Source organism: Citrobacter sp. CK206 (assembly GCF_030333125.1).
GTDB lineage: Bacteria > Pseudomonadota > Gammaproteobacteria > Enterobacterales > Enterobacteriaceae > Citrobacter_B > Citrobacter_B koseri.
This window is the reverse complement of record NZ_JAOWGM010000005.1, coordinates 1-57671: the sequence shown is the minus strand read 5'-3', so window position 1 is coordinate 57671 and position 57671 is coordinate 1. Positions and strand designations below refer to the sequence as shown.

Sequence of the window (57671 nt, the reverse complement as noted above, 5' to 3'; positions counted from 1 at the left end):
ATCCGCTGTATGTCGCTCTGCCAAGCTACGTGGTCATCATGGGCGGCGGCGCGCTGATCAACCTGGGCTTCTGTTTCATTCGTCTGGCAAAAGTGAAAAACTTGTCGATAAAAGCCGACTTCTCGCTGGCAAAATCGATGATCATCACCAATATCCTGCTGTCCGCGCTGGGTGGCCTGATGTGGTATTTGCAGTTCTTTTTCTACGCCTGGGGCCACGCTCGCATTCCGCCGCAGTATGACTACATCAGCTGGATGCTGCACATGAGCTTCTACGTGCTGTGCGGTGGGATTGTGGGTCTGGTGCTGAAAGAGTGGAAAAACGCGGGTCGTCGTCCTGTCAGCGTTCTCAGTCTGGGTTGCGTGGTCATTATTATCGCCGCCAACATCGTCGGCATGGGAATGGCAAGCTAATCGTTTTGCGTACTGTGATGACGCCACTGGCTGGGCGTCATCCCGGTTTCCCGCGTAAACACCACCGAAAAGTAGTTACTGTCCTCAAAGCCGCACTGCATTGAAATCTCACTGATCATCAGGCGGCTGTGCTGAAGCAAATACTGCGCATGGCAGATGCGGATCTGGCGAAGATACTGGTTGATGGTCATCCCGGTCTGTGAGCGAAACTGCTGTCGCAGCACCCGCTCGCTGCACTGCTCCTGGTCGCAAAACGCGTCCAGCGCAAAGGGGCGCTCCAGGCTTCCGGCCAGCGCGGTAATCAATTTATCCAGCAACGTTTCGCTCGCTCTGGTCGGGAGATCATCGGTGGCATAGCGATGTCTTTTCAGCGTCATCACCAACTGACCAAATAGCAGTTCCGCCATCTCATTCGCCAGCGGATCGCCCTGATTGCTCTCATGTTCAAGCTGGCTGATAACCTGCCGCGCCTGATTCATCCCCACGCTGCCCAGCCGCCAGTGCGGACGCCGTTCACTGCCGTTAAAACCCGGAATGGCGCTTTCCCAGCCAAGATTCAGGGTCAACCGCTCCGGGCAGTAAATAATATTCTGCAAAACCAAATCGTTAACGGAGGTGTAGGAGTGTCTGTCCTCGGCGCGAATATAAAACAGATCGCCGCGCGTGATGCGGTAAGGGCGATCGTTGAGCACATGCAAACCGTTGCCGCGCCAGACCAGCACCAGTTCACAAAACTCGTGTGTATGTTCCGCGAACACATTTTGCGGATAGCGATCGGCAACCGCGACAGCCTGGCCGTCATTCGCAAAAAAGTCTTTTTTCAGAAGGACTAACTGATTTGCCACCGCAGCACCTCACGTTGAATGCTTGCCGGATGGCGCTACGCTTATCTGGCCTACAGATCGCCGCCGTAGGCCGGATAAGGTGAAGCCGCCATCCGGCATTGAAGGGGACGATTATCAGCAAATTGGCGACAAAAAACGGTGATAGCTTTCGCGTTACTGTAGCAATGCGTCCCGCCCCTGGCGAATATCCCTGGGCGACCAGTCAAATTCCCGGCGAAACAGCGTCGAAAAATGGTTACTGTCGCCAAAACCGCAGCGATACGCGATATCTGTGACACTTTCATCACTGTGACGCAGCAGGTGGCGAGCCTTGATAAGCCGCAGACGGTTAAGATAGCGCTGCGGCGTCAGGCCGGTCTGTTGTTTGAGCTGACGGTGCAGCGTGCGCAGCGAGAGCGAAAACTTGTCGGCTATCGATTCCCAGCACACCTCTTCAGCAAAATGATCCTCCAGCCAGGCCAGCAACTGATTCAGCCGCGCATCGTTATTGGCCGCCCCTTCCATCAGACTGCTTTTACGCAGCAGCACCAGCAACTGCATAAACAGAATTTCACGGTTGGCGACCGCAGGCGTGTCCATCTCGTCTCCGGCGTTTTCCATCTGCGCCACCAGTTGCCGCACCTGCTGCAACGCGCTCTGATTCACGCGCCAGTGTGACGGGTACTGCCCATCCTGTTCCTGCGGCAAGAGCTGGTTCAGCCCCGCCAGAAACTGAAACGCGTCCGGCGAGCGATAGAGCACATTCGTCAGACACAGGTTGTCGGTGTGTTCATACAGATGTCTGTCATGATCGCGAACAAAGCAGACCGTACCGCCGCTAATGGTGTAGGGCTGCCCATTGAACACATGAATGCCAGTGCCATGTTCAACAATCACAATCTCATGAAAATCATGATGATGTTCAGGAAAAGCGGACTGAGGAAGCCGGGGTTCAATGGCCACGGGCGCTTTACCTGACGGAAAAAAATCCACGCTATGCAGTACGGTCATGATGGCTTCCTGATATGAGAAACATGTCAGAAATAGTAATTAAGGGTTACTACCCTCACCTTAAATTTTTAACGCCAAAGCGCGCAAACCCGGTCGTTTTTTCAAGAAAGGACGGGAAAGATCAGGAAATGCGGACGCCGTCACATCCGGCCAATTCACGCTGATAAACGGAAATTGTGAACGCTATCACGTTCACCTTTGCCTCCTTGCCAGCGGCCAATTTAACCTGTCAGTAACAGGAAGGTACGCCTTCCTGGGGGTTCTTAGACTGAGTGCAATGAAACTCAGAAGGACTTCACCATGACTTTTCGCCATTGTGTCGCTGTCGATCTCGGGGCATCCAGCGGGCGCGTAATGCTGGCGCGTTACGACAGTGAACAACACGCCCTGACGCTGCGTGAAATCCACCGCTTCGCGAACTGTTTGCAAAAAACAGACGGGTTCGACGCCTGGGATATCGACAGCCTGGAAAATGAAATTCGCCTTGGACTGGAGAAAGTCTGCGATGAAGGTATCCGTATTGACAGCATCGGCATTGATACCTGGGGCGTGGACTATGTGCTGCTCGACAAGCACGGCCAGCGCGTCGGTCTGCCCGTATCTTATCGCGACAACCGTACCACGGGGGTGATGCAGCAGGCGCTGGCGCAGCTCGGCAAGCATGATATCTATCGCCGCAGCGGCATTCAGTTTCTGCCGTTCAATACGCTGTATCAGCTCCGCGCGCTGGTTGAACAACAGCCTGAACTTATCCCGCAGGTGGCGCATGCCCTGCTGATCCCCGACTATTTCAGTTTCCGCCTGACGGGCGAAATGAACTGGGAATACACCAACGCCACCACCACGCAGCTCGTCAATATCAACAGCGATGACTGGGACGATACCCTGCTGGACTGGACCGGCGCCAACAAAGCCTGGTTTGGCAGACCTACCCATCCGGGCAACGTGATCGGCTACTGGATCTGCCCACAGAAAAATCAGATTCCGGTGGTCGCCGTCGCCAGTCACGACACCGCCAGCGCGGTGATCGCCTCTCCGCTGGCCGATAAAAACAGCGCTTATCTCTCTTCCGGCACCTGGTCGTTGATGGGCTTCGAGAGCAGAACGCCTTACACCGATGACGCGGCGCTGGCGGCGAACATCACCAATGAAGGCGGCGCAGAAGGCCGCTACCGGGTGCTGAAAAACATCATGGGGCTCTGGCTGCTTCAGCGCGTACTGAAAGAGCGCCAGATTACCGACCTGCCCGCGCTGATCGCCGAGACCCAGTCGCTTCCGGCCTGCCGTTTCCTGATAAACCCGAATGACGATCGCTTTATCAACCCCGCCGATATGAGCGCGGAGATTCAGGCGGCCTGCCGTGAATCCGGCCAGCCGGAACCCACCCGTAACGCCGAACTGGCACGCTGCATTTTCGACAGTCTGGCGCTGCTGTATGCCGATGTGTTGCAGGAGCTGGCGAACCTGCGTGGTGAAGCCTTTAGCCAGCTGCACATCGTCGGCGGAGGTTGCCAGAACGCCCTGCTGAACCAGCTGTGCGCGGATGCCTGCGGCATTCGCGTGATGGCCGGGCCGATTGAGGCTTCCACCCTCGGCAATATCGGCATCCAGCTCATGACGCTGGACGAACTGAACAACGTTGACGACTTCCGTCAGGTGGTGAGAACCAACTACGACCTGACGACCTTTACCCCAAATCCTGACAGTGAAATTGCCCGCCACGTTGCGCAGTTTCAATCAAAACGACAGACAAAGGAGCTTTGCGCATGACCACTCAACTTGAACAAGCCTGGGAACTGGCGAAACAACGTTTTGCTGCGGTAGGTATTGATGTCGAGGAGGCGTTACGCCAGCTCGATCGTCTGCCGGTATCGATGCACTGCTGGCAAGGCGACGACGTCGCCGGATTCGAAAACCCGGAAGGATCGCTCACCGGCGGTATTCAGGCCACCGGTAACTATCCCGGTAAAGCACGTAGCGCCAGCGAGCTGCGCGCCGACCTGGAACAGGCGCTAAGCCTGATCCCGGGGCCAAAACGCCTGAACTTACACGCAATCTATCTGGAGTCTGACACGCCGGTGTCCCGCGACCAGATCAAGCCGGAGCACTTCAAAAACTGGGTGGAATGGGCAAAAGCGAACCAGTTAGGGCTGGACTTCAACCCCTCCTGCTTTTCTCACCCACTGAGCGCTGATGGCTTTACCCTGGCGCACGCGGACGACAACATTCGCCAGTTCTGGATTGACCACTGCAAGGCCAGCCGCCGCGTATCCGCGTACTTCGGTGAGCAACTGGGCACGCCGTCGGTGATGAACATCTGGGTCCCGGATGGCATGAAAGACATCACCGTTGACCGCTTAGCGCCGCGCCAACGCCTGCTGGAGGCGCTGGACGAGGTGATCAGCGAAAAACTGAATCCAGCGCATCACATCGACGCCGTGGAAAGCAAACTGTTCGGTATTGGCGCGGAAAGCTATACCGTCGGCTCCAACGAGTTCTACATGGGCTACGCCACCAGCCGCCAGACCGCGCTGTGCCTCGACGCGGGCCACTTCCATCCGACCGAAGTGATTTCCGACAAGATTTCCGCCGCCATGCTGTATGTGCCGCGCCTGCTGCTGCACGTCAGCCGCCCGGTACGCTGGGACAGCGACCACGTCGTGCTACTGGATGATGAAACCCAGGCAATTGCCAGCGAAATCGTGCGTCATAACCTGTTTGACCGCGTGCATATCGGCCTCGATTTCTTCGATGCCTCCATCAACCGTATCGCCGCGTGGGTTATCGGCACGCGCAATATGAAGAAAGCGCTGCTGCGCGCGCTGCTGGAACCAACCGGGCAGCTGCGTCAGTTAGAAGCCAGCGGCGATTACACCGCCCGCCTGGCGCTGCTGGAAGAGCAGAAATCCCTGCCGTGGCAAGCCGTCTGGGAAATGTATTGCCAGCGTCACGACACGCCAGCCGGCAGCCAGTGGCTGGAAAGCGTCCGTGCCTATGAAAAAGAGATTCTGAGCAAACGTAGCTAACCGCGACGCCTGACTTGTAGGCCGGATAAGACGTTCCGCGTCGCCATCCGGCAATAAATGAAACACGATTGCCGGATGGCGCTGCGCTTATCCGGCCTACGTAAGACCCGATAACGTTCGGGCAATAAATGGGAACACCGAACATGCAGAACATTACCCACTCCTGGTTTGTCCAGGGAATGATCAAAGCCACCTCCGACGCCTGGCTGAAGGGCTGGGACGAACGCAACGGCGGCAACCTGACGCTACGTCTGGATGAGGCGGATATCGCGCCGTTTACCGATGATTTCCACCAGGAGCCGCGCTATATCGCGCTGAGTCAGCCAATGCCGCTGCTGGCGAACACGCCGTTTATCGTCACTGGCTCCGGCAAATTCTTCCGCAACGTACAGCTCGATCCGGCAGCGAATTTAGGCGTGGTGAAAGTGGACAGCGACGGCGCGGGCTACCACATTCTGTGGGGGCTGAATCATGAGGCGGTTCCAACCTCCGAGCTGCCGGCTCACTTCCTCTCCCACTGCGAGCGCATTAACGCCACCGACGGCAAAGACCGCGTGATCATGCATTGCCACGCCACCAACCTGATCGCGCTGACCTACGTGCTGGAAAACAACACGCCGCTTTTCACCCGCAAACTGTGGGAAGGCAGCACCGAGTGCCTGGTGGTGTTCCCGGACGGCGTCGGCATTCTGCCGTGGATGGTGCCGGGCACTGATGAGATCGGTCAGGCCACCGCGCAGGAAATGCAGAAGCATTCGCTGGTGCTGTGGCCCTTCCACGGCGTGTTCGGCAGCGGCCCGACGCTGGATGAAACATTCGGCCTGATCGATACCGCCGAGAAGTCTGCGGAGGTGCTGGTCAAAATCTATTCAATGGGCGGTATGAAGCAAACCATCACGCGTGAAGAACTGGTAGCGCTTGGCAAACGCTTTGGCGTGACTCCGCTTGCCAGTGCATTAGCGTTGTACTGATTCTTCCCGCAATCCAATGCCGGATGGCGGCTTCGCCTTATCCGGCCTATGCCGTAGGCCCGATAAGCGCAACGTCATCGGGCAATAGGGTAACGCGTCAATCTTAAGGAGAATATTCATGAGCTTCATGTTGGCACTTCCCAAAATTAGCCTGCATGGCGCAGGCGCAATCGGCGATATGGTTAACCTCGTCGCGAACAAGCAATGGGGTAAAGCGCTGGTCGTCACTGACGGGCAACTGGTAAAACTGGGCCTGCTGGACAGCCTGTTTGCCGCGCTTGACGCGCATCAGATGTCGTACCACCTTTTCGACGAGGTTTTCCCGAACCCCACTGAAGAACTGGTGCAAAAAGGGTATGCGGCATATCAGGACGCGCAGTGTGATTACATCATCGCCTTCGGCGGCGGCAGCCCGATCGATACCGCCAAAGCGGTCAAAATTCTGACGGCGAATCCTGGCCCCTCTACCGCCTATTCAGGCGTCGGCAAAGTCAAAAACGCGGGCGTTCCACTGGTGGCGATTAATACCACCGCCGGTACGGCAGCGGAAATGACCAGCAATGCCGTCATTATCGACTCCGCGCGCCAGGTCAAAGAGGTCATCATCGACCCGAATATCATCCCTGATATCGCGGTGGACGACGCCAGCGTTATGCTGGACATCCCGCCATCCGTCACTGCCGCCACCGGCATGGATGCGCTGACCCACGCCATTGAGGCCTATGTCTCGGTTGGCGCGCATCCGCTTACCGACGCCAATGCGCTGGAAGCCATTCGGCTGATTAATCTGTGGCTGCCGAAAGCGGTTGATGACGGCCACAACCTCGAAGCGCGTGAGCAGATGGCGTTTGGCCAGTATCTGGCAGGTATGGCGTTCAACAGCGCTGGTCTTGGTCTGGTACACGCGCTGGCGCATCAGCCGGGCGCCACGCACAACCTGCCGCACGGCGTCTGTAACGCCATCCTGCTGCCGATCATTGAGAACTTTAACCGCCCGAACGCGGTCGCGCGTTTTGCCCGCGTCGCCCAGGCGATGGGCGTCGATACTCAAGGTATGAGCATTGAGGCGGCGAGTATGGAAGCGATCAATGCAATCCGCGCATTGAGCAAACGCGTCGGCATTCCTGAAGGTTTCAGCACACTGGGCGTCACGAAAGACGATATTGAAGGCTGGCTGGACAAAGCACTGGCAGATCCGTGTGCGCCATGCAATCCACGCACCGCCAGCCGCGATGACGTCCGCGAGTTGTATCTGGAGGCGCTATGATCCGCAAAGCGTTTGTGATGCAGGTGAATGCCGACGCACACGAGGAGTATCAGCGTCGCCATAATCCCATCTGGCCGGAGCTGGAAAGCGTATTGAAAGCGCATGGCGCGCATCACTATGCGATTTACCTCGATAAAGAACGCAACCTGTTGTTCGCGACCGTCGAGATTGAATCGGAAGAGCGCTGGAATGCCATCGCCAGTACCGACGTGTGCCAGCGTTGGTGGAAGCATATGCGCGACGTGATGCCTGCCAACCCGGATAACAGCCCGGTGAGCGCGGAGCTGAAAGAAGTGTTTTACCTGGCGTAGGCTGTCTGAAGCCGGATGACTCAACGCCGGATGGCGACGCTAACGCGTCTTATCCGGCCTACAGGTAGCAAACGGCACGAAATTGTAGGCCGGATAAGCGTCAGCGCCATCCGGCATCATAAACCTCATCGCGCGGAATTAATTTTGCTCGGCCACCAGGATCGCCTGCGTATCCGCTTCCAGCGCTTTAAAAATGTGCTCCTGATCGGCGGGATAACAAATATAATCGCCCTCGCCTAACTCTTCCGGCGCCTCTGTCAGCCCGACAAGCGCTTTCCCCTGCGTCACAATAATATGCTCCACCGATCCCGGCGGATGTGGATGTGAAATACGATCCGCCCCCGGCTGCGTCAGCAGCAGGTAGATATCGCGCCGCGCCCCTGGCGGACAGGCAGCCAGTAAAATAGCCTGATAGTGGGCCTGTTCCGCCACCACTTTTGTCCCTTCTCCACGACGAATCACCTGCGTTTTTTGCGCCTGCGGCTCCAGCAGACGTGCAAAGGGAATATCCAGGGCCACGCAAAGCGCCCAGAGCGTTTCCAGGCTAGGATTTCCATTGCCCGCTTCCAGTTGCGACAGGGTAGATTTCGCAATCCCCGCACGCCGGGCGATTTCCGCCAGCGACAGGCCGGTACGCTGACGTTCGCGCACCAGGCTTTTCGCGATCACGCTAATGGGCTGTGTCATTCACGACTCCGCGTTCTTTATATCGAACGAATCGTTCGACTTGTAAATCAATTCTGTTGCGTTCATTATAATGGAAATTCGTTCGATATGGCTAAGATAGTATGAAACATCACCTCTCATGTCTCAGCGGAGACACGATAAAAGCGATATTTTTAGTGTGCCTGGCCGTTGGCGTCGTCGGGATGTCCTACGGATCGCTGGCGATGGCCTACGGCTTCCCGATTTGGGTGCCGTTTGTACTCTCCATTTTTGTCCTGGCGGGGGCGTCCGAATTTATGTTTATCGGCATTGTCGCCAGCGGCGGGAACCCGCTGGCCGCCGCCGCTGCCGGTTTGCTGGTGAATGCTCGCCACATTCCATTCGGCGTAACGGTACGTGAACTGGTAGGCACCCGCGCCGCCAGCTTTCTGGGCTGCCATATCATGAATGATGAAAGCGTCGTCTTTGGTCTGTCGCAAAAAACACGGCAACAGCGCAAAGCCGCCTACTGGCTGTGTGGCGCGGGCGTCGCAATTTTTTGGCCGCTGGGCGCACTGCTTGGCGCGATGGTCGGCAAACTGCTCCCGGCACCGGAAACCATCGGTCTGGACGCGGTATTTCCCGCCATTTTATTGGCGTTAGTGATCCCGGCGTTCAGGAATCGCACCACGCTAATCCGCGCCTGTAGCGGCGCCGGGCTGTCGCTTGCCGCCGTCCCCTTCGCACCGGTCGGGTTGCCGGTACTGCTCTCTCTGCTTGGCTTACTGACGAGGAAAAAATAATGGGCAACATGACGCTGTTTATCGTCGGTATTGCTGTGTTATCGGCAGGCACCTATCTGATGCGTCTTGGCGGAGCAAAGCTCGGCAACCGGCTGGCGCTCTCCGAACGTTCTCAGGCGCTATTGTCGGATGCGGCAACGGTATTGCTGTTTTCAGTGGCGCTGGCAACCACGTTTTATGAAGGCGAACATTTTGCCGGAATGGCGCGGGTACTGGGCGTCGCGTTCGCTGTTTTCCTGGCGTGGCGCAAAATGCCGCTGATTGTGGTGATTATCGCTGCGGCGGTGGTGACAGCGCTGCTAAGGCTGGCGGGTATGCACTAAATATGAGGCATTTATCGGAATAGTAAAACAGTAAACGCAGAAACGAAAAAAGCGCCCTGAAGGCGCTCTTTCGACAGTTTTGAATCACTTATTTCAGCAGTTCAGCGGTCATATGCACGCGGTTACCGGAGTATGCGGAAGTGATTTTGTAATCACTGGCGCCAGCCTGCTGAGCCTGAGCGGCGATTTTTGCTTCTGCGCTTTCCAGAGTAGAGCCCGTCGCGGTAACAGACTGAGCGGCGAAAGAACCGAAAGAAGTAGCGAGAGCGATAACTGCGACAAAAGTTTTGATGCTTTTCATGATATAAACCCTTTAACTTAGTTGTTTGAGTAAGGCACCGTGCCTTGATGTGATAAATAATAGGCCGGTATTCGAACAACTAAAAGCGGAAGGATTTGCTATTCTTTTTCAAATTTACTGAATAAAACTCCACCTGTCATCAAACGCCGTGGATGCGTATAAATTGTCGCCTTGCCCGGCTTGCAAAAACCCACCAGCGTCAGGTTACAGCGCTCAGCCACGTCAACCGCTAACGTGGTGGCAGCGGAGACGGCAAACAGAATTTCAACGCCGCACATCGCCGATTTCTGCACCATTTCATAGCTGGCGCGACTGGAGACCAGCACCGCGCCCTGCTGCCAGCTTTCGCCTTCCGTCGCCCGGCGCCCCAGCAGTTTATCCAGCGCGACATGGCGACCGACATCTTCATGCCCGCCCGCTAATTCACCGGACGGCATCGCCCACGCCGCCGCGTGAGTACAGCCGGTAAGCTGACCGACCGGTTGAAAATCAGACAGATGCTTCAACGCGCGATCAAGATTCGCCAGGTCAAAGGTTTGGGTAAACGGGAGCGGCGTAATGGGTTTGCCGATGTCATTCAGCTGCTCCACGCCGCAAACGCCGCAGCCGGTACGCCCGGCCAGGGCGCGACGACGTTCTTTCAGCCCCATAAAGCGGCGGCTGGAAAGCTCAATCTGCACTTCAAGGCCGTTGCAGGAAGGAACGACGTCCATGCCATAAATATCCTGCGGACATTCAATAATGCCTTCCGACAGTGAAAAACCGATCGCGAATTGTTCCAGATCTTTCGGCGTAGTCATCATCACTACATGGGAAATGCCGTTATAGACCAGCGCGACAGGAACTTCCGTCGCCAGCATATCCGGTTTTGATTGCGTCAGGCACCCGCGCGTCCAGACGGCATGAGAAACAGCGCCCTCCGGGGATGAATTTTGATGGTCAGACAAAGCAGCTTCCTGGTATGGACTCACGATAAGAGAGATTGCGTTCAGGCAGGATGAGAGCGCCTTTGCGCATTTAACTGCGGTTATTGTCCTCCATTATTTTTGTGAGGTCAAAACCGGGGCAAAACCGCCCCGGTCGGCAGGATGAGAACGCTAGTTAGCCGCGAGAGCGTCAAACGACACGGTGTAGGTTTCTTCCAGATCCTGCGTATTGCTGGTCTGGAAAGCTTTATCGGCAAGATAAGTGGTGATCATCAGTGTTGCAACCCACTGTTTTCCTGCCACTTCCTGGCCGTTTACCGCAGCAGCGGACATATCCGGCAACAGCGTCATTTCCGCAGCGCCGCCCGATACCTGCGCCGCGCCGCGGGGAACCGAAGCCAACTGAACGGGAGCGTTATCGACTCTGGCATTTTTCATTTTAATCGACATCGCGCCGTTGTCAGAAAACTGCCAGGCCTGTCCCTGCCGGGCGGGGCCATCCACAAAGAGCCGAATTTTATGTTCATCAGTACAGATGACGGAGACCTGTAACTCCCGGGTGACGGAGGCATAACCGTGATACATATTCCCGGCGTATTCGGTGCTCCCCTCCCTCATATCCTCCCTGCGGAACCGCCCATAGTCGACCTGTTTTGTCGAAGATAAAATCTGACAGTCGCCTTCTTCCGCCAGTGCGGATGGCGCATTCCCACACAAGAAACCCGCCAGTAATACAGGCATAAAAACGCTAAGGTGTTTCATGGAGCCAGCTCCCTGTTTCATTAGAGACATTTCCCTTTTATCTCCTCGTAGAATTTCTGCGGATCGGCTTCCGGCAGGGTGTAGTTCAGTTTGCATCGTCCACCGTCCACCTTCGCATACAGCTGATGGCTTGCTGAGATATCATTCAGGAAGATCAAACCGTCCTCTGGCGCGGAAGTGATGTATTCCCCGGCGTCGTTGACAATGGAGACGCCTTTCGGCAACGGAGTACCGTCTGCACGCATGACAGAGAGCAGCACGCGCCGCTGACTCAGCGTGGTGAATTGCCATTTCGCGACCGCCCCGTGCGACGCTTTAATCGCCGTCCGGCCATTATTGACGTCAAGATTGCCCGGAAGACTTTGGGTATTGAGTTCCAGCGTACTTTCATGGAACGGCGTCAATGACGGGACGACGGCCTGGCCCCATTTATCGGTCCAGACGGGCCCGCGCGACGTCACGATTTCGATACCGGCAACAGGCTTGTCCAGTTGGGTAATGGCATACGTGTCCGCGACCGGATACGGTGAGAAGGTCACGCCATCGTCATGCGCCACAATGCCGCCACTCAATGCGGCAGAGTAGTTCGTATTGCTGTCGTTATCGCCGCCAGCCGCCACGGACAGCGTGGTATAGTGAAGATTGCTGTTGAGCGAGCTATCCCAGTCGGTAACACTTTCGTCCTGATCGCGAGACACGCCGACCGTGTATTGGTTGTCGTCATTCAGCGACCCCATCGCCCGCGTGCCATAAGAGCTTCTTCCTTCACTCTCGCGATACCACGAGTTCGTTGAAACACCGGTACGGCCTAACGGAACAGAAACGTTCACGTAGAACATATCGCGATCGCTCTCATCCCCACGACTGATATCCGATTCCCAGTTCACGCTGACGCTGAAATATTTATAGGTTTGCGACCAGGAAGAGATAATGCGGCGGCTATTATAGTCGCTGTCCCAGGCCTCATTACGGTAGTAGCCGAGCGAAAAACGCCCCAAAAGCGTATCCGACCAACTGACCGCGACGTTCGTATCGTATTTCGTTGGGGAGTAATCATCGTCGTCGCTATACAGTTCCTGCATTTCGCGATAGTCCGCCGTGCCGTAGCTGCCGCCCAGCGAAATCCCCATCCCCCAGGGCAAGGAATACCCAAGATCCAGCGTGGTTTTGTGCCCATCAGTCTGGCTACGGTTATCGATCGACCCAAGAAACCCGAGCGAGGCATATAAATTCTGTACGGGAACGGTATCCACATTGGCAGAGAAACCGTAATAGTGGTTATCCGCCATCACCATTCCGGCCATGAGATTCATACGATTATTCACTGACCAGCCATCAGACGCCGACACAATCCAGGGCTGCTCAAAATTCGTGTCCATATCTTCCGCACGCCCCACGGCCAGAGAAAAGCCCGGCGCCCTGCCGACATGGTTGCTACGAAACGTGCTCGCCGATACGGTAAAATGGCTCTCGCTTCCATCGGTCTCCGTCACCGTGACATTCAGGTCGGTGTTGAGGTTAGCAATGGGCACATCGGTTAAGGTAAAGGGGCCAGCGGGAACAAGCGTTGAATAGATGATCTGCCCGCCCTGGCGAATATCCACGCGCGCCTGAGAATATCTGGCGATCCCCGTCACCTCGATGCCGCTCCCCTCGTTCGGCAGCAGGGTATTATCCGGCATGACTTGCACACCGTAGACCGATGGAATACTAAAGCGGCTGTTGGCAATGTTGATTTGCCCGCCCTGCACCATCACGCCATAGTCGGCAAAAGTGCGTTGCGCGTAGGTATAATACGAGTCGGTCTCTAATTCCTGGTCGCTGCCGTCGCTGACGAATTGTGTGCTGCGCACAATCCAGTCACCCGCATTAAAACCAAGTTCAAACGTTGACTGAAAGCGGTCTGAATTATCGCCGTCATATTTATAATGCGTGCCAAACATGGAGTAATTCAGCATTGCGGCATGACCACCGCGAACGTCCGCGACCTGTCGGTTATTATCTGGATCAATCGCTTCCTGCGGAACAACCAGCGACATTTCTTCTGTTTCAGGCGTAGCGCTAACGGTTGCCGTAGACCAGTATTGATGGATCAGCGGGCAGGTTTCTCTTTTTATTTTCGTGACGAGTCCTGCGCTTTCCAGAAATGCTTTATCAATACAGGGCTGCCCTTCCTCATTAAACTTAACCGACATGACACTGTGTTTCTTGCCATTAATAATAACGGTCACATTATGGACACCAGGAGTGAACCGGGACGCTAAGGAATAATAATCAGCAATCACAGGATCGAGACCATTAGATTCTAATGCATCAGTATCAAATACCGCTCTCGCCAACTCCATCGTTCCAGTAGAGGTCGGCATTATTTCCGCCCGTATACTGAAAGCGATTGCCGTCAGACAAAACACAATAATTCCTTTTTTAGCGGAACCGCGAATCATAACCACTCCATGTGTTTTACAATAAACTGAGATTAATTATTTTATTTCTGCGACAAAACTCTTCGCCTTATAGCCATAGCGCGTAGCAGGATACATTTCGATATTTTTATCCAGTGCGGATAATGTAGTCGAGGCATGGGCACTTATTGTTTCACCCGGCAGAATATAAGCCTTTGGTAAATCAGCGTGCGCGCCTGATGGCAATAATTTTACTTTCTGCTCCAGACGGATAACATAAGGCGTTTTATTTTCCACGCTGAGTTTTCCGCCGCGCATATGCCACTGGAGATCTTTCCACGGCTCCATATTCACGTCTAAACCCGAAGGATGAATAATGACGGGAAGGTTTTGGCTAAAGACCACTTTAACTTTGTTTTTATCCCGTTGCGGGATGGTCGTAAAAATAACGCGCTTCAAATGCTCAACTTTTAACGGCTCCGCGCTATTTTTAAGAACGAATCGCACACGTTGCGTCTTACCGGCATCAACACGCGTAACGGGTTGCGTGACAATCAGGCCAGGCTGCGGATCGTCTGGAAGATTGACGATTTTGGTATACAAGAGCTGGGCATCAGCATCGGTGTTTTTAACATCCATACTGCCGCCTTGCTCTTCTTCATTAATCAGCAGCAGCGACGTGTCGGGCACCATCCCGGCAGCCAGACAGTTAAATGACGCCAATAAACAGGCGCAGATTAATGTTTTCTTGAAGGAAAGCATAATATTAGTCCATTAATATTCATAACTGCTCCCCATAGTAATATGGGGAGCATCTACGATACGTGCAGTGTAATTACAGATATACCAGCTCTACGGTGGTTAAGCCGTCAAGCGTCGCTTCATCGGTAATTTGCAGATCGTCTGTCGGGTTGATAATCGCGGACACACCGACGTTAAAGTTGACTTTTGTTTGCGGTTCTGGCGCATCAGCCGAGCTTTTACCAAAGCTGTAAACCTCGCTGTTATTATTTATAATCTGCATATAGCTGTTGCCTGCTTTTGTTCCCCAGGTAGTGCCGTCATTTGCTGAGAAATAGGCAATCAGGTTATCGCCATTGCCGTTAGTCAGCGTTCCTGAATCAATCTGAATACCCAGCGCATATGCCCCAATTTTCTGGCTACCGTACAGCCCCAGGCCAAAAAGATAATTAGCAGAAGAAATGAAATCAGTCGATGCGAAATTAATGGCATAACCGGTGGTCGGTACAGAAGCGCTATGCATATCAGTAAAAGAAACGCCGACACGCGTATCTTCTTCACAGGTAATGGCGACTGGCACGGTTTTAATGTCAGGCAGTGCGGTTGGCGCAGTTGAATTTAATGACGCCACTTTGATGGTGCCAAAATCAGCGATACCGCCGCCGCTTGGGAATGACGGAATACAGGAAGCAGGAACAATTTTCCCTGATACTTTAATATCAACGCTCGGTGCCGCCATAACGGAAGAAGCCGTCAGCGCCAGCACAGACACCATCAGGCTTTTTTTAAAAAAAACATTCATTTTTATTTCCTTATAAAAGAAGCCACTTTATATAATGATGACCTCTGCATATTTCAAAAAATTGACATGACACCAACATACAATATTGGTTGGCGAAATTTATCATTTGTCAAAAAACCATACAATCGAAAGATTATTTTTAAGAATTTATTCCAGGAAAATCCTCAAAGGAAATCCTTATATACATTCACCAGACATATATAAAGATTCATATAAAAGATTAAATCCCGTTATTGTATAAATAATAAATATTATCTACCGCCAGAAAAGTCGATCCATCCAGAACTACCGATAAAGAATGCTGATACCTCATCTCTTTTCGAACAACAACACAATTATTTAACATAGTGATGATTACGCAGCGAAATTTATTAACTCCAAAGTATTAGTTCCTGCTTTTTCGGTTGCAAAGATCGTCAGTCATTATGCATCAATGTGATAAACATCACATTTTCATGTTGCCATCATGAAAACTCATTCACTTTTATTTAACCGCAACAGAACACACCTACCAACATTATGGTATCCTGAGTTATATCCCTCCCGGAACTGAGGGAATGCGCAAATTCTTCCCTTTGCGGCCGGTTTCATGGTGGTCCGCAAAGTAAAACTACATAGCAATGTCGAAACAAGGAGCAAACCATGCAGGTCAGCAGAAGGCAGTTCTTTAAGATCTGCGCTGGCGGTATGGCAGGCACCACGGCGGCGGCACTGGGTTTCGCACCCAGCGTAGCGCTAGCGGAAACACGGCAATATAAATTGCTGCGCACCCGCGAAACCCGTAACACCTGCACTTACTGTTCCGTTGGTTGTGGGCTGTTAATGTACAGCCTCGGCGACGGTGCAAAAAACGCCAAAGCATCTATCTTCCACATCGAGGGCGATCCGGATCATCCGGTCAGCCGTGGCGCGCTTTGCCCGAAAGGGGCCGGTCTGGTGGACTTCATTCACTCCGAAAGCCGCCTGAAATACCCGGAATACCGCGCGCCAGGTTCAGATAAATGGCAGCAAATCAGTTGGGATGAGGCATTCGACCGCATCGCTAAACTGATGAAAGAAGACCGCGACGCCAACTACGTTGCGCAGAACGCCGAAGGCGTGACCGTTAACCGCTGGCTCTCCACCGGGATGCTGTGCGCTTCCGCATCCAGTAACGAAACCGGCTATTTAACGCAAAAATTCTCCCGCGCGCTCGGTATGCTCGCGGTCGACAACCAGGCGCGTGTCTGACACGGACCAACGGTAGCAAGTCTTGCTCCAACATTTGGTCGCGGTGCGATGACCAACCACTGGGTCGACATGAAGAACGCCAACCTCATCGTGGTGATGGGCGGTAACGCCGCTGAAGCCCACCCGGTAGGGTTCCGTTGGGCGATGGAAGCTAAAATTCACAACGGCGCGAAGCTGATTGTGATTGATCCTCGCTTCACGCGTACGGCGTCGGTGGCCGATTTCTATGCCCCTATCCGTTCCGGTACTGACATTGCCTTCCTGTCAGGCGTACTGCTGTACCTGCTGAACAACGAAAAATACAACCGCGAATACACCGAAGCCTATACCAACGCCAGCCTGATCGTGCGTGAAGATTTTGGCTTCGAAGATGGCCTGTTTACGGGCTATGACGCGGATAAACGCAAGTACGACAAAACCAGTTGGGCCTACGAACTGGATGAAAATGGCTTCGCTAAACGCGATACCACGCTGCAACATCCTCGCTGCGTGTGGAACCTGCTCAAGCAGCACGTTTCCCGCTATACGCCGGAGGTGGTGGAAAATATCTGCGGTACGCCGAAAGCCGATTTCCTGAAAGTATGCGAATACATTGCGGAAACCAGCGTCAAAGATAAAACCGCGTCGTTCCTGTATGCCCTCGGCTGGACGCAGCACTCCATCGGCGCGCAAAACATCCGCACGATGGCGATGATCCAACTGTTGCTCGGCAACATGGGGATGGCTGGCGGCGGCGTCAACGCGCTGCGCGGTCACTCCAACATTCAGGGGCTGACTGACTTAGGGTTGCTGTCGCAAAGCCTGACGGGTTACATGACGCTGCCCAGCGAAAAACAGACCGACCTGCAAACCTACCTTGCCGCCAACACGCCAAAACCGCTGCTGGAAGGTCAGGTCAACTACTGGAGCAACTACCCGAAATTCTTCGTTTCTATGATGAAAGCCTTCTTTGGCGATAACGCAACGAAGGAAAACGACTGGGGCTTCGACTGGTTGCCGAAGTGGGACAAAGGGTACGACGTCCTGCAATACTTCGAGATGATGAACGAAGGCAAGGTCAATGGCTATCTCTGCCAGGGCTTTAACCCGGTCGCCTCATTCCCGAACAAAAACAAAGTGGTTGCGTCACTCTCTAAACTGAAGTTCCTGGTGACTATCGACCCGCTCAATACCGAAACGTCCACCTTCTGGCAAAACCACGGTGAGTCGAACGATGTTGATCCGTCGAAAATCCAGACCGAAGTGTTCCGTCTGCCGTCAACCTGCTTTGCCGAAGAGAACGGCTCTATCGTCAACTCCGGCCGCTGGCTGCAATGGCACTGGAAAGGCGCGGATGCCCCCGGCGACGCCGTAACCGACGGCGAGATCCTGGCCGGTATCTTCTTACGCCTGCGTAAGATGTACGCCGAGCAAGGCGGCGCGAACCCGGAACAGGTGCTGAATATGACCTGGAACTACTCCACGCCGCATGAACCGTCTTCGGAAGAAGTGGCGATGGAAAGTAACGGTAAGGCGCTGGCCGATCTTATCGACCCGGCAACGGGTGCGGTGATCGTGAAGAAAGGCCAACAGCTCAGCTCGTTCGCCCAGCTACGTGACGATGGCACCACCTCCAGCGGATGCTGGATTTTCGCCGGTAGCTGGACGCCGGAAGGCAACCAGATGGCGCGCCGCGATAACTCCGATCCGTCAGGCCTCGGCAATACGCTGGGGTGGGCATGGGCATGGCCGCTGAACCGCCGCATTCTGTATAACCGCGCCTCCGCAGACCCACAGGGCAACCCGTGGGATCCGAAGCGCCAAATCCTGAAATGGGACGGCGCGAAATGGGGCGGGATGGATATCCCGGACTACAGCGCCGCTGCGCCGGGTAGCAACGTCGGGCCGTTCATCATGCAGCCGGAAGGGATGGGTCGCCTGTTCGCGCTCGACAAGATGGCGGAAGGGCCGTTCCCGGAACACTACGAGCCGTTTGAAACGCCGCTGGGGACGAACCCGCTGCACCCGAACGTTATCTCCAACCCTGCCGCCCGTATCTTTAAAGGCGACGCAGAGGCGTTGGGTAAAGCCGATAAGTTCCCTTACGTCGGAACAACTTACCGTCTGACCGAGCACTTCCACTACTGGACCAAACACGCGCTGCTTAACGCTATCGCGCAGCCGGAACAGTTTGTGGAGATCGGCGAGAAGCTGGCGAACAAGCTCGGCATCGCGCATGGCGATACCGTAAAAGTCTCCTCCAACCGTGGCTATATCAAAGCCAAGGCGGTAGTGACCAAGCGCATTCGCACGCTGAAAGCAGACGGCAAGGATATCGATACCATCGGTATTCCTATTCATTGGGGCTACGAAGGGGTGGCGAAAAAAGGCTTTATCGCCAATACGCTTACGCCATTCGTCGGTGATGCGAACACGCAGACGCCGGAGTTCAAGTCCTTCCTGGTGAATGTGGAAAAGGTGTAACGGAGACGACCTATGGCTTATCAATCGCAAGACATCATTCGTCGTTCCGCGACTAACGGTTTCACTCCCGCGCCACAGGCGCGGGATCACCAGCAAGAGGTGGCGAAGCTTATCGACGTCACCACCTGTATTGGCTGTAAAGCCTGTCAGGTGGCCTGTTCGGAATGGAACGATATTCGTGATGAAGTGGGCAGCAACATCGGGGTGTACGACAACCCGGCTGATCTGACCGCAAAATCCTGGACGGTGATGCGCTTCTCGGAAGTGGAGCAAGACGACAAACTGGAATGGCTTATCCGTAAGGATGGCTGTATGCACTGCGCCGATCCGGGCTGCCTGAAGGCATGTCCGGCAGAAGGGGCTATCATTCAGTATGCCAACGGCATTGTCGACTTCCAGTCTGAACAGTGCATCGGCTGCGGCTACTGCATCGCCGGTTGTCCGTTCGATGTGCCGCGCCTCAACCCGGACGACAACCGCGTTTATAAATGTACGCTGTGCGTTGACCGCGTGGTGGTGGGGCAAGAACCGGCCTGCGTGAAGACCTGCCCGACTGGCGCTATCCATTTTGGTTCCAAAGAGGCGATGAAGACGCTGGCAGGCGAACGTGTGGCTGAGCTGAAAACCCGTGGTTACGACAATGCAGGTCTGTACGATCCGGCGGGCGTCGGCGGTACTCACGTCATGTACGTGCTGCACCATGCCGACAAACCGAATCTGTACCACGGTCTGCCGGAAAACCCGGAAATCAGCGCGACGGTGAAATTCTGGAAAGGCATCTGGAAACCTCTCGCAGCGGTCGGCTTTGCTGCGACCTTTGCGGCCAGCATCTTCCACTATGTCGGTGTCGGTCCGAACCGTGCAGATGAGGAAGAAGACAATCTGCATGAAGAGAAAGACGAGGTGCGCAAATGAAACGACGTGACACCATCGTGCGCTATACGGCGCCGGAACGCATCAACCACTGGGTAACCGCCTTCTGTTTCGTACTGGCGGCGGTGAGCGGACTGGGCTTTTTGTTCCCGTCCTTCAACTGGCTGATGCATATCATGGGCACCCCACAGCTGGCGCGCATTGTGCACCCGTTCGTGGGCGTGATCATGTTCGCCTCATTCATCATCATGTTTTTCCGTTACTGGCACCACAATCTAATCAATCGGGATGATATCTTTTGGGCGAAGAATATTCGTAAGATCGTCGTCAACGAGGAAGTCGGCGACACCGGACGTTATAACTTCGGCCAGAAATGCGTATTCTGGGCGGCGATTATTTTCCTGGTCCTGTTGCTGGTCAGTGGAGTGATCATCTGGCGTCCGTATTTTGCGCCTGCTTTCTCAATCCCGGTGATCCGATTCGCGTTAATGCTGCATTCATTTGCCGCAGTAGCGTTAATTGTGGTTATCATGGTGCACATTTACGCCGCCCTCTGGGTGAAAGGCACCATTACCGCGATGGTGGAGGGATGGGTAACCCGGTCATGGGCGAAGAAACATCACCCGCGCTGGTACCGTGAAGTCCGCCAGAAACAGGAAAAGTCATCTGAATGAGTATTCGCATAATCCCGCAAGATGAGCTGGAGAAGAGCGAGAAACGTACGGCGGATATGATTCCGCCGTTATTGTTCCCCCGGCTCAAAAATTTGTATAACCGCCGCGCCGAGCGTCTGCGCGAGCTGGCCGAAAACAACCCGCTGGGCGATTACCTGCGCTTTGCCGCGCTGATCGCACATGCCCAGGAAGTGGTGCTGTACGACCATCCGCTGGAGATGGATCTGACCGCGCGCATCAAAGAAGCGAACGCGCAGGGCAAACCGCCGCTGGACATTCACGTTTTACCGCGCGATAAGCACTGGCAGAAACTGCTGCATTCGCTGATTGCTGAGCTGAAACCGGAGATGAGCGGCCCCGCGCTGGCGGTAATCGAAAATCTGGAGAAGGCTTCGGAACAGGAACTGGAGCAAATGGCGAGCGCGCTGTTTGAGTCCGATTTTGCCTCCGTCAGCAGTGATAAGGCCCCGTTTATCTGGGCGGCGCTGTCGCTCTATTGGGCGCAAATGGCCAGCCTGATCCCCGGTAAAGCCCGTGCGGAGTACGGCGAACAGCGTCAGTATTGCCCGGTATGCGGCTCAATGCCGGTTTCCAGCATGGTGCAAATCGGCACCACGCAGGGTCTGCGTTACCTGCACTGCAACCTGTGCGAAACCGAGTGGCATGTGGTGCGCGTCAAATGCAGCAACTGCGAGCAGAGTCGCGATCTGCACTACTGGTCGCTGGATAACGAACAGGCGTCGATTAAAGCAGAAAGCTGTGGTGACTGCGGTACTTACCTGAAAATTCTGTATCAGGAAAAAGACCCGAAAGTGGAAGCCGTCGCCGACGATCTCGCCTCACTAGTGCTCGACGCGCGCATGGAGCAAGAGGGCTTTGCCCGCAGCTCCATCAACCCGTTCCTGTTCCCGGGCGAAGGGGAGTAATTCTGACGTCAGGTCGGGTGGCGCGTGCCGCCCGGCTTATAAATGGTAAGGCGTAATGACTCCCGGAATCCCCGCGAAGTCCTTTGTATTGCGCGTCACGAGCGCAAAACGATGAATGTGCGCTGTAGCCAGAATAACCGCATCCGGCAACTTCATCCCGTATTCCTGCCTGAGACTGACACTTCTTTCGGCAATATCCTGTGAAACGCCGATAACGTTAAAAGCGCTCAATGCTATACGTGTGCGGGATTCCTGATGGTATTTTTTTGCCCCTACCATCACTTCCATCCAGGTAATGAGACTAATGGCATTCTGGGGTGAGTAAGCTTCGAGAGCCTTCTTCGCTTCACCACGCCCGCTAAATAAATCAATGAGAATATTGGTGTCAAACAACACCGGACCTTTAATCATCACCACTCCTCGCGAAGTTTCCTTTCGTATTCAACGCCATCTTCTTCGCAACCTTGCCAGAGCCCCAGCGCATCGGAAATAGTGGTTTCGGCTTGTCCCTGCCTTTCCAGGTATTGTTCAACTGCTTCGCGTAATAGCTCTGCTCGCGGAAGATTACGCTGTTGTTTGAGGTCATCAAGCCGCTTGATAACCTCATCTGATAAATCAAGTAATATTCTGCCCATTTCCATTCCAGCCATCATACTCATATATACCTCCAGTATATCATTGGCGATTAATTTTCAAACAACATACACCGATGAAAGACCAGAAAAAAGACTTTATGAGCGCGATTTTTGCTTTTACGAGCCGCTTTCCAGAATTGCAACCTCGTCAGCACTCCCCGTTTCTTTTCGCTAAAAACCAGGTTATAACGCTGTATATCCATACAGATTAAGGGGGAAAAATATCGAATAAAGGAGGATTACCCCCTTTATCCTACTCTTCCTCGTTGCCGCCCTCTTCATAAGGGCCAAACGGTTTTGCCGGCAATACGATATAAATACCTTCAAAAACTGCGCCTGACGTCTCGTCGCCAAACAACTCCACTTGCAGTTGCACGCGTGCTTTACGGCCTCGCGCCAGCCTGTCCAGATCGCCGCTCAACGACCCCAGATCGGCAATTGCGCTGGGTTTGCCGCTGATGGGCCTGCTGTAGCGAATATGCGCATCGGCGAGAATAATCGTACCGCCCAGATGACGCTCGCGTAGCATGAGCCAGATCAGCCCCCAGCCGGTAAGCGTTGCCAGTGAAAACAAACTCCCGGCAAACAACGTGTGGTGCGGATTCTGATTGCCCGTTTCAGGCATGGTCGTAATAAATTTCTGACCAGTGTACTGCTGAATGCGCACCCCCATTTTTTCACTTAACGGGATGTGCTCATACCAGGCCTGCTGAAGCTGCCCACACCAGTCGCCTCGGTGCAGAATGTCATCCAGCGTCGCGACCGGTTTAATCATCAGAAAATGGCGAACCGGCGTGGTTTGCGGGGTCGTGATTTCCCCTTGATTCACAAAGCCAAGTTTGGCGAAGAACGCTACCGCATCTTCACGGGCGCTACAGGTGACGCGTTTTACCCCTTCCTGGCGCGCCACGGACTCCAGTGTCATCGCCATCAACGTTCCCAGACCTTTATCCTGAACAGACGGTTCAACGGCCATGAAACGAATAGAGGCTTCGTTATCCGCATTGATATACAAACGCCCTACCGCAACCAGGTTCCCCTCTTCATCCACCACCATTTGATGATGTGCCATCGCATCCCAGGCATCGCGTTCGGAACCTTTCGGCTGGTGGAGCGGTTTGCGCAGCATTTCCCAGCGAAACTGGTAGTAACGTGCTAATTCTTCTTCTGTTTGCGGTACTCGAAGGTGATACATAGCTGTACTCTCTCTTGTTACCCGCGGCCACGCCGGAAGCTGGCTCATACCTGTAGCCAGAACGTTACGGGGCCATCATTGACCAGCGAGACCTGCATATCGGCAGCGAAACGTCCGGTTTGCGTGTTCATTTCCTGTTGGCGGCAGCGCTCAACAAAGTATTCATACAGCGCTTCAGCGCGATCCGGCGCGGCGCCTCTTGAGAAGCCCGGTCGCATACCGCGTTCAGTATCGGCGGCCAGCGTAAATTGCGACACCACCAGCACGCTTCCCCCCGCCTGTTGCACGTTGAGATTCATTTTGCCTTCGGCATCGCTAAAAATTCGATAACCGAGCACGCGCTCGCACAGGCGATTCGCTTTCTGTTCGTCATCATCCCTTTCGACACCTAATAACACTAAAAGTCCCTGGCCGATTTCACCCGTCACCTCGCCCTCCACGGTGACGCTGGCACGGGTTACGCGCTGAATTAATGCAATCATGATTGGTCTGCTTCTTCTTGTTCTGCGGCTTGTTTGAGTTTGCGGTATTCCCCGAGAGTGACAGTTATTTCGGCACCAAGCAAGACGATACACCATGTCCAGTACACCCAGACAAACAAAATGGGGATAACCGCCAGCACGCCGTAAATCAACTGATATGACGGGAACATGGTGATATAAAGCGCGAATCCTTTCTTTCCTGCTTCGAACAGTACCGCTGCGACAAAAGCGCCGACGACGGCATCGCGGTTTGGTACGCGCGTGGTCGGCACAATGCTGTACAGCAGCCAGAACGAAATCCAGGAGAGAATCAGAGGGAATACCCTCAGGACGTTATCGATAACCGTGTTGAGCTCGCTGGCCCAGCGCAGAGAAAGCAGATAGGAGCTGATCGCCAGGCTGGCGCCCGCCAGCAGTGGCCCCAGGGTCAGAATCATCCAGTAAACGGCGAAAGAATACACCTTTGGACGCGTGCGTTTGCTACGCCAGATGGTGTTCAGGGCGCTGTCGATGGCATACATCAGCAACAGCGCCGTGACGATCAGTCCACAAGCGCCTACCGCCGTCATTTTGTTGGAATTTGCGACGAACTGCTCAATATAACGCTGAATAACATCTCCCGTCGCCGGGATGAAGTTAGCAAAAATAAAATGGCGTAACTGGAGGCTGACATCGGAAAACATGGGAAAGGCGGCGAAAAGCGCAAAAACGACGGCGATCAACGGCACTAACGAAAGCAACGAGACATAGGCCAGGTTCCCCGCCAGGGTGGTCATATTGTCCTCGTCAATGCGCTGCCACAACAGTTTAAGCCAGGCCCTGACTGGACGCGTATGATGCCTGGCTTTTTGATGCACGTTTTTTAACATAACAACTTCGCGAAATAATCCGGGATGGTCGTTTTATCCGTCACCAGAATACTGGTGATCCCCAACTGGTTAGCCCCTTCTATATTATCGGCGTTGTCGTCAAAAAAGACCGTATCGGCGGAGGAAAAACCTTCTGTCTGCAAAACATGCTGGTAAATCCGCACCTCAGGTTTACGCATGCCCAATTCCTGAGACAGATAAATATGATCGGCAGCCTGGCGAACTTCAGGGTATTCATCCGGCCAGAAGGTCGTATGCAGACGGTTGGTATTAGACAATACGACGACACGATGCCCCTGCTCGCGAAGCTTATGCATGATGTCGATAACCTCGGGCCGTAATGCGACAAATACCGCCTGCCAGCCGTGGGAAAATTGCTCATAGCTCAGCGGTAACGCCATCTCATGGCACAGCGCTTCTGCGAAGGCTTCATCAGTGATCTCCCCCCGCTCATGCTGATGAAACGCCTCTCCCATCGTAAAACTTTGCTTCAACGAAGCCAGCGGGACACGGCTCAGGTCACTCCATGCACCTAACACGCGGTTGAAGTCGATATCGACAATCACATTACCTAAATCAAAGATATAGAGCATGATCCTCTCCTTGCAAGCCGTGGATGAATAACTGTAGCGGGAAAGGAGGAGTTTGACTATGCGCCGGACAGGGAAAAAATCGACTAACGCAACCGGAAAAAAGGCGATGCAATGCATCGCCTTAACACTTTTCGCCGGATGGCGGCTTTGCCTTATCCGGCCTACAAAACAGCCCGTAGGCCCGGTAAGCGGTAGCGCCACCGGGCGACCTGCCGGATGGCGGCTTTGCCTTATCCGGCCTACAAAATAGTCCGTAGGCCCGGTAAGCTATCCACCGTTATGGTTCAGAAGCTGTATTTCACCCCCAACATCGCTGCGGTATCGCTGTAACTGTTGTCGCCTACCTGCTGAGCTACATTCCCCCACACCTGCAAACGCGGGTTAATTTGCCCTTCCACACCAACTTTCAACTCACCAATATTTTTAGTGCCGCTGATTTCATCCCGGATCGCCCCCATCTGGACGCTCTGGTTATGGGTATTGTGGAGCCAGTTTGCTTCAACAAACGGCTGAAACTCGCGGTCTTTGCCATCATCAATGGCGTTATGCCCCTTCAGGTATGCGCGCACACCGAGTCGGGTCATCAGGTTGCCGTCAGTTTTGTCTTTCACCTGAGTGCCGTTGCTTTCACGGTGCGAGTCAGCCTGCACGTCCATCCAGGTCACCTGGGCTTTTGGCTGGAGCCAGTAACTCGTACGCTCGCTTTCGCCTATCAGGAAGGTGTATCCCCCTTCGATGGATGCCGTGATACCGTCAGATTTGTATTTTTCACTGGCAAGATGGTCACCCTGCACGGTGTTATCAAACCAGTTATAGAGCACCCAGCTATCCAGATACGTCCCGGTTTTATCCGCTTCATTCGCATACCACGTCGCATACACCCCCGCGCTGTAGCCGCTCACATGACCGCGTGAAGCGTAGCCATTATGGGTGTTATGCGTTTTACTTTTCTGATTGGCGTAACCTGCCATCACCCCCAGATGCCAACGGTCGAGGCCATCGCTGCTCCACTGCGCCAGGTCGCCGCCAATCTGCAATACATAGCGATTAGCCTGCGTTTTCAGCTGCTTGCTGCCATCAGTAAAGCGCATATGACCACCTACGTTACGCATCCACATGCTGGTCACTTTCTGCTCGCCCGTTAATATGTCGGTGTACTGGGTTTCACCCAGGCGATCGTGCAGACGGGTGATAAACAGCGTATTGGCAGCATAGTTGTTCGCCAGATAGCTACCAAACTCCGGGCGGTATTGATGTTCACCAGGTTCAGGCGCTGGCGGCAGCGGTGGCTCTGGTGGCGCAGGGGGATCAACAGGATCGACCGGTCCTGGTGGCGTTGGTGGTTCCACGGGATCAACCGGCCCTGGTGGTGCCGGCGGGTCCACCGGGTCAACCGGTCCCGGCGGTGTTGGTGGATCGACTGGGTCCGGGTTTTCTGGTTCCGGCTCCGGCTCAGGTTCTGGTTCTGGTTCTGGCTCCACCGGGCTTAGCTGGCTGGTGAGATACCAGTTACTGGCATTTTTCACCACGTCATAGTCATAGCCGCCCGCCACAATACGTCCGGCTTTGGTGAACGTTCCGTCGGAAACGCCCTCAACGTCCACAATCTCAATGCCGTTAAGGGTCAGATCGCCCACACCGCCGATGTTATTGATGCCTACGTTGGTATTGCCGGAGGTATCCCCTTTGACGATCAGTTTATCGGTAAAAGAGTCATCGCCTTCAAGCACGGTGTTCAACACCAGTAACGCATCTGTGCCGGTGTAGTTGCCCATCACGGTCAGGGTTTTAAAGGTACTTTCGTCATCGCGGGACACGCCATCTGCGCTATAACGCAATGTGGCCTGGTTCAGCGTCAGAGTAGAGACCACAGAGTTACCGGTCATCGTCCATTCGCTGTTTGCACCGTTTATATCCAGATCCAGCGTACCATGGTAGTTCGCGTTACTATTTTGTTGTGAAGAATCCGTTTGCCCCACAAAACGGCTCCCCTCTTCCATCCGCAGATCCATCGTACCGCCGTAATATGCGCGTAAATTTCCTTCAATGTCGTATACGCCAGAGCCAGCACTATCGGTAGCATAATCCCACGAGCGAACCAACGCCTGTGAACCATAGGCGTAAATGGCATAAGCGCCGCTATCAGTAACCTGAATTTTACTATCACCGCTAAGGTTTACCGTTGCAGAATCAGTAGATGAATACGCATAAACGCCATGTGCGCTCACGCCGGAGGTTTTCAAATCCACATTATTAAGGTTTATTAACCCCTTACGGGCCACATATACCGCATGAGCACTACGCCCTGACGTCGCGACTGATGCGGTGCCATTAACCGTAATACTCGCATCGCCTTTTGCTGTACCTGTAAATTGCGCGGGATCTCTACCTGCATAGATCCCGTATCCCGTATTCGCGCCACCAGGACCACGGGTAACAATATCAGTATCACCATGGATAATTATTGATGACTGGGCGTTGTCTTTATTCGCAGACGCGTTGGCGCGTAACCCCATTCCATCTTCAGCATCAACCGTTACATCACCATTGACTTCAACAATTGAATAATCAGCCTGTAATTCGCGACCAATATTTATTCCATCAGCACTACTTCCTGTTGCGGTAATATAGATATTATCTGCGACCAGTTTACCGCCTGCATTTTTAGAGTGGATTCCATCTGCTGCGGTGCCTGTTGTATTGATAACCAAATTTTTAAATTTATAGCCAATGTTATCAATATAGACACCCCAGCCAGTTAATCCTGAAGTAGTTCCTTCTGAGGTAGTATCAATACGGACTTCATCAAATCCACTGTAATCCCTTGCAGCTCCTCCGAGCGGATTACCATAGTGATATATAGTTGTATTGTCACAAAATAGTTGTGCGGTAGACGTGTAACTACATCCTGCTACAGCCTGCCCGCTCAACGCCAGCGCACTGGCAATACAGAGCGCGAGCTTTGCCGGGATCGGCGTTTTTTGAATAAGACGAGAAGATTTCATGAGAGCCACCTTTTCCGTAAGGCTTTTTTATTCGGATAAAAGCATCAAAGACGCGTGCATAAGATATTTATAAAAGGCGAAATCCATCCGCTCATCTTTAAATAGTTAAAGAGTCAGAGTTCAAAGGCGTAATGAATTGTCACCTTAGCAGAATAAATACAAGTATTCATTTAATCTGTCAATGTACGGCAGGGGCTCATGAGATAACAGTAAATAAAATGCACCTTATTTATTGGCATTATTCTTAATAACTATTTTTATAAAATAAAAGCATCTCCGGCAGGAAAATAAACGCCTTATAAAACAACAGCTATCAGGGTAACAATAAGCAGGCGGTTTTTATTTTAAGATTTTTATATCACCACCAGGATGATTATATATTTAGCAAAAAGGAGAAAAAGAACCGTCTAAAAAGACGGTTCTGTTTATAACCCCTTCAGACTAACGTTGCGTCATCCTGGCCTGGGCTAACCTGGACGATCTCAACCTGCTGTGACTGAAGCAGGTTATGCAATGCCGGGCCAGGGTACTCATCAGTAAACAGCGCCGTTACCTGCGACACGTTGCCAATCTCTACCGCTGCGGAAGCATGGTATTTCGTATGATCGGCAGCAAGGAGGATATGCCGGGAGTGAGCCATCATGGTTTTCACCACGCTGGCTTCATTGACGTCAAACTCCAGCAACGCGCCATCGCTTTCTATCGCACCGACGCTGGTGACAAGATAGTCCGCACGAAACCCCGCCACAAACGCCGTCGCAGAAGGGCCGATAATGCCGCTGTTATGCGGGCGAAGCGTTCCGCCAAGCACCATCACTTCAAAACGCGGATTATTGTACAGAATATGCGCCACACGCAGGCTGTTAGTGATAATTCGCAGATGATTGTGGTTTAACAGCGCCCGCGCTACCTGCTCAACGGTCGTACCAATGGTGATAAAGACCGTGGAGCCGTCTGGAATATAGTCCGCCACCGCTTCCGCGATGGCTTTTTTCTCTTCCGTCCAGGAGACTTCTCGCTGCTCAAAGGCGGTATTCACAACGCTGGAAGCCCGTCCCGCGCCACCGTGATGACGCGTAATCAATCCCTGATCGCTCAGTTTGCGGATATCGCGACGTACGGTCTGCGTGGACACATCCAGCAGGCCAGCCAGTTCGTCAATATTCATGTAACCGCGCTCGCCAATCAGCGCCAGCAACTGATCATGCCGTGGGTTACCGGTCAGTTCAGTAAGACTCATGCAAATTCCTCGAAAAACCATTGCCTTACATTTTATACAAAAAGTGACAGAAAAGATCGGGTTTGATCACAGTCAGGGATTCCGGCACGCCCGCCAGGTCGGGTGCATTTCAGTGCGGCCACGCCGCTGGCAAACCTGACGGCCTCTTCGACTGGCGTTCCACCCGCCAGGCTAAAGGCGAGCGCACCGTGAAAAACATCCCCCGCGCCGGTGGTGTCGACCACCTCTACCGGGAATCCGGGTTGATGCCGGAAGACATTATCGTCTAACCAGTCGCATCCTTCACTGCCGCGCGTGACATAGACATGTCCATTTGTGAGCATTTGTGATTTTTTTAACGCGCTTACGGTATCCTTTATTCCCGTCAGGCGCGTCAGACCCGGTTCAGAGAAGGCGGCATGATCGCTTAACGCCACCAGCTCGCTGATGTCCTGTGGCGTCACATCGCCATCCAGAACCGTCATGACTCCGGCCCGGCGCGCCAGCGTGAACGCCCGTTTCGCTCCTTCATGCCAGCGAACATCCGCCAGCACCACATCCCATTGAGAAAAGTCGATCTCATTAAGCCAGTCAGCGTCATGCAATAAATCCGGGCTGGGATAATTGACGATAATCCGCTCCCCTTTCGCATCGACGATGACCGCAGACTGTGAGGACTTCGCCCCCGCGTAACGCCGGGTATAGCGGGTATTTACCCCCAGGGATTCCAGCTCCGCCAGCAGGCTGTTTCCGGTGTCGTCATCTCCCACACGCCCAATAAAGTCCACCTGCGCCCCCAGTTTCGCCGCAGCCACTGCGGCAGTTGCAGCAGGCCCGCCGCCCACTTCCGTATAACGTTTCGCCACATATTTACCTCCTTCAGTCGGTAAACCTTCAACGTAATAGATGCGATCCATCACGGTGATACCCACACAAGCAACACGAATCATGGTCATTCCTTAAGCATTTCGGGATGCGATTATTTTAATTTCGCAAAATGTTTAAAAAGTGACGGCTGTCAATTTTTTGACCATAAATTACAAATACGATCAAAAACAGACAAAATCAGCGTCACGCAAGTGACAAAAAATGACATCCACGTTTCAGGAGAACGATATGGCAGTGATTGCATTTGTCGGATTAGGCCAGATGGGTTCGCCCATGGCGAGTAATTTGCTCAAGCAGGGCCATCAGCTCAGCGTCTTTGATGTGAACCCCGACGCCATACAGACCCTGGTGGAAAAAGGCGCTCGTCCGGCCAGCAGCCCGGCGCAGGCGGCGAAAGAGGCCGAGTTTGTCATCACAATGCTGCCTAATGGCGATCTCGTTCGCAGCGTGTTATTCGGCGATCAAGGCGTTTGCGAAGGCTTGTCGCAGGACGCGCTGGTGATCGATATGTCCACCATCCATCCGCTACAGACGGACAAACTTATCGCAGATATGCGCGCCAGAGGGTTCAGCATGATGGATGTCCCGGTCGGTCGAACATCCGATCACGCCATTGCGGGGACGTTGCTATTACTGGCAGGCGGCAGCGCAGAACAGGTGGAGCGCGCAACGCCGGTACTGATGGCGATGGGCAATGAATTGATTAACGCTGGCGGCCCCGGCATGGGGATTCGCGTAAAGCTTATCAATAACTATATGAGCATCGCGCTGAATGCGCTTTCTGCCGAAGCCGCCGCGTTATGCGAAGCGCTGGGCCTCTCCTTCGACGTCGCGTTAAAAGTGATGAGCGGAACCCCGGCAGGCAAAGGCCACTTCACCACCTCCTGGCCGAACAAAGTGCTGAAAGGCGACCTTTCTCCCTCCTTCATGATCGATCTGGCGCACAAAGACCTGGGGATTGCGCTGGATGTTGCCAACCAGCTGCATGTGCCGATGCCGCTCGGCGCCGCATCCCGTGAAGTTTATAACCAGGCTCGCGCCGCCGGTCGTGGGCGGGAAGACTGGACAGCCATTCTCGAACAGGTGCGTAACAGCGCCGGATTACCGAACAAATTCAAAATGTAACGACTGAATAAAGGAAAACTGAATGAACAACTACACCATCAAAGACATTACGCGCGCATCCGGCGGCTTTGCCATGCTGGCGGTCGATCAGCGTGAAGCGATGCGCTTAATGTTTGCAGCTGCTGGTGCGAAGTCTCCTGTTGCCGACAGCGTACTGACGGATTTCAAAGTGAATGCCGCAAAAGCGCTGTCTCCTTATGCCTCCGCCATTCTGATTGACCAACAGTTCTGTTACCGCCAGGTGGTGGAGCAAAACGCGATTGCGAAAAACTGCGCCATGATCGTCGCCGCCGATGCGTTCATCCCCGGCAATGGCATTCCTGTCGATAGCGTCGTCATTGATAAAAAGATCAATCCACAAGCGATAAAGCAAGATGGCGGTAAAGCGCTAAAACTGCTGGTGCTCTGGCGCAGCGATGAAGACGCCCAACAGCGTCTTGATATGGTCAAAGAATTTAATGAGATGTGCCACAGCAATGGTCTGGTGAGCATTATCGAACCGGTTGTGCGCCCACCTCGCTGTGGCGATAAGTTCGACCGCGAACAGGCCATCATTGATGCCGCAAAAGAGTTGGGCGACAGCGGCGCGGATCTCTACAAAGTTGAAATGCCGCTGTACGGAAAAGGCGCACAGCACGACCTTCTCGCCGCGTCACAGCGCCTGAACGAGCATATCAATATGCCGTGGGTCATCCTCTCCTCCGGTATTGATGAAAAATTGTTCCCTCGGGCGGTCAGAGTCGCAATGACTGCGGGCGCATCTGGTTTTCTGGCGGGTCGCGCCGTCTGGTCATCGGTGATTGGCCTGCCGGATACCGAACTGATGCTGCGTGATATTTCTGTGCCTAAGTTGCAGCGTTTGGGTGAGATCGTCGACGAAATGATGGCCCGCCGTCGTTAATGTGAGGATGAAAGCATGAAATGGTTTAACACGTTGAGCCACAACCGCTGGCTGGAGCAAGAAACCGATCGCATTTTTGACTTTGGGAAAAAATCCGCAGTACCTACCGGTTTCGGCTGGCTGGGAAATCAGGGACAGATCAGAGCGGAGATGGGTACGCACCTGTGGATTACCGCCCGTATGCTGCACGTTTATTCCGTTGCTGCATCAATGGGCCGTCCGGGCGCATATCAGTTAGTCGACCATGGTATTAACGCGCTGAACGGCGCGTTACGCGATCGGCGCTACGGCGGCTGGTATGCCTGTGTGAACGATGAAGGCGTGATGGACGCCTCCAAACAGGGATATCAGCATTTCTTCGTCCTGTTAGGGGCGGCAAGCGCCGTCACCACGGGCCATCCACAGGCCAGAAAACTGCTGGATGACGCGATCGAGGTCATCGAAAAATACTTCTGGAGCGAAGAGGAGCAGATGTGCCTGGAGTCCTGGGACGAAGCCTTCAGCCAGACCGAAGATTACCGTGGCGGCAACGCCAACATGCATGCCGTAGAGGCTTTTTTGATCGTGTACGACGTGACCCACGATCGTAAATGGCTCGACCGCGCGCTGCGCATCGCCTCCGTCATTATTCACGATGTGGCCCGCAACGGCGACTACCGCGTCAACGAGCACTTCGATGCGCAGTGGAACCCCATCCGCGATTACAACAAAGATAACCCTGCCCACCGTTTCCGCGCTTACGGCGGCACGCCGGGGCATTGGATCGAGTGGGGTCGCCTGATGCTGCACCTGCATGCGGCCCTGGAAGCGCGTTTTGAAACTCCTCCCGCCTGGCTGCTGGAAGATGCCAAAGGGTTATTCCACGCCACCCTTCGCGACGCCTGGGCGCCCGATGGCGCAGACGGCTTCGTCTACTCCGTGGACTGGGACGGCAAACCGATTGTACGTGAAAGAGTACGCTGGCCGATTGTGGAAGCAATGGGCACCGCTTACGCCCTGTATACCCTCACCGGCGATAGCCAATACGAAGCCTGGTATCAGAAGTGGTGGGATTACTGCATCACTTATCTGATGGACTACGAGAACGGTTCGTGGTGGCAGGAGCTGGATACCAATAACCAGGTGACCACCAAAGTATGGGACGGCAAGCAGGATATTTACCACCTGCTGCACTGCCTGGTGATCCCGCGCCTGCCGCTGGCGCCGGGGCTGGCACCCGCCGTTGCTGCGGGCCTGCTGGATAGCAACGCGAAATAACAATATGACATGCCGGATGGCGACGTTAAGGCGTCTTATCCGGCCGACGAGCGCCATGCTAACCGTAGGCAAGAGCGCTGCCGTCCGGCAACATTGAGGATAGAAAACTTATGCATACCCTACACAATATCACCCTGACAACAACCGATGACGGCTTCACCCTGAGCTGGCAAGATCGTCTGTTGCTATCCCACAGCGCAGAAAATCCCTGCCTGTGGATCGGCGCCGGCGTCGCCGATATCGACATGTTTCGCGGTAATTTCAGCATAAAAGATAAGCTGAATGAGAAAATCGCGCTGACTGACGCAACGATAAGCCAGTCCCCGGATGGCTGGTTGATCCATTTCAATCGCGGCGATGCCATCAGCGCGGCGTTACACATCGCCACCGATGAGGCGGGCCGCCTGACGCTGAAACTGCAAAACAGCGATCTTACCCATAACCGCATCTGGTTACGCCTGGCCGCCCAACCAGAAGATCACATCTATGGCTGCGGCGAACAGTTCTCTTATTTCGATTTGCGCGGCAAGCCTTTCCCGCTCTGGACCAGCGAACAAGGCGTCGGGCGCAACAAAAACAGCTATGTCACCTGGCAGGCGGACTGCAAAGAAAACGCGGGCGGGGATTACTACTGGACCTTTTTCCCACAGCCCACTTTTGTCAGCACGCAAAAGTACTACTGCCACGTCGATAACAGCTGCTACATGAATTTCGACTTTAGCGCGCCGGAATACCATGAGCTGGCGCTATGGGAAGACAACGCCACCCTGCGTTTTGAATGCGCCGACAGCTACATCGCCCTGCTGGAAAAATTGACGGCGCTGTTAGGCCGCCAGCCGGTGTTGCCGGACTGGGTTTACGACGGCGTGACGCTCGGCATTCAGGGCGGCACCGACGTCTGCCAGCAGAAGCTGGACACCATGCGCAACGCAGGCGTGAAGGTGAATGGCATCTGGGCGCAGGACTGGTCCGGCATCCGCATGACCTCTTTCGGCAAACGCGTGATGTGGAACTGGAAGTGGAACAGCGACAACTACCCGCAGCTGGATACCCGTATCAAGCAGTGGCAAGAAGAAGGCGTGCAGTTCCTCTCCTACATCAATCCTTACGTCGCCAGCGATAAAGATCTTTGCGCCGAAGCGGCCAGACACGGTTATCTGGCAAAAGACGCTGCGGGCGATGACTATCTGGTTGAGTTCGGCGAGTTTTATGGCGGCGTCGTGGATTTGACCAATCCTGAAGCCTATGACTGGTTCAAGAATGTCATCAAGAAAAACATGATTGAGCTGGGTTGCGGCGGCTGGATGGCGGATTTCGGGGAATACCTGCCAACCGACACTTACCTGCATAACGGCGTCAGCGCGGAAATTATGCATAACGCCTGGCCGGCGCTGTGGGCGAAATGTAACTACGAAGCGCTACAAGAGACCGGCAAGCTGGGCGAGATCCTGTTCTTTATGCGTGCGGGTTATACCGGCAGCCAGAAATATTCCACCATGATGTGGGCGGGCGATCAGAACGTCGACTGGAGTCTGGACGACGGTCTCGCCTCCGTGGTGCCTGCCGCATTGTCGCTGGCGATGACGGGTCACGGTCTGCATCACAGCGATATTGGCGGTTATACCACCCTGTTCGACATGAAGCGCAGCAAAGAGCTGCTGTTGCGCTGGTGTGACTTCAGCGCCTTCACCCCGATGATGCGTACCCACGAAGGGAACCGCCCCGGCGATAACTGGCAGTTTGATGGCGACGCGGAAACTATCGCCCACTTTGCCCGTATGACAACCGTCTTTACCACCCTGAAACCGTATCTCAAACAGGCGGTGGCGCAGAACGCCAGAACCGGTCTGCCGGTCATGCGCCCGCTGTTCCTGCACTACGAGGACGATGCGCAGACCTACACCCTGAAATACCAGTATCTGCTGGGTCGCGACCTGCTGGTTGCACCGGTCCACGAACAAGGACGCCGCGACTGGACGCTATATCTGCCTGAGGATAACTGGATCAACGCGTGGACGGGCGAAACGCTTCGCGGCGGCGAGATTACCGTGGATGCGCCGCTCGGCAAGCCTCCGGTCTTTTACCGTGCAGAGAGCGAGTGGGCATCTCTGTTTGCCTCTTTACGCACTATCTAATACGGCTCGCCCGTGGGGAAACTCACGGGCATATGGAGAAAAATAATGAGTCAAACGTCATCAAATCCGGCGACCCTACGCTTGCCGTTTAAAGAAAAACTTGCCTATGGGATGGGTGATTTAGGCTCCAATATCCTGCTGGATATTGGTACGCTTTATTTACTTAAGTTTTATACCGATGTGCTGGGTCTACCGGGCACGTATGGCGGTATTATTTTCCTGATCGCCAAATTCTTTACCGCCTTCACCGATATGGGCACCGGGATTATGCTCGACTCGCGGCGTAAAATCGGCCCGAAAGGCAAGTTCCGTCCATTCGTGCTCTATGCCGCGTTTCCGGTGACCCTGCTGGCCATCGCCAACTTTGTCGGCACGCCGTTTGAAATCACCGGTAAGACGGTGATGGCGACGGTGCTGTTTATGCTGTACGGCCTGTTCTTCAGCATGATGAACTGTTCGTATGGCGCGATGGTGCCCGCCATTACCAAAAACCCGGATGAGCGCGCCTCGCTTGCCGCCTGGCGTCAGGGCGGCGCCACGCTCGGCCTGCTGCTGTGCACCGTCGGTTTTGTTCCGGTGATGAATCTGATCGAAGGGAACGCACAGCTAAGCTATATTTTCGCCGCCACGCTGTTCTCACTGTTTGGCCTGCTGTTTATGTGGCTCTGCTACGCAGGCGTCAAAGAGCGTTATGTGGAGGTAAAACCGGTTGAAGCGACCGAAAAACCGGGGCTGCTTCAGTCGTTTCGCGCCATTGCCGGGAACCGTCCGCTGTTCATTTTATGTATCGCGAATCTCTGCACCCTGGGCGCTTTCAACGTTAAGCTGGCGATCCAGGTGTATTACACCCAGTACGTACTGAATGACCCGATCCTCCTCTCCTGGATGGGCTTTTTCAGCATGGGCTGCATTTTCATCGGCGTCTTTTTAATGCCCGGCGCGGTAAGACGCTTCGGCAAGAAAAAGGTCTACATCGGCGGCCTGCTGGTTTGGGTTATCGGCGATCTTCTCAACTACTTCTTTGGCGGCGGCTCGGTCAGTTTTGTCGCGTTTTCCTGCCTGGCGTTTTTCGGTTCAGCGTTTGTGAACAGCCTGAACTGGGCGCTGGTCTCCGACACGGTGGAATACGGTGAATGGCGCACCGGCGTGCGTTCAGAAGGAACGGTATACACCGGTTTTACCTTCTTCCGTAAGGTGTCTCAGGCGCTGGCGGGCTTCTTCCCCGGCTGGATGCTGACCCAAATCGGCTACGTGCCCAATGTGGTGCAATCGGCAGGCACTGTCGAAGGTTTGCGGCAGCTGATCTTTATTTATCCGTGCGCGCTGGCGGTGATAACCATCATCGCAATGGGATGTTTCTACAACCTCAACGAGAAGATGTATGTCCGCATCGTTGAAGAGATAGAAGCCCGTAAACAAACGGCTTAACAATGATAATAAAGGCGCCCTTCGGGGCGTTATTGAGGAGCGATTATGTCTGACCATGATCCGCTGACGCTAAAACTGAGCCTACGGGAAAAATATGCCTATGGCATGGGTGACTTCGGCTCAAATTTGATGCTGTGTATCGGTACGCTGTATCTGCTTAAGTTTTATACCGATGAACTGGGGATGCCCGCATATTACGGTGGGATTATCTTTCTGGTGGCGAAATTCTTTACCGCGTTCACCGATATGTTGACGGGAGTGCTGCTGGATTCCCGTCGTCATATTGGCGCTAAAGGTAAGTTTCGCCCTTTCATTCTGTATGCATCATTTCCTGTCGCGCTGGTTGCCAGCGCGCAGTTTCTCGCCACCGATTTTACGCTGACGGTCAAAACAGCGCTGGCAACCGTACTGTTCATGCTGTTTGGCCTGTTTTACAGCCTGATGAATTGCTCATACGGGGCGATGGTGCCCGCTATCACCAGAAACCCGCATGAGCGCGCCCAACTCGCAGCATGGCGTCAGGGCGGCGCAACGCTCGGTCTGTTGCTGTGTACCGTTGGCTTTATGCCGATTCAGGCGCTCTTTACCCAGTCATCTTCTCTGGGTTATCTGGTAGCCGCGCTGATTTTCTCCGTTTGCGGCCTGTTCAGTATGTGGTGGTGTTTCAGCGGGGTGAAAGAACGGTATATCGATATCGTTCCGGCTCACCATAAGCCCAGCATTCTTAAATCCTTCTGTGCGATTTTCCGCAATCCGCCGCTGCTGGTGCTCTGCGTGGCCAACTTATGTACGCTGGCCGCGTTTAACATCAAACTGGCGATTCAGGTCTATTACACCCAGTACGTGCTGAACGACATCCATTTGCTGTCATGGATGGGATTTTTCAGTATGGGGTGCATTCTGGTCGGCGTACTGCTGGTACCCGTAACCGTAAAACGGTTTGGGAAAAAGCAGGTCTATCTCGGCGGCCTGACGCTGTGGGCTATCGGCGATGTGCTGAACTTTCTCTGGGGCGGAACCTCTTTCCTGTTCGTGATCTTCTCCTGCATGGCGTTTTTCGGCACCGCGTTCGTTAACAGCCTGAACTGGGCGTTGGTTCCTGATACGGTCGATTACGGCGAATGGAAAACAGGCATTCGTGCGGAAGGGTCGGTCTATACCGGTTATACCTTTTCACGAAAAATTTCTGCGGCGCTGGCGGGTTTCTTGCCCGGCATTATGCTGACGCAAATTGGCTACGTGCCGAACATAGCGCAAAGCGCGGAGACGTTACTTGGCCTGCGTCAGTTGATATTTCTCTGGCCATGCGGCCTGGCGATTATCGCTGCACTCACAATGGGCTTTTTTTATAAGCTCAATGAAAAACGTTTTGCTTTTATTATTGAGGAAATTAGCCAACGAAAGAAACAATCGATACAAACCGGCGTTGTAAGCCATTAAAAAACCTCTGTTCTAATTAAATAAAATAATTGCCGCTCTATCCATTTCGATGGATAGCGGCTCCCTACGCTTAAAAAATGGATTTACTATGAAAACGTTGAACACAATAATGCTGTTATCCTCTGTTATCTCCACTTCTGTTTTTGCGGGCGCGTATGTGGAAAACCGCGAAGCCTATAATCTGGCATCCGATCAAATGGAATTCATGCTGCGCGTTGGCTACAACTCCGATATGGGGGCTGGAATTATGTTAACCAACACCTATACGCTACAGCGTGATGATGAATTAAAGCATGGCTATAATGAAATTGAGGGTTGGTATCCGTTATTTAAACCGACGGACCGGTTAACCATTCAACCCGGTGGTCTGATAAACGATAAAAGCATCGGTTCTGGCGGCGCTGTTTATCTGGACGTCAATTATAAATTCACGCCGTGGTTTAACCTGACGGTTCGTAACCGTTACAACCATAATAACTACAGTTCTACTGATTTAAATGGTGAATTAGATAATAACGATAGCTATGAAATCGGCAACTACTGGAATTTCATCATTACTGATAAATTTTCTTATACCTTTGAGCCACACTATTTTTATAATGTGAATGATTTTAACAGCAGCAACGGAACCAAACACCACTGGGAAATTACCAATACTTTCAGATACCGGATTAACCAGAACTGGCTGCCGTACTTAGAGTTACGTTGGTTGGATCGCAATGTGGAGCCCTACCATCGGGAGCAAAACCAGATTCGTGTCGGGGTAAAATATTTCTTCTGAACAGGATAATAAAAAAGCCGCTGAAATCAGCGGCTTTTTGTTGCCGGATGGCGGCTAACGCCTTATCCGGCCTACGAATCGGAGTTATCAGGCCGATTTTGTAAGCCCGTATTACTCTTCTTTCGCGCCACGCATTGCACGACGACGATCGTTTTCCGTCAGGTGACGTTTACGAATACGGATAGAGGTTGGAGTCACTTCTACCAGTTCGTCGTCATCGATGAACTCCAGAGCCTGCTCCAGGGTCATCTTGATCGGCGGAACCAGAACCGTTGCTTCGTCAGTACCAGACGCACGCATGTTGGTCAGTTTCTTACCGGTCAGGCAGTTTACGGTCAGGTCGTTAGAACGGCTGTGAATACCGATGATCTGGCCTTCGTAAACTTCCGCGCCGTGACCCAGGAACAGCTTACCGCGATCCTGCAAACCGAACAGTGCGAACGCAACCGCTTTACCCTGACCGTTGGAGATCAGTACGCCGTTCTGACGCTGGCCCACTTCGCCCGGACGGATATCGTCGTAGTGGCTGAAGGTGGAGTACAGCAGACCCGTACCGGAGGTCATGGTCATGAACTCTGAACGGAAACCGATCAGACCTCGGCTTGGGATCACGTAGTCAAGACGTACGCGGCCTTTGCCATCTGGATTCATGTTTTTCAGGTCGCCTTTACGCTCGCCCAGCGCCTGCATCACAGAACCCTGATGCTGCTCTTCGACATCCAGCGTGACGTTTTCGTACGGCTCCTGTTTACGGCCGTCGATTTCGCGGAAGATAACTTTCGGACGGGAAACCGCCATCTCGAAACCTTCACGACGCATGTTTTCAATCAGAACGGACAGGTGCAGTTCACCACGACCGGATACACGGAACGCGTCCGCATCTTCGGTTTCTTCAACGCGCAGCGCAACGTTGTGTACCAGTTCTTTGTTCAGACGCTCAAGGATCTGACGAGAGGTCACGTATTTACCTTCTTTACCGCAGAACGGAGAGGTGTTTACGCAGAAGAACATAGAAACGGTCGGCTCATCAACAGACAGCGCTGGCAGCGCTTCAACATTCTGCGGATCGCAGATGGTGTCGGAGATGTTCAGCTCGCCCAGACCGGTGATTGCAATGATATCGCCCGCTTCCGCCAGGTCGCTATCAATACGTTCCAGACCCAGGTGAGTCAGCACTTTGCCCACTTTACCGTTACGGGTTTTGCCTTCGCTATCGATGATAGTGATCTGCTGGTTCGGCTTCACTTTACCGCGCTTGATACGACCAATGCCGATAACGCCAACATAGTTGTTGTAGTCCAGCTGAGAGATCTGCATCTGGAGCGGGCCGTCCAGGTCAACGTCCGGTGCCGGTACGTGGTCAACGATCGCCTGATACAGCGGGGTCATGTCTTCCGCCATATCTTCGTGATCCAGACCTGCGATACCGTTCAGCGCCGAAGCGTAGATGATCGGGAAGTCCAGCTGTTCGTCGGTCGCGTCGAGGTTAACGAACAGGTCGAATACCTGGTCTACAACCCAGTCAGGGCGCGCGCCAGGACGGTCAACTTTGTTGATAACAACAATCGGCTTCAGGCCATGAGCAAAGGCTTTTTTGGTCACGAAGCGCGTCTGCGGCATCGGGCCGTCAAATGCGTCAACCACCAGCAGCACGGAGTCTACCATGGACATTACACGTTCAACTTCACCACCGAAGTCGGCGTGTCCAGGGGTATCAACGATGTTGATACGGTAATCATTCCATTTGATAGCAGTGTTTTTAGCGAGGATGGTAATCCCACGCTCTTTCTCCAAATCGTTGGAGTCCATCACACGCTCTTGAGTTTCGGCACGCGCATCAAACGTACCGGATTGCTGTAGCAGCTTATCGACCAGGGTAGTTTTACCGTGGTCAACGTGCGCGATGATGGCGATGTTACGCAAATTTTCGATCACAACTTTGCCTCAGGCATTAGAAATAGCGCGTTATTGTACACGGATTAATCGCACTACAAAACAGGATCACAGAGATCCTCCGCAAACAAGTATTGCAGAGTTTCTTTGTGATCGCTTTCACGGAGCGTTAAAAGGGTCACTCACTGTCCATTGCACCAACATGGTGCTTAATGTTCACATTAAAGCACTATATTGGTGCAACATATCCACTATGGTGCGGCCCTTTTGCACGATGGTGCGCATGATAACGCCTTTTAGGGGCAATTTAAAAGTTGGCACAGATTTCGCTTTGTATTTTTTACGGCGACACGGCCAATTTTTGCAGAATTGAAGACTTCGTTACCACGACGACAATGACCAATCCGGGAGAGTTAAGTATGTCCGCTGAACACGTTTTGACGATGCTGAATGAGCATGAAGTGAAGTTTGTTGATTTGCGCTTCACCGATACCAAAGGTAAAGAACAGCACGTCACGATTCCTGCTCATCAGGTGAATGCCGAATTCTTTGAAGAAGGCAAAATGTTTGACGGCTCCTCGATCGGTGGCTGGAAAGGTATCAACGAATCCGACATGGTTCTGATGCCGGACGCATCCACTGCGGTCATTGACCCGTTCTACGCTGATTCTACGCTGATTATTCGTTGCGACATCCTGGAGCCAGGCACCCTGCAAGGCTACGATCGCGACCCGCGTTCCATCGCCAAGCGCGCGGAAGAGTACCTGCGCTCTACCGGCATCGCAGACACCGTTCTGTTCGGGCCAGAGCCAGAGTTCTTCCTGTTTGACGATATCCGCTTCGGTTCTTCTATCTCCGGTTCCCACGTCGCTATCGACGATATCGAAGGCGCATGGAACTCCTCCACCCAGTACGAAGGTGGCAACAAAGGTCACCGTCCGGCAGTAAAAGGCGGTTACTTCCCGGTTCCGCCGGTAGACTCTTCTCAGGACATCCGTTCTGAAATGTGTTCCGTTATGGAGCAAATGGGTCTGGTTGTAGAAGCACACCACCACGAAGTGGCAACCGCAGGTCAGAACGAAGTGGCAACCCGCTTCAACACCATGACCAAAAAAGCGGACGAAATTCAGATCTACAAATACGTTGTGCACAACGTCGCTCACCGTTTCGGTAAAACTGCGACCTTTATGCCAAAACCGATGTTCGGCGATAACGGTTCCGGTATGCACTGCCACATGTCCCTGTCCAAAAACGGGACTAACCTGTTCTCCGGCGACAAATATGCGGGTCTGTCTGAGCAGGCGCTGTACTACATCGGCGGCGTAATCAAACACGCAAAAGCGATCAACGCCCTGGCGAACCCGACCACCAACTCCTACAAGCGTCTGGTCCCGGGTTATGAAGCACCGGTCATGCTGGCCTACTCCGCCCGTAACCGTTCTGCCTCTATCCGTATTCCGGTTGTGGCCTCTCCGAAAGCGCGTCGTATCGAAGTGCGCTTCCCGGACCCGGCTGCGAACCCGTACCTGTGCTTTGCCGCTCTGCTGATGGCGGGTCTTGACGGTATTAAGAACAAGATCCACCCAGGCGAAGCGATGGACAAAAACCTGTATGACCTGCCGCCGGAAGAAGCGAAAGAGATCCCACAGGTTGCAGGCTCTCTGGAAGAAGCGCTCAACGAGCTGGATATTGACCGCGAATTCCTGAAAGCAGGCGGCGTGTTCACTGATGAAGCGATCGACGCGTACATCGCCCTGCGCATTGAAGAAAATGACCGCGTGCGCATGACGCCGCACCCGGTAGAGTTTGAGCTGTACTACAGCGTTTAATCGTTGAGTTGCCGTGGAACTTTTGGCCTGTTCAGGCAGGTTTGAGATTGATGGCGAATGATAAGACGCCTGATGGCGTAAGCTTATCAGGCCTACCGGTAACATCACCTTGTAGGCCGGATAAGGCAAAGCCGCCATCCGGCACAACGTTTGCCACTCATCTGTAGCCCATCACACGATGGGCTTTTTTCTCCACCAACGTTCTGATCCCACGCGCTTTTTACACGTAAAAAGCTATAATGCACTAAATTGGTGCAAACTATTCCAGGAGACTGCTAAATGGCAACAGGCACGCAGCCCGATGCTGGGCAGATCCTCAATTCTTTAATCAACAGCATCTTACTGGTCGACGACGAGCTGGCGGTGCATTACGCCAACCCGGCCGCACAACAGTTGCTCGCCCAAAGCGCCCGCAAGCTGTTTGGTACGCCGCTGCCTGAGCTGTTGAGCTATTTTTCATTAAATATTGGGCTGATGCGCGAAAGCCTGGAAGCGGGTCAGGGATTTACGGACAACGAAGTCACGCTGGTGATCGACGGACGCTCTCATATTCTCTCGCTAACCGCCCAGCGCCTGCCGGATAACTTCATCCTGCTGGAAATGGCGCCGATGGATAACCAGCGTCGCCTGAGCCAGGAACAGCTTCAGCATGCCCAGCAAATCGCCGCCCGCGACCTGGTGCGCGGTCTGGCGCATGAGATCAAAAACCCGCTTGGTGGTTTACGCGGCGCGGCCCAACTGCTCAGTAAAGCCCTGCCTGACCCGGCGTTGCTGGAGTACACCAAAGTCATTATTGAGCAGGCCGACAGGTTGCGCAATCTGGTTGACCGACTGCTGGGACCGCAACAGCCGGGTATGCACGTCACGGAGAGTATCCACAAAGTCGCAGAACGCGTCGTCGCACTGGTGTCGATGGAGCTGCCGGAGAACGTCACGCTGATTCGTGATTACGACCCCAGTCTACCGGAACTGCCTCACGACCCGGACCAGATTGAACAGGTCCTGCTGAACATCGTGCGTAACGCCTTACAGGCGTTAGGGCCGGAAGGCGGTGAAATCATTCTGCGTACCCGTACCGCATTCCAGCTGACGTTGCATGGCGTGCGTTATCGCCTGGCGGCACGCATCGACGTTGAGGACAACGGGCCGGGTATTCCGTCCCATTTACAGGACACGCTGTTTTACCCGATGGTCAGCGGCCGTGAAGGCGGCACCGGGCTGGGCTTATCCATTGCCCGTAATTTGATTGATCAGCATTCCGGCAAAATTGAATTTACCAGTTGGCCGGGTCATACCGAGTTCTCGGTTTACCTGCCTATCAGGAAATAAAGGTGACGTTTATGCAACGAGGGATAGTCTGGGTAGTCGATGACGATAGTTCCATCCGTTGGGTGCTTGAACGTGCGCTCGCCGGAGCGGGATTACATTGCACCACATTTGAAAGCGGCAACGAAGTGCTGGACGCGCTGGCGAGTAAAACGCCGGATGTCCTGCTGTCGGATATCCGTATGCCGGGAATGGACGGACTGGCGCTGTTAAAACAGATCAAACAGCGTCACCCCATGCTTCCGGTCATCATAATGACGGCGCATTCCGATCTCGATGCCGCCGTCAGCGCTTATCAACAAGGCGCGTTTGATTATCTGCCAAAGCCTTTTGATATTGACGAAGCGGTCGCGCTGGTTGAACGCGCGATCAGCCATTATCAGGAGCAGCAACAGCCGCGCAATGTCCAGATCAACGGCCCAACAACCGATATCATCGGCGAAGCGCCCGCGATGCAGGATGTCTTTCGCATTATTGGCCGCCTCTCACGCTCGTCTATCAGCGTGCTGATCAACGGCGAGTCCGGGACCGGTAAAGAGCTGGTCGCCCATGCGCTGCATCGCCATAGCCCACGCGTTAAAGCTCCCTTTATCGCCCTGAATATGGCGGCTATTCCGAAGGATTTGATCGAGTCCGAACTGTTTGGTCATGAAAAAGGGGCGTTCACCGGGGCGAATACCATTCGTCAGGGGCGCTTTGAGCAGGCCGACGGCGGCACGCTGTTTCTCGATGAGATCGGCGATATGCCGCTGGATGTGCAGACGCGTTTGCTACGCGTCTTAGCCGATGGGCAGTTTTACCGCGTTGGTGGCTATGCGCCGGTGAAGGTTGATGTGCGGATTATCGCCGCCACCCATCAGAACCTGGAATTACGCGTACAGGAAGGTAAGTTCCGTGAAGATCTGTTCCACCGCCTGAACGTGATTCGCGTACATTTGCCGCCGCTGCGCGAGCGTCGGGAAGATATTCCACGCCTGGCGCGGCATTTCCTGCAAGTGGCTGCCCGCGAACTGGGCGTCGAAGCCAAATTGCTCCACCCGGAAACCGAAGCGGCGCTGACGCGTCTGGCCTGGCCTGGCAACGTGCGTCAACTGGAGAATACCTGCCGTTGGTTAACGGTGATGGCCGCCGGACAGGAGGTTCTGATTCAGGACTTACCCGGCGAGCTGTTTGAAGCCACGGTGCCAGACAGCCAGTCGCACATACAGTCAGACAGTTGGGCCACATTGCTGGCGCAGTGGGCGGATCGCGCGTTGCGTTCCGGTCATCAAAACCTGCTTTCTGAAGCGCAGCCTGAGCTGGAGCGTACGCTGTTAACCACCGCGCTGCGTCATACCCAGGGGCACAAACAGGAAGCGGCACGGCTGCTGGGATGGGGTCGTAACACCCTGACTCGCAAGCTAAAAGAGCTGGGTATGGAGTGACGATTCGTCGTTGTGTAAAGATTAATATTTAAGCGCAAATTGCCGTTATTTTGCGCTTTACTGTTCCGATGAGTTGAGTATGATCATGCCCGGCAAACAGGGGGAATCATCATGCTGGAATCATTAATCAATCTGGTATCGAGCGGAGCGGTCGACAGCCACACGCCACAAACTGCGGTTGCCGCAGTGCTGTGTGCAGCGCTGGTTGGGCTGTTTAGCTAAATGCGTGCCGGATGGCGCTACCGCTTATCCGACCTACGGTTGATGTTAACTTGTAGGCCCGGTAAGCGGTAGCGCCACCGGGCAACGCCACTAAATCACCCGTGAGAACTGCTGCATCCGCGCTTTCTGGCGCAGATAAGCATCAAAGCACATACAGATGTTACGGATCAGCAGACGGCCTTTCGGCGTAACCTGAATCCCCTTATCATCCACATCCACCAGCCCATCTTTCGCCAGCGGCGCCAGCAGCGCTAAATCTTCCGCAAAGTACGCCGCGAAGTTGAGATCCCACTGCTGTTCAACCGCTGCGTAATCGAGACGGAAGTTGCAGATCAGCGACTTAATAATATCCCGACGAATGCAGTCATCGCGGGTCAGCACAATGCCGCGCCATAACGCATTCCCCAGCTCATCCACCTGCTGATAGTAGTGCTTCAGCTCTTTCTGGTTCTGCGCGTAGCTGTCGCCAATCATACTGATGGCGGAAACGCCTAACCCCAGCAGGTCCGTATCGCCCTGAGTGGTATAGCCCTGGAAGTTACGATGCAGAACGCCTTCACGCTGGGCAACGGCTAGTTCGTCATCCGGGCGGGCAAAGTGATCCATCCCGATGAACTGATAGCCCGTCTCCGTCAGCGACGAGATGGTCTCTTGCAGGATATCGAGTTTTTGCTGCGCGCTGGGCAGGTCGGCCTCTTTGATTTTGCGCTGAGCGGCGAATAACGTGGGCAAATGAGCGTAGTTAAAGACACTCAGGCGATCGGGGCTCAGCTCTGCCACGCGTCTGAGCGTAAAGGCGAAGCTTTCCGGCGTTTGCTTTGGCAGCCCGTAAATCAGATCGATATTCGTCGAGGTGAAGCCTATCTCGCGCGCATGATTGAGCAGCGAGAAGATAAACTCTTCATCCTGCTCGCGGTTAACCAGACGCTGAACGTCTTTATTGAAGTCCTGCACTCCCATACTCAGGCGGTTAAACCCTTGCGCGCGTAAATGATCGAGCACATCCAGCTCAATTTCACGGGGATCGACTTCGATCGAGATTTCGACGTCGTCGTTAAAATGAAAGTTTCCACGCAGAAGCGTCATTAACCGACTGATTTGCGCTTTATTCAGGTACGTTGGCGTTCCGCCGCCCCAGTGCAGTTGACTAACGCGACGTCCGGCAAACAGCGGCGCGCGATGAATAATTTCTTGTTCAAGCGCATCGAGATATTGGTCGGCCTTATGCTGCTGGCGGGTCACAATCTTGTTGCAACCGCAGAAGTAGCACAATTTATGGCAAAACGGGATATGAACGTACAGAGACAGCGGACGTTCAGGGTAACGCGCCACAGCGTGCTGAAATGCCTCTTCGCCGTAGTCTTCCGAAAACTCCAGCGCTGTGGGATACGAGGTATATCGTGGCCCGGAATAGTTATATTTCTGGATCAGGGCCAGATCCCAGTCTATCAACTGTTCAGACATGCTCACTCCTTCCGATGGCGTCGCTGGCGGGTACGGCGTACCGGCTTTACCCCACTACGGGTAATAAACCGGTTGCGCAGCCACTTCTGCCGCCGCGACAACCGCTGTAGTTTAACGAATAACCACACCAGATAACATACAACCGGAAGGGTTATAAGCAGGACGGGAAGGCCCACGGTGTAAACCCGTTAGTTGCCGCCCCGGAGCAGGCGCATCATATCTTCCTGCTTTTCGTCCTCTTCCTCTTCTTCATCGTCATCATAAGAGAGGCCCAACTTCTGCATCAGCTCATCAATACGATCCAGTTTGGCATCTACCCAGGTTTGGTCTTCCGCACTCAGGGTTTCGCCTGCTTCCAGACGTTCCAGCAGCGCATCCAGGCGCTCATCCGTTTCCAGTAAATCCAACTCAGCCTGCGGTGAAAGCATAGGTTTCTCACTCTTCGGTTTGTGCTGTTTGGTGACTTTTTCGGTCACACCCAGGGGAATGGGGGTTTTACTGCCAATTCGTGGATCTTTCTGCTTGTTCTGGTTTTTACCGCCTGAAGCCGCGTTGTCACCTGTCGCACGGCTCCCCGCCGCATGACCACGGTGTTTTTTCTGACGCTTACGGTCGCGCGCTTCCTGATTCAGCTCTTCGCGTGTTTTACGACGCGCTTTTGCGGGACCTTTACCGCGTGGTGTAGAAGTTGATTTCATAGTGATTCGTCTTTGGCTGTTTTAGTCAGTATATACTCTAAATAATTCGAGTTGCAGGAAGTCAACGCACATGCAACCTGAAGTATGACGAGTTTCATTTGCCGCGGAATCTAGCAGAAACCCTATAAAGAAAAAAGGCGACAGAGTAATCTGTCGCCTTTTTTGCTGTCTAACAACCCTAACGGGCTCTACGATCCCTGTTGGCTACCAACACGCCCTGTTTTTCCCTTAGCCTGAAACATTCCGTGTTGTTTCCATTTCCTTTTACTAACGTCTCCGAACGTTTGTCTTCCTGACAAATCCTGCGTCTTCGCCTCCTGGCGCTCCTGACCCTCATCCTGAGTCGTAATCCTGACAGCTTCCTCGCTATGGATGCTACTTTACTCTTCTGGCATAAACGCACAAGTAATCGAAACGCGAATGTCCACTTTTCAGAATATTGCCTGAAACATAACGTTATGATTTTATTATTTTATCTTAATTTTCGGTCTGCGCTTACTCTGAAATTTCGCATAAGAACAATCGGCAATGTCTCACAAAGAGCATGGTTTTAGCTTACACACATCCCGCATGCTGAAAAATCCGTCTTTTGCCGCTGTTCAGGTATAATCGCTGCAAAGCTTTGACTGACGGAGACGACCGCTTTGACTAATTTGAATTATCAACAGACGCACTTTGTGATGAGTGCGCCTGATATTCGCCATTTACCTTCCGATACCGGAATCGAAGTGGCTTTTGCTGGCCGTTCCAATGCAGGCAAATCCAGCGCGCTGAACACGCTTACGAATCAGAAGAGCCTGGCGCGTACATCCAAAACACCGGGCCGTACTCAGCTCATCAACCTGTTTGAGGTGGTTGAAGGCAAACGTCTGGTTGACCTGCCCGGCTATGGCTATGCAGAAGTCCCGGAAGAGATGAAGCGTAAGTGGCAACGCGCGCTGGGCGAATATCTGGAAAAACGTCAGAGCCTGCAAGGCCTGGTGGTACTGATGGATATCCGTCACCCGTTAAAAGATCTCGACCAGCAGATGATCCAGTGGGCCGTAGAGAGCAACATTCAGGTTCTGGTTTTACTCACCAAAGCGGACAAACTGGCCAGCGGCGCACGTAAAGCGCAGCTGAATATGGTGCGTGAAGCGGTACTGGCCTTTAACGGCGATGTGCAGGTAGAAACGTTTTCTTCCCTGAAGAAGCAAGGCGTGGATAAATTACGTCAGAAACTGGATAGCTGGTTTAACGATCTGGCTCCCGTGGAAGAGACGCAGGACGGGGAATAACCCACCGATATGCCGGATGGCGCCGCTGCGCGTCTTATCCGGCCTACAGTTCTTTATTCTTGCTCTAAGGCGGCAACACAGCAAATCCTCAGGAGCTTACATAAGTAAGTGACTGGGGTGAGCGACAAATCTGTCTGGAACAGATTTGAACGCCGCGAAGCGGCGGCCCGTAAGGGTGAGGCTCATGGATGAACCGAGTAATTCGAAGCCAACGCGTATGCAGCTTGAAGTATGACGAGCAAAATAAAAAACGCCCCAGTCATTACTGACTGGGGCGGCTAAAATATTCAGCCAAATCCGATTACGTGAAGTAAAAGGTCTGAAAGATAGAACATCTTACCTCTGTACCCTACGCGAATAACTTTACTCTTTTTTGAGCAGCTCAGAAAGCACTTTTTGTAATTTTTTTTCATTCTTTACATAGGGAATTCTAATGATCATCACAAAACGTTCTATCTTATGTTGCTTAGTTACGAAAAAAGCGCGTTATTCAGTAAAGCCTTAGTGCGCCTGATCCCAGTTTTCGCCGCTACCCACTTCCACCAGCAACGGCACATCAATACGCGTGCAGTTTTCCATCAGTTGATGGATCTTTTTCGATACCACGTCGAGATCATCTTTATGCACTTCGAACACCAGTTCATCGTGTACCTGCATGATCATACGCACGCGCGGCTGTTCATCTTGCAGCCATTTATCGACGGCAATCATAGCGCGCTTGATGATGTCTGCTGCCGTCCCCTGCATCGGAGCGTTGATGGCGGCACGTTCCGCACCGGCACGACGCGCAGCATTGCTGGATTTAATATCCGGCAAGTAGAGACGACGCCCTTCCAGCGTTTCAACATAACCTCGCTCTTTTGCCTGAGCGCGCGTGCGTTCCATATATTCCAGTACGCCAGGGTAGCGTTCGAAGTAGAGATCCATGTACTTCTGCGCCTCTTTGCGCGGAATATTGAGCTGACGCGCCAGACCGAATGCGCTCATGCCGTAGATCAGACCAAAGTTAATCGCTTTGGCGCTGCGGCGCTGTTCAGCCGTAACGCTCTCCAGCGGCAGTCCAAACACTTCAGCAGCCGTCGCCCGGTGGATATCTTTTCCTTCGGCAAAGGCGGTTAACAGACCTTTATCGCGGGAAAGGTGCGCCATAATACGCAGTTCAATCTGCGAGTAGTCCGCTGATGCGATGACGTAATCTTGCGGAGCGATAAACGCCTGACGAATACGGCGCCCTTCCTCGTTACGTACCGGAATATTTTGCAGGTTAGGATCGGTAGACGATAAACGCCCCGTCGCGGTCACCGCCTGATGATAAGAGGTATGCACTCGCCCGGTTTTCGGGTTGATCATCAGCGGGAGTTTATCGGTGTAGGTCGATTTCAGCTTCGCCAGCCCGCGATATTCCAGAATCACCTTCGGCAGCGGATAGTCCAGCGCCAGCTCTTCCAGCACCTCTTCCGAGGTGGACGGCGCACCGCCCGGCGTTTTCTTCAGCGGCTTAATACCCTGTTTTTCAAACAGAATGGTTTGCAACTGTTTGGTAGAAGAGAGGTTAAATTCTTCTCCGGCGATCTCATGCGCCTTCTTCTCCAGCTCCGCCAGACGCAGCGTGATCTCCTCTGAATGCTTGTGCAGCACGGCAGGGTCGATTTTTACACCGTTACGCTCTACGCGGGAAAGCACCGGCACCAGCGGCATTTCGATATTCTCGAAGACATTCAGCGGCCCTTTGTACTGCTGTAGCTCTGGCCACATTTTCAAATGCAGCTGTAACGTAACGTCCGCATCTTCTGCGGCATAACGTCCGGCCTCTTCCAGGGCAATCTGGTTAAAGGTCAGCTGATTTTTACCTTTACCGGCAATCTCTTCAAAAGTGATGGTCTTATGCTTCAACCAGCGTTCGGACAGGCTGTCCATGTCGTGGCGGCCAGCAACGCTGTTCAGAATGTAGGATTCGAGCATAGTGTCAAAAGCAATACCACGCAGCTCAATGCCATAGTTCTGCAATACGCCGCGATCGTACTTCAGGTTTTGCCCAACCTTACGCGCCTTCTCATCTTCCAGCAGCGGCTTCAACAGCTCCAGCGCTCGCTCGCGGGAAATCTGATCGGGCGCATCCAGGTAGTCATGCGCCACAGGAACATAGGCCGCCACGCCCGGTTCAATAGCAAAAGAGAGACCAACCAGATTCGCCGCATGGTTATCCAGGCTGTCCGTTTCGGTATCAAATGCAAAAACGGGCGCCTTTTTCAGCGTCTCAATCCAGCTTTCCAGCGTCGCTTCATCCAGGATGGTGACGTAGTTATCGTAAGAAAGCGCGGTCGCAGGCACGTCTGGCGTTTCATCAATAACAATGGATTCCTGCGGTTTTGCTGCGGGCTTCGCACCTTTCGCCTGTAGCCATTTACCCGCTTCCACATCGGTGGTCCAGCGCTTAAATTCATATTTCTTAAACAGGCCAAGCAACTCTTCAGCCGCTGGCTGTTGTACTTCAAGCTGATCGCAGCTTAGCTCCAGTTCGACATCCGTTTTGATGGTAGCCAGTTGATAAGAGAGGTAAGCCACCTCTTTATTCTGCTCAAGCTTCCCGGCCATGGTTTTCGCGCCACGGAAGGTTAAGCCCGCAATTTTATCTGATTCGGCATACAGGGTATCCAGCCCGCCTAACCCCTGAAGGAGCGCCTGGGCGGTTTTTTCACCCACGCCCGGCACGCCAGGAATGTTATCGGAAGAGTCGCCCATCAGCGCCAGGAAATCGATGATCAATTCGGGTGGAACACCGTACTTGTTCACGACCTCATCCGGGCCCAGAATCGTATTGGTCATGGTATTAATCAGCGTGATATTTGGCGTCACCAGCTGGGCCATATCTTTGTCACCGGTGCTGATCAGCACCGGACGGCCCACCTTCTCGGCTTCACGCGCCAGCGTACCGATAACGTCGTCCGCTTCCACGCCCGAAACAGCCAGCAGCGGCAGGCCCATCGCTTTTACCATCGCATGCAGCGGTTCAATCTGCGCACGCAGGTCATCAGGCATCGGCGGGCGATGCGATTTGTAATGTTCAAATAACTCATCACGGAAGGTTTTACCCTTGGCATCAAATACCACTGCGGCATGCGTCGGTTGATACTGCATAATCAGGCTGCGCAGCATGTTGAGAACACCGTACATCGCCCCTGTAGGCTCCCCTGCGCTGTTCGTCAGAGGAGGAAAGGCGTGATACGCGCGATAGAGATAAGATGAGCCATCTACAAGGATAAGTGGGTTTTCTGGGATCTGAACCATAATGTCCGTGCCTGTTTATCAGATTATGGGTAAAGGATGCCACAGACAGGATGAAAACATGAGTTTTTCGCCGCATTTGTCGAAAAAGTTTTGTAGATCTTCTGGATCGCTCGCAAAGCGAACTGTGGATAACTTTGTGCATAAATTATTACATTTCATTTAATTTCATCCTGATGATTTAATTTTCATTAAACTTACTCTTATTTTTCAATACGTTAATTAAATCACCAGAACTTTATCCCATTATTCAGCGTCATCTCAGTGTGTGGATAGATATCAATATTTTTTCTGTTTCGCTAAGACCCGTCATTTGATGCGTTTTCTGATAAAATCAGCCCCTTGCGTCTCTTTCGCGCACTATTTATGGCTAACCCGTTGAATAATTTAATTATGACAAGAATACTCGCTGCGATAACGCTGTTGCTGAGTATCGTATTGACCATTTTGGTCACTATTTTTTGTTCTGTGCCGATCATCCTTGCCGGGATCGTGAAGCTCCTTTTGCCCATTCCTGTCGTCTGGCGCAAGGTATCCGTTTTTTGTAATTTCATGATGTACTGCTGGTGTGAAGGGTTGGCGCTGCTGCTACATCTCAATCCGTGGCTTAAATGGGACGTGGAAGGGCTGGAAGGCCTGAACAAGAAAAACTGGTATCTGCTTATTTGTAACCATCACAGTTGGGCCGATATCGTGGTGCTTTGCGTTCTGTTCCGTAAGCACATTCCAATGAATAAATACTTTCTTAAGCAGCAGTTAGCCTGGGTGCCGTTTATCGGCCTGGCCTGCTGGGCGCTGGATATGCCGTTTATGAAACGCTACTCGCGCGCTTATTTGCTCCGTCATCCCGAACAACGCGGTAAAGATGTAGAAACAACCCGCCGTTCTTGCGAGAAATTTCGCGCGCATCCCACAACGATCGTAAATTTTGTCGAAGGTTCGCGTTTTACCGAAGAGAAACGTCGGCAAACTCGCTCGCCATATAAAAACCTTCTCCCACCAAAAGCGGCGGGGATCGCGATGGCGCTAAACGTCTTAGGGTCTCAGTTTGATAAGCTGCTCAACGTTACCCTCTGCTACCCGGAAAACGATCGGAAACCATTCTACGATATGTTGAGCGGTAAACTGACGCGCATCGTGGTACGTATCGATCTGGAGCCGATTAAAGAAGAGCTGCACGGTGACTATGTGAACGACAAAGGATTCAAACGCCGTTTCCAGCTTTGGTTGAATGCACTCTGGAATGAAAAAGACGAACAGATAGAAAAGATTAAAGCGGAAAACAAAAACGCCGGTCAATGACCGGCGATTTTTTTATTTCTTTTCAACCAGATGTTTCACGGTATCGGCGTACTGTTGTACGAAGATATCCATGCTGCTGGTATCCATCCCTTGCGGGTTAACCTGATATTTGCCGTTTACAAACATCGCCGGTACACCCTGAAGCTGGAGATCAGCGGCCGCTTTTTCTTGCTGCGCAACCAGTGATTTCACCACGAAGCTGTTCCATGCCGCATCGTAGTCTTCACCTTTCACACCCGCATCAACGAATACTTTGCGAATATCGGCAGCAGACTGAACGGTCTGGTTTTTCTGTACTGCTTCAAACATCGGCGCAGTGATTTTATCTTCTACGCCCAGTGCCATCGCCACAGCCCATGCCTGCGTCAGGTCCTTACCCAATGGGCCCAGGAACTCAACGTGGTATTTGGTCATTTTGGTGCCTTCAGGCAGCTTTTTCTTCACGTTATCAGAAACGTGCAGCACTTCTTCAAACTGATAGCAGTGCGGGCAGTAGAAGGAGAAAAACTCCAGAACCTGAGGCTCGCCAGCAACGGGCTTATCCAGTGTGATGTATTGCTTACCATCACTGAACTGCGCTGCCGATGCGCTAAAAGCTAAAATCATACCAGCCAGCGCCAGCCAAATCTTTTTCATGATCAACTCTCTCCTGATGTGTCCGTTTAATACATTGGCGTTAATTGTAAAGGGGGTTCTTGCAGCACTTTTGCCTGCTCAAGAAATGTCGCAGTCTGCCGTTGCCAGTAATCTTCCCCGGTTAACCACGGGAAATTTTTAGGAAACGCAGGATCAGCCCAGCGACGCATCAGCCAGGCAAGATAATAAACCAAACGCATCGCGCGTAAAGGCTCAATAAGTTCTATTTCAGCGGTATCGAACTCACTAACTTCTTCATAAGCCTCGATAATCGTTTCAAGCTGCATCCGCTGCTCGGCTTTATCGCCATTCAGCAGCATCCACAGATCCTGAACGGCAGGGCCATTGCGGGCATCATCTAAATCAACAAACAGCGGGCCATCGCGCCAGAGGATATTTCCGGCATGACAATCCCCGTGTAAACGCAGCGTCTCAAAACGGGTATGCCAACGTTCGGTAACGGCGGCAATAAGAGTGTCCGTCGCGTTCAGGAAAGCCGCTTTTTGCCCCGCGGGAATCAGTGATGAGTCTTCGAAAAGTTTACGAGGTTCAATGAGATACTCTTCCAGGCCCATTGTCGGCCGGAAGGCAAAAGAATGTTTACGCCCGGTCTGATGCAGGCGACCCAGATAGCGTCCTACCGCCTCCATCTGATCGATATTATCCGCTTCGAACTGCCGCCCGCCGACGCTTGGGAAAATCGCGTAGTGGAATCCCTGGTGGTTCAGTAGCGTCTGGCCATTGAGGACAAGCGGCGCCGCGACCGGCACCTCATCTTTTACCAGTTCCAGTGCAAACTGATGCTCTTCCCGTATTTGATCGGCAGACCAACGCTCAGGGCGATAAAACTTAACGACAAAGCGCCGACGGTCTTCGTCCTGAAACTGATAGACGCGGTTTTCATAGCTGTTGAGCGGGGTAAGACCGGAATCCACCCGGATTCCCTGTTCAAACAGCGCATCCATGATGGTATCCGGGTGTAATGTCTGGAAAGTAAAAGCGTTATCGTTCATCCCATCATCCGGAAAATACTACGAATGATTCAGGATATCATTTTGTGGCGATTTCGGTGGCGCCGCTTACAAGGTTTTACTCTTTAATCACGCCGCGTGCGCGTAATAGCGCCGTTTTGAAATCTTCTTCATAATCTTTCTGAATGCCAGGAATCACCGCATCTTTTGCGGAGTCACGCATTTTCAGGTGATAGATCAGAATGTCGTCGGTTAAATCCGCCAGTTCGCCGTCAAAACCTGACTCTTTCGCCAGTTTCTGTAAAAATTGCAGCAGATTAAGATCGGGCTCTTTCTGCCAGGCTGGTTGCAGGAGTTCAATGACTTCATTCAGGCGTTTACATTTCATGGCTGTGCTCCTTAATTTGATGTAGATACGTTAGCAGGGTCAATCCCACAATAAAAGAGGCGATATCAGTGAATCTGGAGAGTGCAATAACGGGGGTTGTGCTGGCAGGCGGTAAGGCCAGGCGAATGGGGGGGGCAGATAAGGGTCTGCTTGAGCTGGATGGCAAACCACTCTGGAAGCATGTTGCTGATACGCTGGCGTCTCAGCTTGAAACCGTCGTGATTAACGCGAATCGCCATCAGGATATTTATCAACAAAGCGGTCTGAAAGTGATCCCCGATTCACTGGCCGATTTTCCGGGGCCTCTGGCGGGTATGTTGTCTGTTTTACAGCAAGAGAAGGGAGACTGGTTTCTGTTTTGCCCTTGTGACACGCCTTACATTCCCCGCAATCTGGTTGCGCGTTTAAAAGCTCAGCGTAATAACGCGCCTGTCGTATGGGTTCACGACGGCGAGCGGGACCACCCGACAATTGCACTGGTTAATCGCTCCGTAGCACCTTTCTTACAGGAATATCTCCGGTCAGGTGAACGGCGAGTCATGGTCTTTATGCGCCAGGCCGGTGGTCATGCTGTTGATTTCAGTGATTTTAAACAGGCATTTGTGAATGTGAATACGCCGGAAGAACTCGCCAGATGGCAGGAGAAATCATGATCCCACTACTCGGCATAGCCGCATGGAGCGGCACCGGTAAGACTACGCTGCTCAAGAAATTGATTCCAGCGTTATGCGCCAGAGGGGTTCGCCCAGGATTAATTAAGCATACCCATCACAATATGGACGTAGATAAGCCCGGAAAAGACAGTTACGAGTTACGCAAGGCAGGCGCAGCACAAACGCTTGTCGCCAGTCAGCAACGTTGGGCGCTGATGACAGAAACACCGGAAGAACCTGAGCTGGATTTAACGTATCTGGTGAGTCGAATGGATGCTTCTAAGCTGGATATAGTGCTTGTTGAAGGTTTTAAGCACGAAGCGGTGGCGAAGATCTTATTATTCCGACAGGGGTGTGGGCATGAAGTGGATGAGCTGACCATTGATGAACATGTGATCGCCGTCGCCAGCAACATTCCGCTTTCCCTGGACGTCCCGCTATTAGATATCAATGATATACCACAGATCGCTACATTTGTTTTGCGTTGGCTGGGACGATAGTACGCGGGCAGCACAGGTTTTTTACAGGCGGGATAAGGCGCAGCGTCATCCGGCAGAACAGCGCATATATGCCGGGCGCATGAACGCAAAAAGGCCATCCCTCAGGATGGCCTCTTCACTTAATTAATGCCTGGCAGTTCCCTACTCTCGCATGGG

Annotated in this window: 53 protein-coding genes and 1 pseudogene (1 of these 54 running past the window's edge); 27 read left to right on the top strand and 27 right to left on the bottom strand. The window is 53.2% G+C overall.

Going from position 1 to position 57671, the window contains the following annotated elements; genetic code table 11:
• Positions 1–413: the final stretch of an L-rhamnose/proton symporter RhaT gene (gene rhaT / locus OGX81_RS00290; RefSeq protein WP_049009553.1), read on the top strand. The gene continues 622 nt to the left of window position 1, outside the view; only the last 413 of its 1035 coding nucleotides appear in the window; the start codon falls outside the window, past its left edge; its stop codon occupies positions 411–413.
• Here the strand turns inward: rhaT and rhaR are convergent.
• Both rhaR and rhaS read right to left on the bottom strand, forming a co-directional pair.
• Positions 410–1258 (bottom strand): HTH-type transcriptional activator RhaR, encoded by an 849-nt coding sequence (rhaR, locus tag OGX81_RS00285; RefSeq protein ID WP_047459845.1) that lies wholly within the window; start codon positions 1256–1258, stop codon positions 410–412. The genes rhaT and rhaR overlap by 4 nt on opposite strands.
• Positions 1259–1411: 153 nt before the next feature.
• A complete protein-coding gene (gene rhaS, locus OGX81_RS00280) occupies positions 1412–2248 on the bottom strand; it encodes an HTH-type transcriptional activator RhaS (RefSeq protein WP_012133897.1) in 837 nt (278 codons plus the stop codon).
• Between the two features lie 300 nt (positions 2249–2548).
• Here rhaS and rhaB point away from each other — a divergent pair, with 300 nt between their 5' ends.
• From rhaB to rhaM, 5 genes are all read left to right on the top strand, one after another.
• Entirely contained in the window at positions 2549–4018 is a 1470-nt protein-coding gene (gene rhaB, locus OGX81_RS00275; protein WP_104867941.1) for a rhamnulokinase, read from the top strand.
• Positions 4015–5274: an L-rhamnose isomerase gene (rhaA, locus tag OGX81_RS00270; RefSeq protein ID WP_012133900.1), complete on the top strand. Its 1260-nt coding sequence runs from the start codon at positions 4015–4017 to the stop codon at positions 5272–5274. Before rhaB ends, rhaA begins: the two co-directional genes overlap by 4 nt.
• A 143-nt stretch (positions 5275–5417) precedes the next feature.
• Positions 5418–6245 (top strand): rhamnulose-1-phosphate aldolase, encoded by an 828-nt coding sequence (rhaD, locus tag OGX81_RS00265; RefSeq protein ID WP_012133901.1) that lies wholly within the window; start codon positions 5418–5420, stop codon positions 6243–6245.
• A gap of 118 nt (positions 6246–6363) precedes the next feature.
• On the top strand, positions 6364–7512 hold the full coding sequence (gene fucO / locus OGX81_RS00260; RefSeq protein WP_058668376.1) for a lactaldehyde reductase: 1149 nt from the start codon (positions 6364–6366) through the stop codon (positions 7510–7512).
• A complete protein-coding gene (gene rhaM / locus OGX81_RS00255; RefSeq protein ID WP_012133904.1) occupies positions 7509–7823 on the top strand; it encodes an L-rhamnose mutarotase in 315 nt (104 codons plus the stop codon). The genes fucO and rhaM overlap by 4 nt, the downstream gene beginning before the upstream one ends.
• Before the next feature lie 138 nt (positions 7824–7961).
• On the opposite strand, the gene OGX81_RS00250 is transcribed toward rhaM, so the two are convergent.
• Positions 7962–8510, bottom strand: coding sequence for a helix-turn-helix domain-containing protein (locus tag OGX81_RS00250; RefSeq protein ID WP_012133905.1), 549 nt, complete (start codon positions 8508–8510; stop codon positions 7962–7964).
• A 101-nt stretch (positions 8511–8611) separates the two neighbouring features.
• Between OGX81_RS00250 and OGX81_RS00245 the strand changes: the two genes are divergently transcribed.
• Positions 8612–9271, top strand: a complete 660-nt coding sequence (locus OGX81_RS00245; RefSeq protein ID WP_047459858.1) for an AzlC family ABC transporter permease — start codon at positions 8612–8614, stop codon at positions 9269–9271.
• Positions 9271–9594, top strand: coding sequence for an AzlD domain-containing protein (locus tag OGX81_RS00240; protein ID WP_012133907.1), 324 nt, complete (start codon positions 9271–9273; stop codon positions 9592–9594). Before OGX81_RS00245 ends, OGX81_RS00240 begins: the two co-directional genes overlap by 1 nt.
• Before the next feature lie 88 nt (positions 9595–9682).
• On the opposite strand, the gene OGX81_RS00235 is transcribed toward OGX81_RS00240, so the two are convergent.
• The 6 genes from OGX81_RS00235 to OGX81_RS00210 form a co-directional block, all read right to left on the bottom strand.
• Complete coding sequence (locus OGX81_RS00235; protein WP_012133908.1) at positions 9683–9895, bottom strand: YdgH/BhsA/McbA-like domain containing protein; 213 nt, start codon at positions 9893–9895, stop codon at positions 9683–9685.
• A 98-nt stretch (positions 9896–9993) separates the two neighbouring features.
• A complete protein-coding gene (gene fdhD, locus OGX81_RS00230) occupies positions 9994–10776 on the bottom strand; it encodes a formate dehydrogenase accessory sulfurtransferase FdhD (RefSeq protein ID WP_315970122.1) in 783 nt (260 codons plus the stop codon).
• A 216-nt stretch (positions 10777–10992) separates the two neighbouring features.
• Positions 10993–11583 (bottom strand): DUF1120 domain-containing protein, encoded by a 591-nt coding sequence (locus OGX81_RS00225; RefSeq protein WP_058669137.1) that lies wholly within the window; start codon positions 11581–11583, stop codon positions 10993–10995.
• Between the two features lie 20 nt (positions 11584–11603).
• Positions 11604–14027, bottom strand: coding sequence for a fimbrial biogenesis outer membrane usher protein (locus OGX81_RS00220; protein ID WP_058668375.1), 2424 nt, complete (start codon positions 14025–14027; stop codon positions 11604–11606).
• A gap of 36 nt (positions 14028–14063) precedes the next feature.
• The gene (locus OGX81_RS00215) at positions 14064–14747 is read right to left on the bottom strand and encodes a fimbria/pilus chaperone family protein (protein ID WP_012133912.1); all 684 of its coding nucleotides are present in this window, start codon (positions 14745–14747) and stop codon (positions 14064–14066) included.
• A gap of 73 nt (positions 14748–14820) precedes the next feature.
• Positions 14821–15528: a DUF1120 domain-containing protein gene (locus OGX81_RS00210; protein ID WP_047459869.1), complete on the bottom strand. Its 708-nt coding sequence runs from the start codon at positions 15526–15528 to the stop codon at positions 14821–14823.
• 642 nt (positions 15529–16170) lie between these two features.
• Here OGX81_RS00210 and fdnG point away from each other — a divergent pair.
• The 4 genes from fdnG to fdhE are packed head-to-tail and all read left to right on the top strand — an operon-like array spanning position 16171 to position 21694.
• Positions 16171–19221 carry a formate dehydrogenase-N subunit alpha gene (gene fdnG, locus OGX81_RS00205; protein ID WP_115591159.1) on the top strand — a complete coding sequence of 1017 codons (3051 nt, stop codon included), beginning with the start codon at positions 16171–16173 and terminating at the stop codon, positions 19219–19221.
• Between the two features lie 12 nt (positions 19222–19233).
• On the top strand, positions 19234–20136 hold the full coding sequence (gene fdoH, locus OGX81_RS00200; protein WP_012133916.1) for a formate dehydrogenase O subunit beta: 903 nt from the start codon (positions 19234–19236) through the stop codon (positions 20134–20136).
• Positions 20133–20768 (top strand): formate dehydrogenase cytochrome b556 subunit, encoded by a 636-nt coding sequence (fdoI, locus tag OGX81_RS00195; protein WP_049011887.1) that lies wholly within the window; start codon positions 20133–20135, stop codon positions 20766–20768. The genes fdoH and fdoI overlap by 4 nt, the downstream gene beginning before the upstream one ends.
• The gene (gene fdhE, locus OGX81_RS00190; RefSeq protein ID WP_047459875.1) at positions 20765–21694 is read left to right on the top strand and encodes a formate dehydrogenase accessory protein FdhE; all 930 of its coding nucleotides are present in this window, start codon (positions 20765–20767) and stop codon (positions 21692–21694) included. Before fdoI ends, fdhE begins: the two co-directional genes overlap by 4 nt.
• Positions 21695–21730: 36 nt before the next feature.
• On the opposite strand, the gene OGX81_RS00185 is transcribed toward fdhE, so the two are convergent.
• The 9 genes from OGX81_RS00185 to OGX81_RS00145 form a co-directional block, all read right to left on the bottom strand.
• Positions 21731–22105 carry a type II toxin-antitoxin system VapC family toxin gene (locus OGX81_RS00185; RefSeq protein ID WP_012133919.1) on the bottom strand — a complete coding sequence of 125 codons (375 nt, stop codon included), beginning with the start codon at positions 22103–22105 and terminating at the stop codon, positions 21731–21733.
• On the bottom strand, positions 22105–22347 hold the full coding sequence (locus OGX81_RS00180) for a ribbon-helix-helix domain-containing protein (protein WP_160880417.1): 243 nt from the start codon (positions 22345–22347) through the stop codon (positions 22105–22107). The genes OGX81_RS00185 and OGX81_RS00180 overlap by 1 nt, the downstream gene beginning before the upstream one ends.
• A gap of 235 nt (positions 22348–22582) precedes the next feature.
• A complete protein-coding gene (fabY, locus tag OGX81_RS00175) occupies positions 22583–23524 on the bottom strand; it encodes a fatty acid biosynthesis protein FabY (protein ID WP_024130670.1) in 942 nt (313 codons plus the stop codon).
• A 44-nt stretch (positions 23525–23568) separates the two neighbouring features.
• Positions 23569–24006 carry a D-aminoacyl-tRNA deacylase gene (dtd, locus tag OGX81_RS00170; protein WP_047459887.1) on the bottom strand — a complete coding sequence of 146 codons (438 nt, stop codon included), beginning with the start codon at positions 24004–24006 and terminating at the stop codon, positions 23569–23571.
• Entirely contained in the window at positions 24003–24875 is an 873-nt protein-coding gene (locus OGX81_RS00165) for a virulence factor BrkB family protein (RefSeq protein ID WP_012133924.1), read from the bottom strand. Before OGX81_RS00165 ends, dtd begins: the two co-directional genes overlap by 4 nt.
• Entirely contained in the window at positions 24869–25468 is a 600-nt protein-coding gene (yihX, locus tag OGX81_RS00160; RefSeq protein WP_104867942.1) for a glucose-1-phosphatase, read from the bottom strand. Before yihX ends, OGX81_RS00165 begins: the two co-directional genes overlap by 7 nt.
• Before the next feature lie 284 nt (positions 25469–25752).
• Positions 25753–28473 (bottom strand): autotransporter outer membrane beta-barrel domain-containing protein, encoded by a 2721-nt coding sequence (locus OGX81_RS00155; RefSeq protein WP_104867943.1) that lies wholly within the window; start codon positions 28471–28473, stop codon positions 25753–25755.
• Between the two features lie 436 nt (positions 28474–28909).
• Entirely contained in the window at positions 28910–29713 is an 804-nt protein-coding gene (locus tag OGX81_RS00150) for a DeoR/GlpR family DNA-binding transcription regulator (RefSeq protein ID WP_104867944.1), read from the bottom strand.
• A gap of 32 nt (positions 29714–29745) precedes the next feature.
• Positions 29746–30642, bottom strand: coding sequence for a sugar kinase (locus OGX81_RS00145; protein ID WP_104867945.1), 897 nt, complete (start codon positions 30640–30642; stop codon positions 29746–29748).
• Positions 30643–30808: 166 nt separating this feature from the next.
• Between OGX81_RS00145 and yihU the strand changes: the two genes are divergently transcribed.
• The 7 genes from yihU to ompL all read left to right on the top strand — a co-directional run bounded on the left by yihU (position 30809) and on the right by ompL (position 39647).
• Positions 30809–31705 carry a sulfolactaldehyde 3-reductase gene (yihU, locus tag OGX81_RS00140; RefSeq protein WP_024130674.1) on the top strand — a complete coding sequence of 299 codons (897 nt, stop codon included), beginning with the start codon at positions 30809–30811 and terminating at the stop codon, positions 31703–31705.
• Between the two features lie 22 nt (positions 31706–31727).
• Positions 31728–32606 carry a sulfofructosephosphate aldolase gene (gene yihT / locus OGX81_RS00135; protein ID WP_104867946.1) on the top strand — a complete coding sequence of 293 codons (879 nt, stop codon included), beginning with the start codon at positions 31728–31730 and terminating at the stop codon, positions 32604–32606.
• Between the two features lie 15 nt (positions 32607–32621).
• Positions 32622–33863: a sulfoquinovose isomerase gene (yihS, locus tag OGX81_RS00130; RefSeq protein ID WP_047459905.1), complete on the top strand. Its 1242-nt coding sequence runs from the start codon at positions 32622–32624 to the stop codon at positions 33861–33863.
• 110 nt (positions 33864–33973) lie between these two features.
• Positions 33974–35998, top strand: coding sequence for an alpha-glucosidase (locus OGX81_RS00125; RefSeq protein WP_104867947.1), 2025 nt, complete (start codon positions 33974–33976; stop codon positions 35996–35998).
• 45 nt (positions 35999–36043) lie between these two features.
• Positions 36044–37426 (top strand): MFS transporter, encoded by a 1383-nt coding sequence (locus tag OGX81_RS00120; protein WP_012133934.1) that lies wholly within the window; start codon positions 36044–36046, stop codon positions 37424–37426.
• A gap of 45 nt (positions 37427–37471) precedes the next feature.
• Positions 37472–38866 (top strand): MFS transporter, encoded by a 1395-nt coding sequence (locus OGX81_RS00115; protein ID WP_012133935.1) that lies wholly within the window; start codon positions 37472–37474, stop codon positions 38864–38866.
• 88 nt (positions 38867–38954) lie between these two features.
• Entirely contained in the window at positions 38955–39647 is a 693-nt protein-coding gene (ompL, locus tag OGX81_RS00110) for a porin OmpL (protein ID WP_024130675.1), read from the top strand.
• Positions 39648–39758: 111 nt separating this feature from the next.
• On the opposite strand, the gene typA is transcribed toward ompL, so the two are convergent.
• The gene (typA, locus tag OGX81_RS00105) at positions 39759–41582 is read right to left on the bottom strand and encodes a ribosome-dependent GTPase TypA (RefSeq protein ID WP_012133937.1); all 1824 of its coding nucleotides are present in this window, start codon (positions 41580–41582) and stop codon (positions 39759–39761) included.
• Positions 41583–41959: 377 nt separating this feature from the next.
• On the opposite strand from typA, the gene glnA reads away from it, so the two are divergent.
• From glnA to OGX81_RS00085, 4 genes are all read left to right on the top strand, one after another.
• Positions 41960–43369: a glutamate--ammonia ligase gene (gene glnA / locus OGX81_RS00100; protein WP_024130676.1), complete on the top strand. Its 1410-nt coding sequence runs from the start codon at positions 41960–41962 to the stop codon at positions 43367–43369.
• 279 nt (positions 43370–43648) lie between these two features.
• Entirely contained in the window at positions 43649–44698 is a 1050-nt protein-coding gene (gene glnL, locus OGX81_RS00095; RefSeq protein ID WP_047459914.1) for a nitrogen regulation protein NR(II), read from the top strand.
• A gap of 11 nt (positions 44699–44709) precedes the next feature.
• Positions 44710–46119 (top strand): nitrogen regulation protein NR(I), encoded by a 1410-nt coding sequence (gene glnG / locus OGX81_RS00090; protein ID WP_012133942.1) that lies wholly within the window; start codon positions 44710–44712, stop codon positions 46117–46119.
• A gap of 111 nt (positions 46120–46230) precedes the next feature.
• Entirely contained in the window at positions 46231–46341 is a 111-nt protein-coding gene (locus OGX81_RS00085) for a YshB family small membrane protein (protein ID WP_096753919.1), read from the top strand.
• A gap of 90 nt (positions 46342–46431) precedes the next feature.
• Here OGX81_RS00085 and hemN read toward each other — a convergent pair whose 3' ends face one another.
• The 3 genes and pseudogenes from hemN to OGX81_RS00070 all read right to left on the bottom strand — a co-directional run bounded on the left by hemN (position 46432) and on the right by OGX81_RS00070 (position 48906).
• A complete protein-coding gene (gene hemN, locus OGX81_RS00080) occupies positions 46432–47805 on the bottom strand; it encodes an oxygen-independent coproporphyrinogen III oxidase (protein ID WP_012133943.1) in 1374 nt (457 codons plus the stop codon).
• A gap of 188 nt (positions 47806–47993) precedes the next feature.
• Entirely contained in the window at positions 47994–48503 is a 510-nt protein-coding gene (gene yihI, locus OGX81_RS00075) for a Der GTPase-activating protein YihI (RefSeq protein WP_012133944.1), read from the bottom strand.
• Positions 48504–48681: 178 nt separating this feature from the next.
• Positions 48682–48906, bottom strand: a pseudogene (locus tag OGX81_RS00070) (hypothetical protein).
• A 241-nt stretch (positions 48907–49147) separates the two neighbouring features.
• On the opposite strand from OGX81_RS00070, the gene yihA reads away from it, so the two are divergent.
• The gene (gene yihA / locus OGX81_RS00065) at positions 49148–49780 is read left to right on the top strand and encodes a ribosome biogenesis GTP-binding protein YihA/YsxC (RefSeq protein WP_024130677.1); all 633 of its coding nucleotides are present in this window, start codon (positions 49148–49150) and stop codon (positions 49778–49780) included.
• 287 nt (positions 49781–50067) lie between these two features.
• Here yihA and spfP read toward each other — a convergent pair whose 3' ends face one another.
• Together spfP and polA are read right to left on the bottom strand one after the other, a co-directional pair.
• Entirely contained in the window at positions 50068–50115 is a 48-nt protein-coding gene (spfP, locus tag OGX81_RS22080; protein ID WP_071892919.1) for a small protein SpfP, read from the bottom strand.
• A gap of 166 nt (positions 50116–50281) precedes the next feature.
• Positions 50282–53068, bottom strand: a complete 2787-nt coding sequence (polA, locus tag OGX81_RS00060; protein WP_049009351.1) for a DNA polymerase I — start codon at positions 53066–53068, stop codon at positions 50282–50284.
• Between the two features lie 363 nt (positions 53069–53431).
• On the opposite strand from polA, the gene yihG reads away from it, so the two are divergent.
• Positions 53432–54367 (top strand): 1-acylglycerol-3-phosphate O-acyltransferase, YihG family, encoded by a 936-nt coding sequence (gene yihG / locus OGX81_RS00055; RefSeq protein WP_047459928.1) that lies wholly within the window; start codon positions 53432–53434, stop codon positions 54365–54367.
• Positions 54368–54379: 12 nt separating this feature from the next.
• Here yihG and dsbA read toward each other — a convergent pair whose 3' ends face one another.
• From dsbA to OGX81_RS00040, 3 genes are all read right to left on the bottom strand, one after another.
• A complete protein-coding gene (gene dsbA / locus OGX81_RS00050; protein ID WP_012133950.1) occupies positions 54380–55003 on the bottom strand; it encodes a thiol:disulfide interchange protein DsbA in 624 nt (207 codons plus the stop codon).
• A gap of 26 nt (positions 55004–55029) precedes the next feature.
• Entirely contained in the window at positions 55030–56016 is a 987-nt protein-coding gene (locus OGX81_RS00045; protein ID WP_104867948.1) for a serine/threonine protein kinase, read from the bottom strand.
• A gap of 76 nt (positions 56017–56092) precedes the next feature.
• Complete coding sequence (locus tag OGX81_RS00040; protein ID WP_012133952.1) at positions 56093–56362, bottom strand: YihD family protein; 270 nt, start codon at positions 56360–56362, stop codon at positions 56093–56095.
• A gap of 68 nt (positions 56363–56430) precedes the next feature.
• On the opposite strand from OGX81_RS00040, the gene mobA reads away from it, so the two are divergent.
• Together mobA and mobB are read left to right on the top strand one after the other, a co-directional pair.
• The gene (mobA, locus tag OGX81_RS00035; protein WP_060815954.1) at positions 56431–57015 is read left to right on the top strand and encodes a molybdenum cofactor guanylyltransferase MobA; all 585 of its coding nucleotides are present in this window, start codon (positions 56431–56433) and stop codon (positions 57013–57015) included.
• Positions 57012–57515, top strand: a complete 504-nt coding sequence (gene mobB / locus OGX81_RS00030; RefSeq protein WP_104867949.1) for a molybdopterin-guanine dinucleotide biosynthesis protein MobB — start codon at positions 57012–57014, stop codon at positions 57513–57515. Before mobA ends, mobB begins: the two co-directional genes overlap by 4 nt.
• Positions 57516–57671: the final 156 nt, after the last annotated feature.

What these genes read in the sequence shown, in the direction of transcription:
- OGX81_RS00085 (WP_096753919.1), top strand. Translation starts at nt 46,231, where the DNA reads ATGCTGGAATCATTAATCAATCTGGTATCGAGCGGAGCGGTCGACAGC.
- polA (WP_049009351.1), bottom strand. Translation starts at nt 53,068, where the DNA reads ATGGTTCAGATCCCAGAAAACCCACTTATCCTTGTAGATGGCTCATCT.
- fdhE (WP_047459875.1), top strand. Translation starts at nt 20,765, where the DNA reads ATGAGTATTCGCATAATCCCGCAAGATGAGCTGGAGAAGAGCGAGAAA.
- OGX81_RS00040 (WP_012133952.1), bottom strand. Translation starts at nt 56,362, where the DNA reads ATGAAATGTAAACGCCTGAATGAAGTCATTGAACTCCTGCAACCAGCC.
- yihI (WP_012133944.1), bottom strand. Translation starts at nt 48,503, where the DNA reads ATGAAATCAACTTCTACACCACGCGGTAAAGGTCCCGCAAAAGCGCGT.
- rhaM (WP_012133904.1), top strand. Translation starts at nt 7,509, where the DNA reads ATGATCCGCAAAGCGTTTGTGATGCAGGTGAATGCCGACGCACACGAG.
- fdoI (WP_049011887.1), top strand. Translation starts at nt 20,133, where the DNA reads ATGAAACGACGTGACACCATCGTGCGCTATACGGCGCCGGAACGCATC.
- dtd (WP_047459887.1), bottom strand. Translation starts at nt 24,006, where the DNA reads ATGATTGCATTAATTCAGCGCGTAACCCGTGCCAGCGTCACCGTGGAG.
- OGX81_RS00180 (WP_160880417.1), bottom strand. Translation starts at nt 22,347, where the DNA reads ATGATGGCTGGAATGGAAATGGGCAGAATATTACTTGATTTATCAGAT.
- rhaD (WP_012133901.1), top strand. Translation starts at nt 5,418, where the DNA reads ATGCAGAACATTACCCACTCCTGGTTTGTCCAGGGAATGATCAAAGCC.
- OGX81_RS00185 (WP_012133919.1), bottom strand. Translation starts at nt 22,105, where the DNA reads ATGATTAAAGGTCCGGTGTTGTTTGACACCAATATTCTCATTGATTTA.
- OGX81_RS00220 (WP_058668375.1), bottom strand. Translation starts at nt 14,027, where the DNA reads ATGATTCGCGGTTCCGCTAAAAAAGGAATTATTGTGTTTTGTCTGACG.
- rhaB (WP_104867941.1), top strand. Translation starts at nt 2,549, where the DNA reads ATGACTTTTCGCCATTGTGTCGCTGTCGATCTCGGGGCATCCAGCGGG.
- fucO (WP_058668376.1), top strand. Translation starts at nt 6,364, where the DNA reads ATGAGCTTCATGTTGGCACTTCCCAAAATTAGCCTGCATGGCGCAGGC.
- fabY (WP_024130670.1), bottom strand. Translation starts at nt 23,524, where the DNA reads ATGTATCACCTTCGAGTACCGCAAACAGAAGAAGAATTAGCACGTTAC.
- yihG (WP_047459928.1), top strand. Translation starts at nt 53,432, where the DNA reads ATGGCTAACCCGTTGAATAATTTAATTATGACAAGAATACTCGCTGCG.
- rhaA (WP_012133900.1), top strand. Translation starts at nt 4,015, where the DNA reads ATGACCACTCAACTTGAACAAGCCTGGGAACTGGCGAAACAACGTTTT.
- OGX81_RS00250 (WP_012133905.1), bottom strand. Translation starts at nt 8,510, where the DNA reads ATGACACAGCCCATTAGCGTGATCGCGAAAAGCCTGGTGCGCGAACGT.
- yihT (WP_104867946.1), top strand. Translation starts at nt 31,728, where the DNA reads ATGAACAACTACACCATCAAAGACATTACGCGCGCATCCGGCGGCTTT.
- OGX81_RS00155 (WP_104867943.1), bottom strand. Translation starts at nt 28,473, where the DNA reads ATGAAATCTTCTCGTCTTATTCAAAAAACGCCGATCCCGGCAAAGCTC.
- glnA (WP_024130676.1), top strand. Translation starts at nt 41,960, where the DNA reads ATGTCCGCTGAACACGTTTTGACGATGCTGAATGAGCATGAAGTGAAG.
- OGX81_RS00120 (WP_012133934.1), top strand. Translation starts at nt 36,044, where the DNA reads ATGAGTCAAACGTCATCAAATCCGGCGACCCTACGCTTGCCGTTTAAA.
- OGX81_RS00045 (WP_104867948.1), bottom strand. Translation starts at nt 56,016, where the DNA reads ATGAACGATAACGCTTTTACTTTCCAGACATTACACCCGGATACCATC.
- OGX81_RS00115 (WP_012133935.1), top strand. Translation starts at nt 37,472, where the DNA reads ATGTCTGACCATGATCCGCTGACGCTAAAACTGAGCCTACGGGAAAAA.
- OGX81_RS00240 (WP_012133907.1), top strand. Translation starts at nt 9,271, where the DNA reads ATGGGCAACATGACGCTGTTTATCGTCGGTATTGCTGTGTTATCGGCA.
- mobB (WP_104867949.1), top strand. Translation starts at nt 57,012, where the DNA reads ATGATCCCACTACTCGGCATAGCCGCATGGAGCGGCACCGGTAAGACT.
- glnG (WP_012133942.1), top strand. Translation starts at nt 44,710, where the DNA reads ATGCAACGAGGGATAGTCTGGGTAGTCGATGACGATAGTTCCATCCGT.
- glnL (WP_047459914.1), top strand. Translation starts at nt 43,649, where the DNA reads ATGGCAACAGGCACGCAGCCCGATGCTGGGCAGATCCTCAATTCTTTA.
- OGX81_RS00125 (WP_104867947.1), top strand. Translation starts at nt 33,974, where the DNA reads ATGCATACCCTACACAATATCACCCTGACAACAACCGATGACGGCTTC.
- dsbA (WP_012133950.1), bottom strand. Translation starts at nt 55,003, where the DNA reads ATGAAAAAGATTTGGCTGGCGCTGGCTGGTATGATTTTAGCTTTTAGC.
- yihX (WP_104867942.1), bottom strand. Translation starts at nt 25,468, where the DNA reads ATGCTCTATATCTTTGATTTAGGTAATGTGATTGTCGATATCGACTTC.
- yihS (WP_047459905.1), top strand. Translation starts at nt 32,622, where the DNA reads ATGAAATGGTTTAACACGTTGAGCCACAACCGCTGGCTGGAGCAAGAA.
- OGX81_RS00145 (WP_104867945.1), bottom strand. Translation starts at nt 30,642, where the DNA reads ATGATTCGTGTTGCTTGTGTGGGTATCACCGTGATGGATCGCATCTAT.
- OGX81_RS00210 (WP_047459869.1), bottom strand. Translation starts at nt 15,528, where the DNA reads ATGAATGTTTTTTTTAAAAAAAGCCTGATGGTGTCTGTGCTGGCGCTG.
- ompL (WP_024130675.1), top strand. Translation starts at nt 38,955, where the DNA reads ATGAAAACGTTGAACACAATAATGCTGTTATCCTCTGTTATCTCCACT.
- OGX81_RS00165 (WP_012133924.1), bottom strand. Translation starts at nt 24,875, where the DNA reads ATGTTAAAAAACGTGCATCAAAAAGCCAGGCATCATACGCGTCCAGTC.
- OGX81_RS00235 (WP_012133908.1), bottom strand. Translation starts at nt 9,895, where the DNA reads ATGAAAAGCATCAAAACTTTTGTCGCAGTTATCGCTCTCGCTACTTCT.
- fdoH (WP_012133916.1), top strand. Translation starts at nt 19,234, where the DNA reads ATGGCTTATCAATCGCAAGACATCATTCGTCGTTCCGCGACTAACGGT.
- yihU (WP_024130674.1), top strand. Translation starts at nt 30,809, where the DNA reads ATGGCAGTGATTGCATTTGTCGGATTAGGCCAGATGGGTTCGCCCATG.
- OGX81_RS00215 (WP_012133912.1), bottom strand. Translation starts at nt 14,747, where the DNA reads ATGCTTTCCTTCAAGAAAACATTAATCTGCGCCTGTTTATTGGCGTCA.
- OGX81_RS00245 (WP_047459858.1), top strand. Translation starts at nt 8,612, where the DNA reads ATGAAACATCACCTCTCATGTCTCAGCGGAGACACGATAAAAGCGATA.
- hemN (WP_012133943.1), bottom strand. Translation starts at nt 47,805, where the DNA reads ATGTCTGAACAGTTGATAGACTGGGATCTGGCCCTGATCCAGAAATAT.
- OGX81_RS00150 (WP_104867944.1), bottom strand. Translation starts at nt 29,713, where the DNA reads ATGAGTCTTACTGAACTGACCGGTAACCCACGGCATGATCAGTTGCTG.
- OGX81_RS00225 (WP_058669137.1), bottom strand. Translation starts at nt 11,583, where the DNA reads ATGAAACACCTTAGCGTTTTTATGCCTGTATTACTGGCGGGTTTCTTG.
- rhaS (WP_012133897.1), bottom strand. Translation starts at nt 2,248, where the DNA reads ATGACCGTACTGCATAGCGTGGATTTTTTTCCGTCAGGTAAAGCGCCC.